Genomic DNA, 54,920 nt, shown 5'->3' on the forward strand with positions numbered 1-54,920 from the left:
CCGAGCGCACCGTGCCGTCGCCGCCGGCTGCGATCACGAGATCGACGCCGGCGTCGAGGGCCTCGCGCGCCATGCCCTTGCCGGGGTCGTCTTCGGTGGTCTCGATCCAGAGCGACGGGGCGAAGTCCTGGCGTTGCTCGGCGACTTCGATGGCGGCCCGCAACGCTTCGACGCCCTGCTTCGTCGGATTGAAGATCACGGCTGCACGTGAGCGCCGCTCCGCGGCATCCGTCGTCACCTGCTCGTCTGCCGTCACGCAGCCCACGGTATTGCATCGCGGCTGGAAACCGAGTGCACGCGCGCGAGCGCCCATGGGGTCGTCGGATGCCCCGGCTAGACTTGCTCGGGTGATCGACCCCGTGCTGCTTCGCGAGAACCCCGACCTCATCAAGCGTTCGCAAGAGCTCCGCGGCGAGTCCGTGGCGCTCGTCGACACGGCCGTCGAGGCCGACGCTGCGCGACGTACCGCGATCACGGTGTTCGAGGCCCTGCGCGCCGAGCAGAACGCCTTCGGCAAGCAGGTCGCCCAGGCGCCGAAAGAGGCCAAGGCCGCGCTCGTCGCCGAGGCGCAGGAGCTCGCCGCCCGGGTGAAGGCCGCGAGCCAGGCTTCGGGCGAGGCCGAGTCGGAGTTCACGCTCGCCGTGCAGCGGCTCGGCAACATCGTCATCGACGGTGTTCCGGCCGGCGGCGAAGACGACTTCGTCGTGCTGCGCGAGGTCGGCGAGATTCCGGCGTTCGACTTCGAACCGCGCGACCACCTCGAGATCGGCGAGCTGCTCGACGCCATCGACATGCAGCGCGGGGCGAAGGTCTCGGGCGCGCGCTTCCACTACTTGAAGGGCATCGGCGCCCGCCTCGAACTCGCGCTCATGAACATGGGGCTCGACCGGGCGCTCGCGGCCGGGTTCACTCCGCTCATCACCCCGACGCTCGTGCGGCCCGAGATCATGCAGGGCACCGGATTCCTCGGCGCGCACTCCGACGAGGTCTACTACCTGCCCGAGCAGGAGCTCTACCTCACCGGCACGAGCGAGGTCGCGCTCGCCGGCTACCACGCCGACGAGATCATCGACGTGTCGAACGGACCGATCCGCTACGCGGGCTGGTCGACCTGCTACCGCAGCGAAGCCGGCAGCCACGGCAAAGACACCCGGGGCATCATCCGGGTGCACCAGTTCAACAAGCTCGAGATGTTCACCTACATCGACCCGGCCGATGCCGCGGCCGAGCACGAGCGGCTGCTCGGCTGGCAAGAGGGAATGCTCCAAGACCTCGGCCTGTCGTACCGTGTCATCGACACGGCCGCCGGCGACCTCGGCTCGAGCGCCGCGCGCAAATACGACGTCGAGGCCTGGGTGCCCACGCAGAACGCCTACCGCGAACTCACGTCCACGTCGAACTGCACCACGTTCCAGGCGCGTCGCCTCGACATCCGGCACCGCACCGAGAGCGGCAAGACCGCTCCCGTCGCGACGCTCAACGGCACGCTCGCGACGACGCGATGGCTCGTCGCCATTCTCGAGACGCACCAGCAGGCCGACGGATCGGTCGTGGTGCCCGAAGCGCTTCGGGGGTACCTCGGCGGCCTCGAAGTGCTCGAGCCGGTCGCATGAGCAGTCGAGTGCCCCGTCGGTCGAGTAGCGGCGAAGGCGCGTATCGAGACCACTTGACGGGGTCTCGGTTCGGCGCCGGGGCGCCGACTCGACCGGCGGCGACCGATGACCCGTGGTTCGTCGCGCTCGACGTCGACGGCACGATCATGCACGAAGACGGCTCGATCGACCAGGTCGTCGCCGACGCCGTCGCGGCCGCTCGCGATCGCGGTCACGTCGTCACGCTCGCCACCGGCCGCTCCTGGGCCACGACGGCGCCGGTGCTGCAGCAGCTCGGGCTCACGCCCGAATACGTGGTGTGCGCCAACGGTGCCATCACCATGCAGCGAGATGACGCGGCATCCGACGGCTACATGCGCCGGCACGTCGAGACCTTCGACCCGACCCCGGTGCTCGAACGCATCCGATCGTTCCTGCCGGCGGGCAAGTTCATGGTCGAACTGCCCGACGGCTACCGCCTGTACACCGAGGGCATGTCCGAGTGGAACCTCGACAACGCCCGCGAGGTGCTGTTCGAAGAGCTGCTCGACCAGCGGGCCACACGCGTCGTCGTCACGAGTCTCGAGCACGGCCTCGACGAGTTCTTCGGCATCGTCGACCAGATGGGCCTGCACCACGTCAGCTACGCCATCGGCTGGACGGCATGGCTCGACATCGCGCCCGACGGCGTCAACAAGGCGACCGCGCTCGAGCGGGTGCGAGGCTGGCTCGACCTTCCGATCGAACGCGTGCTCGCGGCCGGCGACGGGCGCAACGACCTCGAGATGTTCGCCTGGGCCGGCGCCGCCGGCAGGGCCGTTGCAATGGGCCAGGCTCCCGACGAGGTGCGCGAAGCCGCGCTCGAGGTGGGCGGTTCCGTCGATGAGGCGGGGCTCGCGGCGGTGCTCGACACGCTGCCGTGACGCATCGGGCCGCCGTGTTCCGGTGAAGCGCACGGGAGCGCGACGTAGAATCGGCGGATCGAAGGGGGTTCGGTGAGCAGTGCGGATGAGCAGACCGGAACCGGGCCGACCGAGGCGCCACGACACGGTCGAATGCCGCGGCAGGGCGTCGTCTCGACCTACCTGAAGCTCGCGGCATCCGTCGTTGCCGTGCTCGCGGTCAGCGCCGCCGGCGTTGCCGCCTTCGCGGCGATCGACTTGCTGAACTCGTTCAAACCGTCTCTTGAACTCGAGAACGAGGCCGTGCTCGATGATGTCCCAGACATCGGCGCGATGGACGGCGGACTGAGTTTCGTGCTCGTCGGCAGCGACAAGCGGCCGGCGAGTGGGGCGTTCGGCGACCCGGAAGTGGAGTCGGCCGAGCTCAACGACGTCACGATGCTGCTGCACATCGCACAGGACCACTCGCACGTGGAGGTCGTGAGCTTTCCCCGCGACCTGATCGTGTCGGTGCCCGAGTGTCCCGACCCCGAAGACCCCGAGGGCGAGCCGCTCTCGGCGATGTCGGGCGTGAAGCTCAACTCCGTGCTCGCGCACGGCGGGTTCAACTGCGTGGCGTTGACGATCGAGACACTGACCGGCGTCCAGATCCCGGCTGGCGGGATTGTCGAGTTCGATGGAGTGGCCGCGCTCTCGACGGCGGTGGGCGGCGTCGAAGTGTGCCTCGCCGAACGCATCGACGACGAGTATTCGGGCCTGCGTCTCGACGCCGGCACGCACAGTATCTCGGGGTACGACGCGCTCGCCTTCCTCCGCTCCCGCCACGGCGTGGGTGATGGCAGTGACCTCGGGCGGATCTCGAACCAGCAGATCTTCCTCGCTTCGCTGATGCGCACCATGAAGTCCGGTGGCACATTGCAGGACCCGGTGAAGCTGTACTCGATCGCGAAGGCGGTTATGTCGAACATGCAGTTGACGTCGGGGATGCAGGACCCTGCGCGGCTCGTCTCGATCGCTAGGGCGCTGCAGGACATCGACCTGTCGAAGGTCGCATTCATCCAGTACCCGACGGGGTACAACGACGACAAGTCGGCGGTCCTCCCGGCGGAGTCCGCGGCCCTCGTGAACGCGGCACTTCAGGCCGATGTGCCGGTGCGGCTCGACCCGACGGCGAACGAGAACACCGAGTTCGGCACGGCACCAGACCCAGCAGCTCCTCCGCCCGCCGAACCGGCACCCGATGACCCCGCGGCCACGTCGGCGCCGGTCGAGCCGCTGCCCCCGGACGTCCCCGGCCAAGACGGCGACGATGTTCGGTGTTCCACGGCGAACGACGGCTGAAGCGGGGAGTGACGCCGCCGGTCACCCGCTTCAGCACCTTTTCAGGCTCGCCTGCGAGGCTGGATGGAACCTGCTTCGGCTAGAATCGGGGCCTGCCTGCACGTTCCGTGGTCTACCGCGGCATCGTCGGGCATGGAGGGCTGTCCGAGCGGCCGATGGAGCTGGTCTTGAAAACCAGTGGGCAGCAATGTCTCGTGGGTTCGAATCCCACGCCCTCCGCGCGAAACATTCAGACGAAAGAACAGGACACCGGTGGCAGAAGAGCTTCGTTCCAGCGCTCGACGCGCTGCGTCGTCGACTCCGATCGTCCGGCACGGTCGGCTGAAGCGGCACACTCCGTGGAAGACGGCGGCCAAGGTGACCGCGTCCATCGCCGCAGTCGCCCTTGTCTCCGGCTCAGCCGTCGCCGCCTATGCGGCGTGGGACCTGGCCCAGAGTGTGCAGCCGACGATCACGCTCGGCAATGAAGATGTGCTCGAGGGCGTACCCGACGTCGGCGCCATGGAGGGCGGCGTCAACATCCTCATCGTGGGCAGTGACAGCCGGCAGGGCCAGGGCATGGGGTTCGGCGACCCTGATGAAGAGACTGCCGTGCTCAACGACGTCACGATGCTCCTGCACATTTCACAAGACCATTCGAATGCCTCGGTGGTGAGCTTTCCGCGAGACATGCTCGTCGATGTTCCCGAGTGCGCCGACCCCGAGGCTCCCGATGAGATGCTCTCCGAGATGTCGGGGGTGAAGATCAACTCGGTGCTGTCGCACGGTGGCCTCGGCTGCGTGGTCTCCACCGTCGAGAGCCAGCTCGGCATCACGATCCCGTTCGCCGGGGTCGTGCAGTTCCTGGGGGTCGCCGGCCTCTCCGAGGCGGTCGGCGGGGTCGACGTCTGTGTGGCGGAGCCCATCGAAGACGAATACACGGGCATGTTCCTCGAGGCCGGTACGCATACGCTCGCCGGCATCGATGCGCTGCAGTTCCTCCGCACTCGTCATGGCGTCGGCGACGGCAGCGACCTTGCGCGCATCTCGAACCAGCAGGTGTTCCTCTCCTCGCTCGCGCGCACGCTGCAGTCGAACGGCACGCTTGGCGATCCGGTCAAGCTCTATTCGATCGCCAAGGCCGCGCTCGCAAACATGCAGCTCTCCGATGGCCTCATGGATCCGACGCGAATGATCTCGATCGCCAAAGCGCTGAAAGACACGGATCTCAACAAGATCGCGTTCATCCAGTACCCGACGGCGTACATCGACGACGGGGGCGCGGTTGCTCCTACGAGCTCGGCCGATTACGTGAACACGGCGCTGCAGAACGACCTGCCGGTTACATTCGACGCTGCGGCTCAGGAGTCGGCGTTCGCGTCGGCCGGCGATCCCAACGCCATCGTGCCTCCCGCAGACCCCGCCGCTGAAGCGCCTGCCGACCCTGCCGCGTCGGCTCCCACTCCCACGGTCGAGGCTCTGCCGAGCGATGTCGCAGGCCAGACCGCGGCCGAGACTCGGTGCTCCGCGGGCCGTACGCTCGACGACCAGTAGTCGAAGCCCGGCCGAATCGTCATCGGCGGCATTCGCGGGTTATGATGGCTCTCGCGTGTGCGTGCAAGCGCTCACGAGGAGACGTCGCATAGTCCGGCCGAGTGCACCACCCTGCTAAGGTGGAGTCCCCGTAAGGGGACCAGGGGTTCAAATCCCCTCGTCTCCGCGCTCGGGTGGTGTTGAAACCCCCGAACTGCGATCTGAACGTTGAGACGAAGGCCTCCGCCCGAGCGGGGGCCTTCGTTGTTTGCCGGTGGCGGTGCCTGAGGGCGGCGTCGACGGTTCTTCCGGAGGCAGGAGCACATGACGCACGACAGACCGCTCGATGCGAGCACACCCCTCATCGTCGTCTGCGGCGTCTCCGGCAGCGGCAAGTCGACCATCGGCGCGCTGCTTGCCGACCGCCTCTCGGTGCCCTTCATCGATGCCGACGCGCTGCATCCGGTTTCCAACGTCTCCAAGATGACGGCCGGCATCCCGCTCGACGACGCTGATCGCTGGCCGTGGCTCGATCGCATCGCCGACGAGATCGCCGGGGCGCGCGAGTCGGGCGGCGTCGTCATCGCGTGCTCGGCACTCAAGGCGGTCTATCGCGAGGCGATCCGCCGTGGCGCCGACGACGTCTTCTTCGCGCAACTCCTGCTGAGCGCCGATGCGCTGCTCGAGCGGGTCTCGACCAGGCCCGGTCATTTCATGCCTGCGACCCTCGTGCCGTCGCAGCTCGCGACGCTCGAGCCGCTGACCGAGATCGAGCGCGGCGCAGAACTGGATGCAGCGACTGCGCCCGACGACATCGTCGACGGCATCCTCGCCGCACACGCCGGCGAAGCCGCGCGCTCCGACTGACGGCCCCGAACACACGTCCGAACGCGTGTCGGCGGTGCTCGATAGACTCTCCGAGTTACACGATCAAGGGGACAGCAAACATGCAACGAATCATCTCTTCCACGGCGCTCGTCTTCGCGGGCGCACTGCTCCTGTCAGGCTGTGCCGCAGGCGGCGACAGCGGTGCTGAGGCATCTGCCGACTCGTGCGAGGTCGTTCGCGTCGAGGTGCGCGATATCTCCAACGGTGCGCAGAACGCGATCCTGACGGCGAGCGACCCGGCCGAGGTGCAGAGCTACCTCGACGGGCTCTCCGAGCGCGTCGACGCGCTCGGCGAAGAAGCTGCTGACGACTCCGCTCTCTCCGAGGCGCTCGACGCGCTCGACGAGAAGCTCGACGAGGCCAGCGAGTGGGCCGCGACCCTGCCGACCGAGGCTGATGTCGAAGCCGGCGCAGAGATCGATGCCGAGGCCCAGGCAGCTCAGACCGAGGGCATCCAGGCCGCCGCGGTCAAGGTCACCGAGGTGTGCACCGCCGAATAGTGATCGTCGGCTGAGTCGACGACTCGTTGAGTCACGTGCCGCTCGACGGCGCGCGACTCAGCAGGGCACGCACGTGTCGAGCGCGCGGCATCCGTTCATTCGGAGGCCGCGCGCTTCCTCGTTTCGGTCGACTTCGACGCGGTTTTCGAGGTCGACTTCGATGCGGTCTTCGTGCCGGTCTTCTTCTTCGCGCCCCCCGATGCGGAGCGCTTGGCGCCGTCGGCCGTCTTCCCGCCACCGTCGCGCTTCGCCGCGATCGATTGGCGCAGCGCCTCCATGAGGTCGATGACCTCGCCGCCCTCCTCCTCGGGCTCTTCACCGAACGTCGCCGCGGTGTCGAGGCCCTCGCCCTGCTCGAGCTTCGCCTGAATGAGCGTTCGGAGCTCCTGCTGGTACTCGTCGACATACTGCTCGGGGTCGAAGTCGGAGACGAGACTCTCGACGAGCTGCTTGGAGAGATCGAGTTCCTTCGCCGAGATCTTCACCGGCTCGTCGAGCGCCTTGAACTCCGCCGCACGCACTTCGTCGCTCCAGAGCAGGGTCTGCACCATGAGCACATCGCCGTGCACGCGCAGCGCTGCGAGCCGGGTCTTCTGCCGCAGAGCCATCTGCACGATCGCGGTGCGATCGGTCGACTCGAGCGTCTCGCGCAGCAGCACGTAGGCCTTCGACGAGGCGGAGTCGGGCTCGAGGTAGTAACTGCGGTCGAACATGATCGGATCGATCTGCTCGCTCGGCACGAACTCGACGACCTCGATCTCGCGGCTGCGTTCCGCGGGCATCGACTTGAGGTCGTCGTCGGTGATGATGACGGTCTGCTCGCCGTCGTCGTACGCCTTGTCGATGTTCTTGTAGTCGACGACCTTGCCGCAGACCTCGCACTTGCGCTGGTAGCGGATGCGCCCGCCATCTTCGTCGTGCACCTGATGCAGGGACACGTCGTGATCTTCGGTGGCGCTGTACAACTTGACGGGCACATTGACGAGGCCGAATGTGACCGCCCCCTTCCAGACGGCTCGCATGGGTCAAGTACACACCAGCCGGAGGCCCTCGCGATACCCCCCGAGGCGGGTGCGGCATGATGGGGGCATGGCTGAGGGCGCGCGCCAGCTCGTCGAGGTCGACGGCCGCCGATTGCGGCTGACGAACCTCGACAAGGTCATGTATCCCGAGACGGGCATGACGAAGGGCGAGGTGATCTCCTACTACGCGGAGATCGCCGACGTCTGCGTGCCGCTCGTCGCCGGTCGGCCGGTGACCCGCAAGCGGTGGGTGCACGGCGTCGGCACGGCGGATGCCCCGGAGCCGGCGTTCTTCGAGAAGAACCTCGCCGAGCACGCTCCCGAGTGGGTGCGCCGAGGCATCCAGCATCACTCCGACGGCGACAAGGCCTACCCGATCGCGGGCGACCGCGCGACGCTCGTGTGGCTGGCCCAGCAGGCGGCACTCGAACTCCACGTGCCCCAGTGGCGCTTCGACGCCCGCGGCGAGCCGGCGAAGCCGGATCGCATGGTGTTCGACCTCGATCCCGGCGAGGGCACGGGGCTCGTCGAGTGCGCCGAGGTGGCGCGCCTCGTGCGCGCGCTGCTCAGCGGCATGGGCCTCGAGGCGGTGCCGGTGACGAGCGGCAGCAAGGGGATCCACCTCTATGCGGCGCTCGACGGCTCGCAGAGCTCGGATCAGGTGTCCGCGGTCGCCCACGAGCTCGCGCGGGCGCTCGAGGCCGACCACCCCGAGCTCATCGTTTCGAGCATGCGCAAGACGCTGCGCACCGGACGCGTGCTCATCGACTGGAGCCAGAACAACGGCAAGAAGACGACGATCGCGCCGTACTCGCTGCGCGGTCGGCCGCGTCCGACGGTCGCGGCACCGCGCACCTGGGAGGAGCTCGAGGACCCGGGCCTTCGTCAGCTCGAGGCATCCGAAGTGCTCGAACGCGTGGCGGAATCGGGTGATCCGATGCGGGTGATCACCGAGCGCTCCCACGGCGGACCCCTCGCCGAGTATCTCTCGATGCGGAAGACCGGCGTCACGCCCGAACCCATGCCCGCGTCGGCATGGGGCGCGCCGAGCGACGGCGCGCCGACGTTCGTCATCCAGGAGCATCATGCCAGGCGCCTGCACTACGACCTGCGACTCGAACGCGACGGCGTGCTGAAGAGCTGGGCCGTGCCGAAGGGCGTGCCCGAGAGCTCGGGGACGAACCACCTCGCGGTGCAGACCGAAGACCACCCGATGGAGTACGCGACGTTCGAAGGCACGATTCCCAAGGGGGAATACGGCGCCGGCTCGATGACGATCTGGGACACCGGCACCTACGCCACCGAGAAATGGCGCGACGCCGAGATCATCATCGACCTCGACGGGCAGCCCGGCGGACCACTGGGGGGTCGGGTACGGCTGGTCCTGATTCGAACGGACGGGCAGGGTGAGAAGAGCTCGTGGCTGCTGCATCGCATGAAGGACCAGACGCCGGGCGGGGGCCATGGGAGTACGGGTGACGGGTCGGGGGGTCTCGATACGCGTCCTCCTTCGTCGGGCGCTACTCGACCGGCGGATGCAGAGTCTTCGGCGGGCGCTACTCGACCGGCGGATGCCGGCCCGTCGTCGTCGGCGGCGCCTCGCTCGACGAATGCCGTCGCAGAGCGACCGATGCTCGCGACCGTCGGCACGGTCGGCATGCTCGCCGGTGAGGAGTGGGCCCTCGAGTGGAAGTGGGACGGTATCCGGGTGCTCGCGCGTACCGAGGCGGGCGCCGTGCGACTGCTCAGCCGGAACGGGGTCGACATCACCGCCCGCTATCCCGAGTTCGCGTCGCTGCCGAGCGTCGTGCGCGGCGACGCGCTGCTCGACGGTGAGATCGTCGCGCTGGACGCCGATGGCCGCCCCGACTTCGGTCGCCTGCAGCAGCGGATGAACCTGACGAAGCCTCGCGAGATCGAGCGGGTCGCGGCATCCGTTCCCGCCCGCCTGCTGCTCTTCGACGTGCTCGAGGTCGCCGGGAGCGCGGTCGTCGACGAGCCGTATCGCGAGCGCCGTGCTCGCCTCGCCGGCCTCGTGCGCGTGAAGCGCGGCGTTCCGGTCGAGGTGCCGGCGCCCGCGACAGGCACACCGGAGGATGCCCTCGGCGAGAGTCGCCGCCTCGGCCTCGAGGGCCTCGTGGCGAAGCGTCCGGACTCCCGGTATCGTCCGGGCGCACGCTCCGCGGATTGGCTGAAGCTGAAGCTGACCCGCACCCAAGAGGTCGTGATCGGCGGCTACCGGCGCGGCATCGGCACGCGCACCGGCCGTATCCGCTCGCTGCTGCTCGGAGTTCCCGGGCCCGGTGGTCTCGAGTACGTCGGTCGTGTGGGCTCCGGCCTCGGCGAGATCACCCTCGACCGACTGCTCGCAGCCCTGCAGCCGCTCGCGCGGCCCGCGTCGCCGTTCGTAGAGGTACCGGCCGCCGACGTGCGGGATGCGGTCTGGGTCCGCCCCGAGCTCGTGGGCGAGATCGAACTCGCCGATTGGACAGGCAGCGGGATGGCGCGGCATCCGCGTTGGCGTGGCCTTCGGCCCGACAAGTCGCCGTCCGAGGTCGTGCGCGAATCCTGAATGTCGGATGGCTCGCCGAGCCGAGCCGAGCCGAGCCGTTCCGAGCCGTGCCGAGCCGTGCCATCGCCGTCTCAGGCGAGCGCACCCGCACCCGCCGGGCCGAGCAACTCGAGCAGCCGCCGTTCGCGATTCGGGCCGGATGCCACGACCCGGCCGTGCTCGTATGCGGCGAGTACTCGCGGGTCGACGTAGCTCGCCCGCGCGATGCTCGGCGTGTTGCCGAGGACGCGCGACGCCTCCTCGATCGCCTCGCGGATGGCGGCCTTCCTCGCGCGAGCGGTGCCCGCCGGCCCGAGCGCGGCGAGGTGGTCGGCGGCGACGACGGTGCCGCGCAGCGTGCGGAAGTCCTTCGCCGTGAAGTCACCGCCGGTCCGTTCTCGGATGTCGCCATTCACGTCGACCGGCCCGGCCGCTCGCATGCCGCGGCCGTGCGACCAGGCGTACAGTCGGGCGGCGGCCGAGCGGTCGCCGGCCTGCTCGACGAATGCGGCCAGCGAGGCATCCGTCACCCGCATGTCCTGTGCGATGCCGCCCTTCGCCCGGAACCGGAACCGCACGGTCTCGTCGTCGTCGAGCCGCGCGTTCCGCACCAGGAGCGTGGTGAGCCCGCGACTGCGGAACCCTGCGAGCGACTCCTCGGAACCGATGCGGATCGCGCCGAGCTCGAGCGTCCGGAAGGCGGCGGCGAGCACCCGCTCGCGGGGGAGTGCGTCGAGCGCGAGGTCACGCGCGACACTGCGCCGGGCGCGCGGCAACGTCTCGGCGAGGGCCGTCATGCGCAGGAACTTCTCGGCATCCTGCCGCTCACGCCACGCAGGGTGGTAGAGGTATTGGCGTCGACCCGCTGCGTCGACGCCCACTGCGAGGATGTGCGCGTTGGGCGCATCCGAGATCCAGACCTCTTCCCACGCCGGCGGAATGGCGAGGTCGGCGATGCGCGCCCGCTCGGCCCGCCCGGCGAGCCCGCCGTCGTTGTGCACATAGCCGAACCCGCGACCCCGCCTCACCCGGGCGAACCCGGGTGAGACGTATGGCTCGACCCGTTTGAGACGCGGCATCGGTGGACTCAGTGGTTGCGGAGCGTCGAGATGAGTTCGGCCTTGCGCTTGCCGCTGTAGCCCGTGATGCCGAGCTCCTTCGCGCGCTTCCGCAGAGCGTCGACGGTCCAGTCCTCGTAGTCGCCGTGCTCGCCGCCCTTTCGGCCGATGGCACTTCGCCCCTGGTTCGCGGCGGCGTTCGAGATGCGGGCAGCCTTCTCCTTCGATGCTCCGTCGTCACGCAGTTCCTCGTAGAGCTCCGGATCTTTGAGTGACGGGTTCTTGCGACCGGGCACGATGTGCTCCTCTCGTATCGAGCCTTAGAGCGGGCGCCCACCGGTGACCGGTAGCACGGCTCCGGAGACGTACGACGCTTCGTCGGATGCGAGGTAGACGTACGCGCCGGCGAGTTCGGCGGGTTGACCGGCGCGACCGAGCGGGGTGTTCCGCCCGAAATCCGGCAACTTGTCGGGCCAGCCGGTGGCCGGGATGAGCGGAGTCCAGATCGGACCGGGTGCGACGGCATTGACACGGATGCCTCGTGGCCCGAGTTCTTCTGCGAGTGCCTTCGTGAAGGCGACGAGCGCCGCTTTGGTCATGGCGTAGTCGACGAGCTCCGATGACGGGTCGAAACCCTGGATGGAGCTCGTCGTGATGATGCTCGATCCCGCTTCCATCAGGGGCACGGCCGCCCGCGCGAGGAACACCGGAGCGAACAGGTTCACGCGCATCACGGCCTCGAAGTCCGCGGTCGGGATCGTGTCGATGCCGCCGCGATTGCGCTGGTGCGCGGCGTTCAGCACGAGCAGGTCGATGCCGCCGAACGCCTGATCGGTGTGCTCGACCAACTCCTTGCAGTGCGCCTCGCTGCGCAGGTCGCCCGGCAACAGTAGCGGGTCGCTGCCGGCGTCCTGGATCCACTTCGCGGTCTCCTCGGCATCCGCCTGCTCGCTCGGCAGGAAGGCGATCGCGACCTTCGCACCCTCGCGCGCGAACGCGATCGCGACCGCCCTGCCGATGCCGGAGTCACCGCCGGTGATGAGCGCCCGTCGTCCTTCGAGCCGGCCGGCACCGCGGTAGCTCTGCTCGCCGTGATCGGGCAGCGGCGACATCCGTCCCGTGAGACCCGGCGGCTGCTGCTCCTGTTTCGGGAACCGGTCGGTCGTGTGCTTCGTGGTGGGATCGATCAGCTGATCGTTCGTCATAGGGTCCTCCTCGAATCATCGGCCACGGTACGCGTCGCGGTCGTGCGCCGGCAGGGGATTGACAGACGTCGGCGCGCGCGTCGTCACCGCTGAGGACTGCGCGGCGCACGCGGCTACCACGCGCCGCGAACGAGGGTCAACCCCTAGCCGCGCGGAACGGCCCTCCAATAGCGTCGAGATCACGAGGCGTACCCCCGTCTCGAGGTTCTGCCCGCAGGGTTCGAGCCGCCCTCCGCGCTCGTCGACCATGAGCCGGAACACCTGAAGGAGAGATCATGAACATCCTCGTCGCCATCATCGCCATTGCCGCGGTCGTGCTGCTCATCACCGGCGGCGTCGTGCCTGCGCTGAACTTCCTCATCTGGGTTGGCATCGCCTTGGCAGTCATCGCGGTGATCGTCTTTCTCGTGCGGTACCTCGGCGGGAAGCGGACGGTCTGACCGTTCGACCTCGCAACACTTCGCACTGGACGGGCGGCCTTCGGGCCGCCCGTTTCGCGTGCCCAGCCCGTATGCTGTTCGGGTGGGCACCCTCTACTACGGCGACTCCGGCACCCCGATCGGCATCGAGGACCGCGCTCTGGCGCACCTGAAGGTCGCCATCACGACGAAACTGCGCCGTGGCGAGTCGTTCACGCTGTCGTGGAAGCACGCCGACGACCAGCCCCGCGGCAGAAGCACGCTGTGGTTGCATGCGTCCATCCCCCTGCGATTCGTCTTCGACGAGCCCGAGGCTCCTGAACTCAGCCGGCAATGGATCGAAGATCTCATGCGATCGGCGAACAGCACCGGCGGCATCCTGCTCGTGCCGGAGCACCTCGACACCGACCCCATTCAGACGCCTGCCGATCAGCCGGTGCAGGTCGGCGTCGACGTGCAGCAGATCGCCGACAGCGAGACCGTTCAGGCCTAGAGCCCCGGGGCCTCGGCGCTCGCCGACGTCGCGGGGCCCCGAGGCCTGCGAATGGCTACGGGCGCAGATCGGGATCCGTCCCGATCACCGCATCGTCCGATTCGAGCGCAGCCGCAGCTGCACTGCTCGTCGGAGTCGAGCCCTCGCCGTGAATCTCGCCACGCCACGCGCCCGAGGCGCGGTGACGATCCTCGATGAAGTCCTTGAACCGAGCGAGGTCGCGCTCGACCTGCATGTCGTCGATGTGCAGGGCGGCTCCGGCCTTCTCAACGAAGCCTTCGGGCTCCCACTCGATCTCGAGGTCGATTCGGGTGCGGTCGGCGGTCACTGGCGTGAATCGCACCAGGCCGCGGTGCACCACCTCGCCGATCGATGACCACGCCACATGGTCGTCCGGCACCTGATCGCCGATCTCGGCGTCGAACTCACGCTTCACGCCGCCGATCGAGACGATCCAGTGGGTCAGCGCATCGTCGATCTGGCGCACCTCGTCGACGCCGCCGAAGAACTCCGGGAAGGACTCGAACTGCGTCCACTGGTCATAGGCGACACGCACGGGCACCTCGACTTCGGTCGACGCCGTCAGGGTTGTGCTCATGGCCATTTCCTCCTTGCTCCGGGCGCGCGGTCGGCGCCCGTCAGCCACGGTAGGCACTGCGTTCCACGGCCGCGAGGGCTTGCTGCCGGGAGGAGGGACTGCTACGCGGGACTCAGACGACAGGATCGCGAGCGTCGATGCTATTCGGCCTCGAACTGCTCGGATTCCGACGGCTCTGGCACGAAGTGCAGGCCGGCCGTGCTGTTGGCGGAGAGCAGCAATTGCTCGACCCAGAGCCGGTTCAGCACGGGCGGACGGTTGCCGCTGAAGACGAACTGCAGCGGGATGGACTCGTGCAGCCAGATGGTCGTGCGACCGCTGCCGTTCTCCACGCCGTGCTCCCAGGTCATCGCGAAGCTCTCGGAGCGGCGGAGCTTGTTGAGAATGGCCACGCGGAGATGGGCGAGTGTGCGGTCGTCGATCTCGATTTCGCGTGACGAAGAGTTGTAGATGAACTTGCCCATGCCGGAACTCTAGTCGTCAGCCGCGGCCGTGCGCACCGCGTGACCGTTGGGGGTCGAGGGGGTCATCGCGTTCGATGCCCGGCTTGCGTGCATCGAGCGGATCTTCGGCCGGCACCCGCGCCTCGGGGTCGCTCAGCGACGGGCCCTCGGTGCTCGGTGGGGGAAGGTCGCGGATGCGTCGTCGCACCGCTTCCTCTGCGAATTTCGGCTGCTCGGGTTGCTCGGGTTCGGTGAGGGTATCGGGGGTCCGCCCGTGCGGCTCGCCCATGACGGGCTCCTTTCGGGTATGCGGCTGCGGCGGCATCCGCTGCTTCACAGTAGGCACGCACACGGCACCGCCGCCAGGGGATTGACCTGGGCCCACGCACCGTTTCGCGGTGCAGCACGGCGACAAAGCCGATTGTCGAGTTCTTGCGGGCCCTCCCGTAGCATGGCGGGCATGTCGAGGAGACTCGCGGATGTCGCGCGCAAGGTCGGAGTCAGCGAAGCCACCGTCAGCCGGGTGCTCAACGGCAAGCCGGGGGTCTCCGCATCGACCCGCGACGCGGTGCTCACGGCGCTCGACGTGCTGGGCTACGAGCGACCGACCAAGCTCCGCGGCGAGCGGGCGAGGCTCGTCGGCCTGGTGATGCCCGAGCTGCAGAATCCGATCTTCCCCGCGCTCGCCGAGGCGATCGGCGGTGGCCTGGCGCAGAACGGGTACACGCCGGTGCTCTGCATCCAGACGGCCGGTGGCATCTCGGAGTCCGACTACGTCGAGTTGCTGCTGCACCAGCAGGTGTCCGGGGTCATCTTCGCGGGCGGCGCGTACGCGCAGGCCGAGGTGAATCACGACCACTACGCACGACTCAAGGAGCTGAAGCTCCCCACGGTGCTCGTGAACGCCCCGATCGACGGACTCGACTTCGCCACCGTCTCGTGCGATGACGAGACCTCGATGGAGCAGGCCTTCGGCCACCTCGTGCAGCTCGGTCACCGGCGGATCGGCATCCTCCTGGGCCCGCGCGACCACGTGCCGTCGCAGCGGAAGCACGCGGCCGCGGTGCGCATGGCCGAGCGCCACGGGCTCGAGCTCGGCGACGACCGGGTCGTGCACTCGCTCTACTCCCTCGAGTCCGGGCAGACGGCTGCGACCAAGCTGTTGGCCGCCGGCGTCACCGGCATCGTCTGCGCGAGCGACCCCATGGCGCTCGGCGCCGTGCGCGCCGTGCGTCGAGCCGGGCTCCGGGTGCCTGCCGACGTGTCGGTGATCGGGTACGACGACTCCGCGTTGATGAACTGCACCGAGCCCCCGCTGACCACGGTGCGCCAGCCGATCGAGGCGATGGGCAAGATGATCATCGAGCTGTTGATGAGGCAGATGTCGAGCGATCGGGCGATCGGCGACGAGGTCTTCTTCGCGCCCGAACTCGTGGTCCGCGGCTCGACCGCCCCCGCCGCCCGCTGACCCTCTGCGGTCTTGCTTGCGTGAATCAGGCAAGCTGGTTCCGCAATTCCACGCAAATCTTCGCAAACTGATGTCGATTTGTTGAATAGTTGCATCATTCTGTTGCTCTCAATACGTTGACGGTCATCGACGCCGTCGTCTCCAGCCGACACGGCGCTTCCGCCCCGTCGACGCGAGGAGATTCGCAGCGTGACCATGCACCTCACGGATGCCACCCCGGTACCCACCGCGCTCGCGGAGGACTCGCTCTGGTGGCGCAGCGCCGTGATCTACCAGGTCTACGTGCGCAGCTTCGCCGACTCCGACGGAGATGGCACGGGTGACCTTCGCGGCGTCCGCAGCCGTCTCGGATACCTGAAGGAACTCGGGGTCGACGCGCTCTGGTTCAACCCGTGGTACCCGTCACCGCTCGCCGACGGCGGGTACGACGTCAGCGACTACCGCGACATCCACCCGAGCTTCGGCACCCTCGACGACGCCGAGCAGCTCATCGCGGAGGCGCTCGAGCTCGGTATCCGCACCATCATCGACGTGGTGCCCAACCACGTCTCGAGCGAGCACCCCTGGTTTCGGGCGGCGCTCGCGGCCGGGCCGGGGGCACCCGAGCGCGAGCGGTTCTGGTTCCACCCGGGCAAGGGTCCGAACGGTGAGGAGATGCCCACGAACTGGGTGTCGAACTTCCAGGGCGACACGTGGACGCGCACCACGAACCCCGACGGCGAACCGGGGGAGTGGTACCTGCACCTCTTCACTCCCGAGCAGCCCGATCTGAACTGGAATCATCCCGATGTGCGGCGCGAGCACGAGGAGATCCTGCGGTTCTGGTTCGACCGAGGTGTCGCCGGGGTGCGCATCGACTCTGCCGGCCTGCTCATCAAGGATCCGGCGCTGCCCGAAGTGCCGGCAGTGGTCGCACCCGGAGCCCATCCGACGGAGGATCGGGACGAGGTGCACGAGGTCTACCGTGCTTGGCGTCGGATCGCCGACTCCTACGAGGGCACTCGCGTGCTCGTCGGCGAGGTCTGGGTGCCGGATGCCGCCCGCTTCGCGGCATACCTCAGGCCGGACGAGATGCACACCGCGTTCAACTTCGACTTCATGTCGAGGCCATGGGACGCTGCGGAATTGCGCGACTCGATCGATCTGATGCTGGCCGCCCACGCGCCCGTCGGCGCGCCGAGCACCTGGGTGCTCTCCAACCACGACGTCACCCGGCCGGTCACGCGATACGGCCGGGCGGATTCCTCCTTCGCGTTCGCGAGGAAGCGGTTCGATACCCCCACCGACCTCGAACGCGGCATCCGTCGCGCGCGTGCCGCCGCCCTGCTGACGGCAGCGCTGCCCGGATCGCTCTACCTCTACCAGGGCGATGAGCTCGGCCTGCCCGAGGTCGAGCTGCCGCGGGAGGTGCTCGAGGACCCGATGCACTTCCGCTCGGGCGGCGTCGACCCCGGCCGTGACGGATGCCGCGTGCCGCTGCCCTGGCGCGGCACCGACGCGCCCTTCGGGTTCAGCCCGCCCGATGCCTCCGGCAGTCCCTGGCTGCCGCAGCCGGTCGAGTGGGCGGGCCTCACCGTGCAGGCGCAGGAAGCGGACCCGGGATCGATGCTCTGGCTCTACCGACAGGCCCTGCGCCTGCGCAAGCGCGAGGCGGCCCTCGGCGACGGATCGCTCACCTGGGTCGCAAGCGGGGCCGATGCGCTCATCTTCCACCGCGGCGAGCGCTTCGTGAACGTCACGAACCTCGGCGACCAGCCCATCGCCCTGCCCGACCACGAGAGCATCCTGCTCTCGAGCACTCCGCTCGTCGGCGGACTGCTTCCCCCAGACTCCACGGCCTGGCTCCACCGAAGCGCCTGACCGTCGAGGCCGTCGCGCTCACCATGTCGCGGCACGCATCCCGCATCACACCTGAACACAGCACCGAAAGGACTGGACAATGAAGTCACCACGGAAGGTCGTGATCGCCGGCATCGCCGCGTTCGCGATGGTCGGCGCGCTCGCCGCGTGCAGCTCGGGAGGAGGCGAGAGCGGCAAGACCGAGCTTCGCGTCGCCACGTTCCCGCCCGGCGCCGATCAGGCCGCCTACGACGCATTCGCCGAGCAGGAGAAGCAGTTCGAGAAGCTCAACCCCGGCATCGACGTCATCGGCGTCGAATACGAATGGGAGGGCCCGACCTTCGCCGTGCAACTCGCCGGAGGCAGCCTGCCCGACGTCTTCACGGTGCCGTTCACCGACTCGAAGACGCTGCTCGAGAACGGCCAACTCATGGACGTGACCGATGAGATCGAGGAGCTCGGCTACACCGACAGCTTCAACCCGGTCATCCTCGACGGGGTCACGGACTCCGACGGTCGCATCTTCGGGTTCCCGCGCCAGGCCTACGCGATGGGCCTGCACTACAACCGCACGCTCTTCGAGGCGGCCGGACTCGACCCCGACAGCCCGCCCACCACGTGGGACGAGGTTCGCACGGCAGCGAAGACCATCGCCGAGAAGACCGGCAAGGCCGGATACATGCAGATGACGCAGAACAACACGGGCGGCTGGCAGCTCACCGCGGCGACGGTCGCCCGCGGCGGGAGCATCCAGGAGGAGAACGGCGACGGCACCTACACCTCGACGATCGCGAACGAGGGCACGGCGGCCGCGCTCGAGTTCCTGCAGCAGCTGCGCTGGGAGGACAACTCCTTGGGGGCGAACTTCCTGCTCGACTGGGGCTCGATCAACCAGGAGTTCGCAGCCGGCAACATCGGCATGTACACCACCGGCTCCGACATCTACACGGCACTCGTGCGCGACTTCTCGCTGAACCCCGACGACTACGGGCTCACGGTCATTCCGATCGAGAACGAGGGCGGCACCCTCGGCGGCGGCGACATCGCCGTCGTGAGCCCCACCGTCGACGAGACGACGAAGGCGGCGGCCGTCACCTGGATCGACTGGTACTACATGCAGAAGCTCCTGAACGAGGATGCCGCGGTGCTCGACGCCGAGACACTCGCCGCGAGCGACCAGGCCGTCGGAACCCCCTTGCTGCCGGTGCTGAATCGTGAAGCGTACGAGCAATCGCTCGTCTGGATCGAGCCGTTCATCAACGTGCCCCGCGACCAGATGGCTCCCTTCATCGAGGGAATCTGGGAGCAGACGCCGGTCGGCGAGCCGAAGGGCAAGACCCAGGAGATCTACGCGTTGCTCGACCCCGTGGTGCAGGCGGTGCTCACCGACCCCGACGCCGACATCGACGCGCTCCTCGAGAGCGCCGACGCCGAAGCACAGGCCCTGCTCGACGAGTAGCGCCTCGCCTCTCCACCTTTCGCCGGTCGAGTAGCGCCCGACGAAGGAGGACGCGTATCGAGACCTTCGGGTCTCGATACGCGCTCCGCGCTCCTCGACCGGCGACGCTCAAGAAGGATCACCGATGACTCTCACCGCGACACCGCCCGCCGCGGCGCCGAGCGCCGACGAGGGCGCCTCGCCCGCGGCATCCGCTCAACGCCGGCGTCCGCGGAACCTCCGCACGTGGATGCGGGGCGGCGGGCTCTCGACGCTCGCATTCCTCGCCCCGATGCTCCTCGTCTTCACCGTCTTCAGCTGGTCGCCGATCGTGCAGTCGGTCATCATGAGCCTCCAGGAGACGAACCTCCTCGACCCGCCCACCTGGGTGGGACTCGACAACTTCGCCGCCGTGCTGAGCGATCCGCTGCTCGGCACCGCCATCCTGAACACCCTGTACTTCGCGGCACTCGCCTTGCTCTTCGGCTTCCCGCTGCCGATCGTCGTCGCCGTGCTCATGAGCGAGGTGCGGCGAGCGAAGGGGTTCTACAGCGCGCTCGCCTACCTTCCCGTCGTGGTGCCGCCGGTCGTGGCGGTGCTGCTGTGGAAGGTCTTCTACGACGCGAGCCCGACGGGCCTCTTCAACACCGTGCTCGGCTGGTTCGGCCTGCCCGCGCAGCCGTGGCTGCAGTCGTCGGCGACGGCGATGCCCTCCCTGGTGCTCGAGGCGACGTGGGCCGGCGCGGGCGGGTCGATCATCATCTACCTCGCCGCGCTGCTCAGCGTGCCGCCCGAGCTCTACGACGCGGCCGAGGTCGACGGCGCCTCGATCTGGAACAAGATCTGGCACGTCACCCTGCCCCAGCTCCGCGGAATCCTCTTCATCATGCTGATCCTGCAGGTCATCGCAACGGCGCAGGTGTTCCTCGAGCCGTTCCTCTTCACGGGCGGTGGTCCGAACAACGCCACGGTGACGATCCTGCTCCTCATCTACCGCTACGCGTTCCAGAACAGCCTCGGCGGCGACTACGGAGAGGCGACCGCGCTCTCCGTGATGCTGGCGGTGGTGCTGGCGCTGCTCAGCTGGTTGTACTTCACGCTCACGAAACGCTGGAGCACCTCATGACGACGACACCGACCGCACGAGACATCCGTCTGCCTCGGTTCTCGCTGAGATCTCGACGGATGAGACGCCGCGAAGACGACCGCGACCGCGGCATCGTCTCGGACTTCGACGGCAAGAAGCGTGGCGTGCGCCTGGGCATGGGCGGCGTGCACTTCGTGCTCTTCGTCGGCCTCGTCGTCGCCGGGCTCGGACCGCTGCTGTGGCTTGCGAAGTCGGCGGTGACCCCGACGCAGGACACGCTGCGCCAACCGCTCGCACTCTGGCCGAACGGCATCGACTGGGCGAACCTGCACGCCGCCTGGATCGAGGTGCACATCGACCAGTACTTCTGGAACACGATCGTGATCGCGGGCGGATCCTGGTTCTTCCAGCTGCTCGTGGCGACCACTGCCGGGTATGCGCTGTCGGTGCTGCGGCCGCGGTACGGACCGATCCTGAACGGCGCGATCCTCGCGACGATGTTCATACCCGCGGTGGTGCTGCTGGTGCCGCTCTACCTGACGATCGTGAACCCGCCGCTGCCCGGCGACGTGTCACTCCTCAACAACTACCTCGCGGTGTGGCTGCCCGCGGCGGCGAACGCGTTCAACATCCTGCTCGTCAAGCGCTTCTTCGACGCGCTGCCGCGGGAGGTCTTCGAGGCGGCGCGCACCGATGGCGCCGGCCCGTTCCGGCTCTTCTGGTCGATCGTGCTGCCCATGTCCAAGCCCATCCTCGGCGTCGTCTCGGTCTTCGCGATCATCGCCGCGTGGAAGGACTTCCTCTGGCCGATGCTCGTGCTGCCCGACCCTGCCGTGCAGCCGCTGTCGGTGCGGCTGCCGGCGGTGCAGGGGTCGATCGAACTCGACGTGTTCCTCGCGGCGCTCGCGATCTCGACGCTCATCCCGGTCGTGCTGTTCCTGCTCTTCCAAGGCGTCTTCCTGCGCTCTGCCGGCCTCGGCGGCGCCGTCAAGGGATAGCGCCGGTCGGATGACGCGGGCTCGCCTGGTGTCGGCGGTGCGGCGTAACGTGGCGCACGTGGACCATCCTCGCGTCGTCGACCCTCAGCATCCGCTCGTCGAGCGCGTGCGCGCCGTCTGCCTCGAACTGCCAGAAGCCGTCGAAGTCGAAGCATGGGGCAGGCCGACCTTCCGGGCGGCGAAACCGATCTTCGTGCACGTGAGCGCCTCGATGGAACGTCCGCTCTCGATCGTGCTGAAGACCGACCCCGACGAGCACCTCGCGCTCGTGCAAGACGATCGGTTCTTCGGGCCGCCCTACTACGACCGAAACCGATGGGTCGCGCTCGACCTCGATCACGCCGACACCGACTGGAGCCTCATCGCCGAGCTCATCGAGACCTCGTACCGGCAGGTCGCCAACCGGCGTCAGCTCACCGCGCTCGACGCGCTGCGACCCGAGCATTCCGCCCACTGAGACCGTCGCCCTCGATTGGCGAGATCTGAGCGCGTGCGTTAGAGTTACGTGGTTGCCTGATTGCGATTGAAGCGCGGGTGACAGCCAACGCGCCCGTAGCTCAACGGATAGAGCATCTGACTACGGATCAGAAGGTTGGGGGTTCGAATCCCTCCGGGCGCACACTGGTTGAGACAGTAATCGAACGGCTCGCTTCGGCGGGCCGTTCGTGTTTCCGCTCCCGTTCCCGCTCGCCAAGAGCCCGGCAACGGGTTCACCACCCACCGTTGTCGAGGCCGGCCGGGGAGGCTATGAATCCCCTCTGCGCCAGCCTGCCGCTTGCTGGGAAGTCGCTGAAGATCGATGACGGTATCTCGGCGCAGACGTGACGGTAGGGCCGCAAGGCGGTTAGGCTCGCCTCAGTCTGATTTCCCGTGATCGAGAGTTCGGATATGAGGGGTGTGCGAGCCGGGTTCGACTCGGCTTCGTTCTACCGGGCGGTCGTTCTTTCACAGCGTGCGATCCGTTCCGGCTCCGCCGACCGTGTGGGGCACGTTCGGCTGCGAAGCTTGCGCTCGAGCGGCCCCGCGTCGTTCATGAGACGGGTCTATGCGCTGCTCATCGCGGCGGCGGTCTCGATCGTGCTCTATCGCGCGCTCGATCCGCGGTTCTCGGCGACGGGTGAACACGCGGTCGACGTGATGTGGATGGCGCCGGCGCTGGCCGGCGGCGCGGCGGTCGGCCTCTGCCTGATCGTCGCCTCGGGCTCACGAGCGGGGCTCGCGGGCCTGGTGCACCTCGGCCTGCCGGCCCTGCGGGCAGAGCCTCGCGCGATCGCCAACGGCCTCACCTGGGCTGCGATCGCGCTGCTCGGCGTGCACTTCACCGCGGCGGCGTTCGATGGGTTGCCGGGCGGTCATCGGCTGGTCGGAGTGCTGCTCGGAGGAGCGTTCGGCGTCGGAACCTACCAGCTGCACCGTCGCGCGATCGAGCACGAGGTCTACCGCACATTCAACCTCGTCGCCATGCTGCTCGCCGCCGGGAGCATCGCGAGCATGAGCATCACCCCGACGGGCGACTGGTGGACGCGCAATTTCAGTACCCTCGGTACTTCGAACGACCTCGCAGCGGCGTGCTTCAACGGCGCCATCATCGTGTCGGGCCTCGGGATCGCCGGCCTGTCGGCCTCGCTGACGCGCGCGCTCGCTGACGGGCGATTCGGGCTGCGCCCCGGCGCACGCGCGGTGATGCAGACACTGATCGCCCTTGTCGGCGTATGCCTCATGGGTGTCGGAGTGGTGCCGATCGATGGCGCCACCGATCTGCACAACGCCTTCGCCGTCGGTGCGGCGGCAGCCTTCGCGACGCTGTGCCTCGGCGTCCAGCTCTTCGCATCGCGGATGCCGCGGATCTTCGTGTGGTTGTCGTACGGCTCGCTCACGGTCGAGGTGGTCGCCATGGTCGCGTACGACGGACTCGGGCTCTTCAACCTGACCGTCTTCGAGATCGTGGCCTTCGCGTTGGTCTTCGTCTGGTTGATCGCCCTCGTCGTTGCGACCGCGACGGCGCACGGGCATGCACACGACGACGGCGAGGCGGATGTCGCGGCGCGCGTCGGACGCATCCGTCGCCGCTCGTGCTCGGGAGGGAGGGTGTCGGCCTCCACGCGGGTGATCTGGAGTGCCGCCCGACGTCACCATGTCGCACCCGGTCGAGACGTTCATCGGCGAACGCTCCCACCGCCGGTCGGCTCGGTTCGCCGCCGACGCAGCGCGCGTCGTTCACGGCGAGGCGGTCGGCCGAGCCGGGTAGAGTCACGCCATGGCCACCGACATCGTCGAAATCGTCCGCAACGATGACCGCAACCGTTACGTACTCTCGTTCGCCGGTGAGCGCGCCGGATTCGCCCAATATCGGCTGCACGACGGCGTGATCGTGTTCACCCATACCGTGGTGCTGCCCGAGTTCGAGGGGCGGGGTCTCGGGAGCAAGCTTGCGAAGTTCGTGCTCGACGATGCTGTCGCCCGGGGCGAGCGCATCGTGCCCGAGTGCCCGTTCATCGCTGCGTACCTGCGGCGGCACGAGGAGTACGAGGCATCCGTCGACTGGCCGTGAGGCGACGGAAGGGCGGCGGCGCCGCCGATTCGACCCCCCCCAATCGGGGCAGTATCCACACCGCAAGCTGACGACTACGATGCGAGCAGACCCGAGTCGGACCCGACCGACCTTCTCGCGCTGCATCGGCGAGTCGCGTGATCGCGCGCGTGCGTGATCGCCGGGAGAGGCTCGCCGAGCCCAGTTCGGGTCGCTCGGCGGGAGGGTCTCCCCGGAGACTCGCGGTGGGGCGGGAGGTAGGGTTCCCGCCCCGCCGTCAAACGGGAGCGGGCTCAGCTCGCTGGCTCGTCGACCGGTTTCTGGGCGAGCTCGGGCCGCAACCGATTGCAGAGGTCGGCGAGGGTGCGAAGCTCCTCGTCCGACAGCGTGTCGCCGAACTGCCGGTTGATCGCTTCCATGTGCGAGATCGCGACGCGCCGGAACAGCGTGAATCCCTCGTCGGTGATCGCGACGATCGTGCCGCGCCCGTCGTTCGGGTCGTGGAGCTTCGCGATCAGGCCGCGTGCCGCGAGCCGGTCGACGAGTCGGCTCACGCTCGGCTGCGTGATGAGCACATTGCGGTTCAGGTCTTTGAGTCGCAGCCGTCGGCCGGGTGCACGGGTGATGTTGAACAGCACGTCGTATTCGTTCAGCGAGATGACGTCGCTCGGGAACTCGGCGGCGAGTGCACGCATGATCGTGACTTGGGCACGGAACAGTGATTCCCATGCGGCGACGGTGATCGCGCGATCTGCCATGCCAGTTCCCTTCGTCTCGTGAGTTCGTTCCACGATCTCGTGGGACGCATCCAACAATAGGGAACTGCGGCGGGAATCGGTTGAGGGCCGGTCGTAGAGGCTGACGTCGCTGGGTGCTTGTCCCTCGAGCGGCTGTGTCTGGAATCGGTTGAGGGCCGGTCGTAGAGGCTGACGTCGCTGGGTGCTTGTCCCTCGAGCGGCTGTGTCCGGAATCGGTTGAGGGCCGGTCGTAGAGGCTGACGTCGCTGGGTGCTTGTCCCTCGAGCGGCTGTGTCCGGAATCGGTTGAGGGCCGGTCGTAGAGGCTGACGACCGGCCCTCTCCCTTGCACCAAGAGTGTCCTGCAATCACATTCCACGCCGCCTGCCACAGCAAACAGTCGGCGCACTTCCGAATATATAACGGATCGGTAACAGGCGCTAGTTATCGTTCCGTTATTTTTCAAGATCATCACGATGAGGATGTCGCAGGAGGCGCCGAATCACGTTGGAGGCAACGAACCGGCTACCTCAGACGAGCGCTGTTGCCTCTGACGTGCCGGCGGTGTCGCCGGCCGACGTCAGGCCGCGGGAAGCTCAGTGGCAGTGCCGCGGGAGGTTCAGTAGAGGTCGGGCGACGGCGTCGACGCCTGGCGGATCGACACGTCGGCGTGACGGTCGAAGCGGTAGCCGACGCCGCGTACGGTGCGCACGATGTCCTGGTAGTGCGCGAGCTTGGAGCGCAGGCGGCGGACGTGCACATCGATCGTGCGCTCGCTCGGTGCCTCGTCGTCGGCATCCCACAGGTTGTCGATCAGCTCGTGGCGGTCGATCGTGCGGCCCTCGCGCAGCACGAGGTACTGCAGCAACTCGAACTCCTTGTACGTGAGGCCGGCGGCCTCGCCATCGAGCAGCACGCGCTTGCGTGAGATGTCGATGATGACGCCGTTGGGGTGGCGGTCGGCGTCATCCCGGGTGCCATTGCCTTCGCGCTGCTTGGCGAGCGCTGCAGGGTCTTGCAGGGCGAGGCGCACGACGTCGACGTCGCGACCGCCGGCACCCTCGGGCGCCAACGCGACCGCGGCGTAGGTCTCGGCCGAGGGGGAGACCTCGGCGGTGAGCGTGCGCAGCGCCTCGACGATACGGTGCAGCGTCGTGCCGTCGGCGAGGGCCTTCGCCTCGTCGATGCCGACGTAGAGCACGAAGCCGCGAGCCTCGGTGCCTTCGGGCACTGCCCGGACCCGTGGGGCGCGGGCAGCCTCGGTGTCGGAGACCGGGGCGGGGGTGCGGGGAGCAGCGGTGGGCACGGAGCGGAGCGGTGCAGCGGGAAGCGACGGTGCGGTGCGGGCCTGGACGGTGCGAACGGGAGCGGGTGCGAGTGCAAGAGACATGACGGAGATCCTTGTGTGGAGGGTGCGGCGACGGACCCCGGAGGCGGGGTCGGAGCGAGTGGCCGATTCGGCCGGGCGAACCCCCGAAGAGGCGGAGGGTTCAGAGGAGTCGGTGCCGATCGGGATGCGGATCGGCTGCTGGACTCGGCGGTCGGGTCGCGGTCAGCGGCACATTCGACAACACATGGGTGCACGTGCCGGCATCATCATGCCGGTCATCCTGAGAGCGCCGGGGGCGGTCAGGTTGCGTGCGGTGTCAGTCATGAGCGTCAGTCAAACCGATACCCGAGCGTGTGTCAATTCATGACCATTGCGTGACGAGGTGTGACGTCGCACGCGGTGCGCAATGCGATGCGGCAGTCGGCAGGATCAGCCAGCGTGACCACCGCGTTGCAAGATCCTGCGACAAACAGGAGAAATCGAAAATCTTCCGCGCTTCGTACTCGCTACGGCGCGTCGCGCCTCGAAGATCCTTCGGCCGAGCAGAGCGCGAGGGTGCTTATACCGTGCCGTACAGCCGGTCGCCGGCGTCGCCCAGGCCGGGCACGATGTAGCCGAGTTCGTTCAGTCGCTCATCGACCGCTCCGAGCACGATCGTGACCTCGCGGCCATGCATCGCCTGCTCGACCGCCGCGAGCCCCTCGGGGGCGGCGAGGATGCAGATCGCCGTGACATCCGTCGCGCCGCGCTTCAGCAGGAACTCGATGGCCGCCGCGAGGGAGCCACCCGTCGCCAGCATCGGGTCGAGCACGAAGCACTGGCGGTCGCTGAGGTCATCGGGCAGCCGCTCGGCGTACGTCGTCGGCTCGAGGGTCTCTTCATTGCGCGCCATGCCGAGGAAGCCGACCTCGGCCGTCGGCAACAGCTTCGTCATGCCCTCGAGCATGCCGAGACCGGCGCGAAGGATCGGCACGATGAGCGGCTTCGGGTCGGCGATGCGCACGCCCGTGGTCGGCGAGACCGGGGTGACGATGTCGACCGGCTCGACGCGAACACCACGGGTGCCCTCGTACGCGAGCAACGTCATGAGCTCCTCGACGAGCGAACGGAAGACCGGCGACGGGGTGTTCACGTCGCGAAGCACCGTCAGCTTGTGGGTGATGAGCGGGTGATCGGCAACGTGGACTCGCATAGGCTCGAGTCTAGTTCGCGGGCGTCTCACGAAGGGAGCGGTGCATGGAGCTGCCGCAGCACCGGGAATGGATGCGCCTCGCGCTCGCCGAGGCCGCCCAAGCGCCCGTCACCCGCGACGTTCCGGTCGGCGCAGTCGTCGTCGATGCCGCGGGTCGGGTCATCGCCGCCCGACGCAACGAGCGCGAATTGCTGGGCGACCCCACCGCGCATGCCGAACTCCTCGCTCTCCGCACGGCCGCCGAGGCCACCGGTGACTGGCGGCTCACCGAGTGCACCCTCGTCGTCACGCTCGAGCCGTGCGTGATGTGCGCGGGCGCGATCCTCGCCGCACGCATCCCCACCGTGGTGTTCGGCGCCTGGGACGAGAAGGCCGGCGCCGCCGGCTCGCTTTACGACGTGCTCCGCGACCGGCGGCTCAACCACCGGGTCGAGGTGTTCGCCGGTGTCGAAGCGGATGCCGCGGCGCAGCTGCTGCTCGCATTCTTCGACGATCCACTGCGCCGCCCCTGACTGCTGTCGACAGCACTTCTCCCGACCCCGGGTTGACCCTCACCTTGCGTGAGGCCGGAGGGTGGGTCCATGAGCAATTACTACAACGCATTCGAGATGAGCCCTGTGCCGACCCCCGGGCCTGATGCCGTCGCGCCGGAGCTGTTCCGCGGCATCTACGGCATGCCCGCGTTCGTGTCGATCCCGACGAGCGACCTGGCAGCCTCGGTGGATTTCTGGACGCGCGGGCTCGGGTTCTTCGAACTCTTCGGCATCCCCGGCACGCTGGTGCATCTGCGTCGGTGGGCGTTCCAAGACGTCCTCCTCGTGGCGGCGGCGAGCGTCCCGAATGAGGCTCCGGCGATGAGCTTCAGCTTCTCGGGCGTCCTCAGCGAGGTCGACGCGCTGGTCGAGGCATGCCGCGCTTTGCGGCCGGAATCGGTCGACGGCCCGCGCGACACTCCTTGGAACACTCGCGACGTGGAGGTGATCACGCCCGAGAACGCGCGGATCGTCTTCACCGCCGCGAAGCCGTTCGACCCGGTGAGCCAAGAGGCGCGCAATCTCGAGGCCATCGGCATCACCACCGCGCCGGCCTCCGTCCGCGGCGACAATGGGGAGCATGTCTGATGCCGTAGCCGCCGACGCCGACGGTCTGACCGTCGGTCAGGTCTCATCGCGACTGGGCGTGACGGTGCGGGCACTGCACCATTGGGACGACATCGGCCTGGCCCGACCGACGCTGCGCACGACGGCCGGATACCGGCTGTACACCGCCGCCGATCTCGAACGCCTGCACCGCATCGTCGTCTACCGCGAGATCGGTCTCGGGCTCGACGGCATCCGGCACATCCTCGACGACTCGACCACTGACGTGCCCGGCGCGTTGCGTGTGCAACTCGCCCAGGTCGCTGAACGGATCGACCGCCTCCAGCAGCTCAGTGTCGGACTCGACCGCATGATCGACGCCCACGAGCGCGGCCTGCTGCTGACCGTCGAGCAGCAGGCCGCGATCTTCGGCACCCAGTGGAACCCCGATTGGTCCGCCGAGGCCCGTGAGCGGTACGGAGACACGACGCAATGGCGGCAGTTCGCCGAACGCTCGGCTGTGCGCTCGGCCGAGGAGTGGCAGGCCGCCGCCGACGCCATCGCCGAGCTCGACCGCGCGTTCGGCGATGCGATGGACGCGGGGGTCGCGCCGGGAAGCGACGAAGCGAACGACCTCGTCGAGCGGCACCGTGAGGTCTTCTCGGCGTCGAACTTTCCGCTCTCGCGGCAGATGCAGGTCTGTCTCGGCCGCATGTACGAGGCGGATCCGGCATTCGCCGCCCACTACGACGGTATCCGCACCGGCCTCGCCGAATGGTTCCGTCGAGTCGTCGACGCGAGCGCGAGCGCCCACGGCATCGATCCCGACACGGCGACGTGGCAGTAGCGCGAGAGCCGCGGGGGTCGGGCCCTTCGAACGAGCGGGTCTCGATACGCTCCTGCGTCGCTACTCGACCGGCGAGGGCATTGCTCGCGCGGCGATGCGCGTGCGGAGCAGCGCGATCTCGTCGGCGAGGTACGGGAAGCGATCGGTCTCGTAGGCGCCCTCATCGCCGCCCAGCACGACGACGAGGTCGGGCGAGAGCGCATCGAGTGCAGCGACATCCGTCGTCGGCGCGTCGACGGTGACGATCTCGCACCCGTGCGCCTCGAGCGTCGGGCCCAGATTTCCGAGGCCGATGGCCGAGTCGTGTCGCAGCACCAGTGCGGTGCGCACGGCACCCGTCACTCGAGGCCTTTGATGACGATCGCGTCGGTGGGCGGGGCGGCGAGGTTCGGCTCGACGTAGACATCGGGCTCGACGTAGATGACCCGTGCTGCGGGAACCGCCGCGCGGATGCGCGTCTCGATCGCGTTCGTCGTCGCCGCCACCTCGAGCAGTCGCTGGTCGGAGGCGAAGCCGACCTTCGCACCGACGAGCAGTTCGTCGGGCCCGAGGTAGAGGGTCTTCATGTGGATGATGCGCGCGCCCTCGGGGCCCGCGAGAATCGCCTGCTCGATCTTGGCGTGGTCGTCGTCGGTCGCACCCTCACCCACGAGCAGCGACTTCGTCTCGATGCCGAGCACGACGGCGACGACGATCAGCAGGGCGCCGATGAAGAGGGTGCCGATGGCGTCGAAGAACGGGTTTCCCGTGATGATGGTGAGCCCGACGCCGATGAACGCGAAGACCAGGCCGAGCAACGCCGCGATGTCTTCGAGCAGCACCACGGGCAGTTCGGGCGCCTTCGCGCGGCGGACGAACTGGATCCAGCTCTGCTTGCCCCGCACGAGGTTCGACTCCTTGACCGCGGTGCGCAGCGAGAAGGACTCGAGCACGATCGCGATCGAGAGCACGAGGATCGGCAGCCACGGCACCTCGAGCTCGTGCGGGTGCTGCAGCTTGTCGATGCCCTCGTAGATCGAGAAGAGACCGCCGACGGAGAACAGGATGATCGAGACGACGAAGGCGTACACGTACCGCTCGCGGCCGTAGCCGAACGGGTGCTCCTTGTCGGCGGCCCTCTTCGCCTGGCGTCCGCCGAAGATGAGGAGCAGCTGGTTGCCGGCGTCGGCGACCGAGTGCACGGCTTCGGCGAGCATCGACGATGAGCCGGAGAAGAACCAGGCGATGAACTTCGTGATCGCGATTCCCGTGTTCGCGAGGAATGCCGCGATGATTGCCTTGGTTCCGCCCGATGCGCTCATGGAGCAATCCTAAACGGGCGTGAGCGCGGGCTACATCTGCGGCGGGGCACAGCGTTCGAGCCCGAACCTAGGATGGTCGCATGAGTGCCGACGCCCCCGTCCGACTGCCCGCGATCGCGTTCCTGGGGGCCGGGTCGATGGCCCGAGCCGTGCTCACGGGCCTCCTCCAGCCGGGCATCGAGATCGACGGCGGCATTCGCACCACGAACCGAAGCGCCGAGAAAGCGGCGGAGCTCGCCGAGCTGCCCGGCGTCACCGCATTCGCCACCGAGACGGATGCCGCAGCCAACCGCAGTGCCGTCGCGGGCGCGAAGCTCGTGGTCATCGCGGTCAAGCCCGCGATGGTGCCGGCACTGCTCGAGGAGATCGCCGACGCGCTCGATCCGGGCGCTGTCGTCGTGAGCGTCGCGGCCGGCGTCACCGTGGCGACATTCGAGTCGCTGCTGCCCGAGTCGGTCGCGGTGATCCGCTCGATGCCGAACACGCCGGCGGTCGTCGGCCGCGCCGTCACCGGTGTCTCGGCGGGCACGCGCTCGAGCGACGCCGACCTCGCGCTCGCCGTGTCGCTCTTCGAGACCGTCGGCGAGGTGCTCGTCGTGCCAGAAGCGCAGATCGACGCGCTCTCGACGATCTCGGGCTCTGGCCCCGCGTACGTCTTCTACCTGATCGAGCAGCTGACGGCGGCGGCGATCGACAAGGGCTTCGCGCCCGAGCAGGCAGCGGTCATGGTCGAGGGCACGTTCCGCGGCGCGAGCGAGTTGCTCGCGGCATCCGATGTCGGCCCCACCGAACTGCGCCGTCGGGTGACGAGCCCGAAGGGCACCACCGAACGTGCCGTCGCGGTGCTCGAGGAAGCAGCGCTGAAAGAGATCTTCGACCACGCGACCGACGCCGCGCTGGCACGCGCCCGCGAGCTGGCGGCCGGCGCGTGAACCCGGGCATGCACGCGCGCGCACCGCTGGCGCTCGTGGGCGAGCCGCGGTTCGCATGGCGCGGAGTCATGCTCGACGTGGCCCGTCGGTTCCGGCCGATGCCCGAACTCGAGCGGTTCGTCGACCTGCTCGCGGCGCACGGCATCAACGTGCTGCAGCTGCACCTCACCGACGACCAGGGGTGGCGGTTCGAGGTGCGCGCGCATCCACGACTCACCGAGGTCGGCGGCCGCCGATCCGCATCGCAGCTCGGGCACGGACCGGCCTCGACGCTCGACGGGGTGCCCCACGAGGGCTGGTACACCCAGCAGGAGTTGCGGGATCTCGTGCGGTATGCGGCCGCCCGCGGCATCCGTGTCGTTCCCGAGATCGACGTGCCGGGGCATGCGCGGGCGATCCTCGCGGCGTATCCCGAGTACGGCGTCGGAGGCGCGGCTGCGGTTGCCCGGCGGGTCACCGAGCCGTGGACGCGATTCGGCATCTCCGACGAGGTGCTGAACGTCGAGGAGTCGACCATGGCGTTCGTCTGCGACGTCTTCGACGAGCTGTGCGAGGTGTTCGACTCCGAGGTCATCGGCATCGGCGGAGACGAGGCGCAGAAGGCGCGATGGCGCGCCGACGCGCGCACGCAGGAGCTGATGGCCGAGCGCGGCCTCGCCGATGAGGAGGAGCTGCAGGCGTGGTTCCTCGGGCGTATCGCCCGGCATCTCGCGGCGCGCGGTCGCCGGGTGATCGGGTGGGACGAGATGCTCGAGGGGCGCGACCCCGCCCCCGACGCGATCGTCGCCTCGTGGCGCGGCCCGGTCGGGGCCGAGCTCGGCGCCCGCCTCGGCCACGAGGTCGTGCTCTGCCCCGACCTCTGGACGTACTTCGACTACCGGCAGTCGGATGACCCGGCCGAGCCGATCCCGGTCGGCACCGTGCTCTCGCTCGAGGACGTGGCCGCATTCGCCCCCGTGTCCGCGACGTCGTCGCCGGCACTTCGTGAGCGCGTGATCGGCGTGCAGGCGAACGTCTGGACCGAGCATCTCGACACGCGGGGTCGCCTCGACTACGCGGTGTTCCCGAGGCTCGGCGCGTTCGCGGAGGTCGCGTGGAACGGCGGCCCGCTCGACTGGGCCTCGTTCGCCGAGCGATTGCCCGGGTATCTCGCGTGGCTCGACGAGCGGGGCGTCGACTTCCGCCCGCTCGACGGGCCGCGAGCCGATCAGCAGCTTCCCGGTGTGCCCGGAGTGCCTCGTGATCGCGCCTCGCGCATCGCCGAACTCGAGCGGATGACGGCCTCCTTGCCTTCTGCGCCGCCGGTCGAGTGACGACTCCGGGCGATTCTTCGCGCGATGTCGATTTTTCGCGGCGCACTTCGTCACCATGGTGTGACGACCCTCGTCACAGCCCCGAGCGGGCATCGACCAAGGAGACGCCATGACCGACACGTACGTCTATCTCATCCACGAGCCCGACTGGGACTCCGATGCCTACCTCTCCGGCGGTGGAGTCCCGGGCGGCGACCCGGCCGACAACTTCCCCGAGCACACCGCGTTTCAGGAGGCCGTCGCTCGGCTCGGTGCGCGCCTCGTCGGCGGTTCGGCACTGCAGAACGCGCGGTACGGTGGCCGGGTCACGCCGGGTGCCGGCGATCGGGCGGAGCAGGACGCCGTCTATTCCGACGGCCCGTACCCCGACACGACCGAGGTCGTCTCGGGGTTCTACCTCGTCGAGACCGATGACGAGGCCATTGCCCGGCGTATCGCGGCACTGGTGCCGACCGGTGGGCACATCGAGTGGCGCAAGGTGTTCCCCGCCTCGTGAGCGATCCGGTCGCCGGTCTTGGCGAGGACTTCGTCGAAGCCTGGCCGCGGATCGTGCGTGCCCTGGCCGCCTACACGGGCAGCCTCGACGACGCGCAGGAGTACGCGGCCGAGGCGATCGCGAGGGCCGTCGCCGAGGCCGGCGCCGATCGGCCCCCGCTCGGTTCGCTCGCGGCCTGGTGCATCGCCGTCGGCAAGCGGGCGTGGATCGACGGTCACCGTCGCTCGGTCGTCGAGCAACGACACCTGCAGCGGCTCGCCGCCGAGTCGGCGCCGCTGCGGCTCGGCACGGATGCTGCGGGGGAGCACCTCGCCGACGGAGATCGCCTTCCGGGTGCCGGCCTCGACGACCGGCTCGCGCTGCTCTTCGTCGCGTGCGACCCGGCACTCACTGAGCAGGCGCGCCTCGTGCTCGCCCTTCGAGTGGTGTGCGGCCTCGAGGTGTCGCGCATCGCCGCCCACCTCGGCGTGCAGACGTCTGCCGCGGCCGCCCGGCTCACGCGGGCCAAGCGAGCTCTCGCCGAGGCGCGCGGACGATTCCACGTGCCCGAAGCGCCGGAACGGCGCGTTCGCCTGCCGGTCGTGCTCGCGAGCGTCGCCGGCATGTTCACGGTCGCGCACCGTGACGTGCTCGACCCTCGGACTCCGCTCGACGACCTCGGCCGTCAGGCCTTGTCGATCGCCGATGCGCTCGTCGCCGAGTATCCCGACGACGCCGAGGTCCGGGGTCTCCGGGCCGTTGTGCGACTCGGACTCGCCCGCCGTCCGGGCCGGCTCGATGAGCAGGGCGCGGCGATTCCCCTCGACGAGGTCGACCGTCGCCGCTGGGATCGCCGCTTGATCGAGGCCGGGCTCGATGACGCGGCGGCCGCAGCCGACCGCGGTGACGGCCGGTTCGTCATCGAGGCGGCCATCGCCGGGCTGCACAGCTCGGCGGCCAGCTTCGCCGAGACCGACTGGGATCGAGTCGTCGCGTTCTACCGCTCCCTCGAGCGGGTCTGGGGTGCGCCCTCGGTGACCGTCGCGCGATACTCGGCCGAACTGCACCGGAGCCTGCTCGCACCGCCCTCGGGTGAGCGCACGGCGCAGCTCCGGGCGATCGGACGCGAACTGCAAGCGCTCGCAGACGGTGCCGCGCCGTACGCCGCGATCGACGCGAGCCTCGCGCTCGCCGACCTCGATTGGCGCACCGGCCGCCGGGATGCTGCTGCGACGCAGTACGCGCGGCTGGCTGAACTCGTGCCGAGCGAGCCCGTGCGGCGCTTCTGCCTCGCCCGCGCCGCGAGCGGGGCTGCCGGCCCCGCCGCCTGATCGGGTTCGTCAGGCGCGCTCGAGCAGCACCATCACCTCGAAATGGGTCGTCTGCGGGAACATGTCGAACACCCGCCCGCGCACCGGCCGGAGCGACGGCATCGCCTCGAGGTCGCGGGCGAGCGAGGCGGCGTTGCAACTCGAATACAGCACGTGACGAACAGCGGATGCCTCGAGCCATCCGCTGAGCTCGCGGCCGATGCCCCGCCGGGGCGGGTTCACGACCACGAGGTCCGGGGCGTCGTCGGCGCCGACCGCGAACGCCGTGGCATCGCCGGCCGCGAACCGCACGCGTGAGAGCGCGGCATCCGTTCGGCTCAGCTCGGCGCTCGCGACCGCCTCGACACTCGTCTCGATGCCCGTGACGGATGCCGCGGCATCCGCGATGTGCAGCGCGAAGCCGCCGACGCCCGAGTAGAGATCCCAGGCCGAGTCGGGGGCAAGGCTGCGCACCCAGTCGCGTGCCTCGGAGTACAGCGCCGCGGCGATCTCGGTGTTCGTCTGGAAGAAGCTCTGCGGGCGCAGGTGCATCGTCACGTCGTTCAGGCGCATCGACAGGGTGGATGCCTCGGTGAAGACGATCTCGTGCTCGCCCTCGAGCACCGCCTTGTGCTCGGGCAGCACGTTCGCGGTGACCACGCGGGCGTTCGGCAGTCGGGCCATGAGCCACGGCAGGTGCTTGCGGATGCGGCCGACCGGCTCGGTCGAGCGCACCACGAAGCGGATCATGAATTCGCCGTCGGGCGATTCGGTGAGGATCAGGTGCTTCAGCTCGCCGGTTCGAGCCGGCACGTTGTACGGGGTGAGCCCCGCGCGAGTGATGAACGCGGAGATGACCGGGAACGCGGCGCGATGGCCAGGCGAGCAGATGCCGCACGCTTCGAGGTCGATGCCGTGGCCGTCGGCGTCGAGGATGCCGATCGTGGGGGCTTCGGTCGTGCCGCCGATCACCATCTTCGCCTTGTTGCGGTAGCCCGCTTCGGCGCTCGCGACGGGTGGCAGCCAGTCGAGCCCGTCGTGCGCGGCGAGCAGCTCTTCAGCGTGGCGCTGCTTGTCCGCGAGCTGCTTCGCATACGGCTGCCCCATGAGCGAGCACGACGTGCAGCGCCGGGCGTCGAAGTAGGAGCAGTCCACGGGTTCCAGCGTAGGTGCGTGCGGACGAGGCGGACGTGTCGGCGGGCTGCGGGGCGAGCGCGCCGGTGCCTTCCCGCCCCCGCCCCGGGCACTAGCGTTGCCTCATGAGTGCTGCAGAGGTCGTCTCGCTCGTGGTCGAGGTGATCGGATGGTTCGCGCTCGCCGCGGGCCTCGTCTTCCTGTTGCTCGCACTGCTCATCCGCCTCGCCGACGGGCGCTGGCTCCGCACAGAGGCGGTCGTCGTCGACCGCGATGAGGGCAGTGTCATCCGGTGGTTCGCCGATGGCGGGTTCCACACGCGCGCGCTCAGCTCCGATGAGCGGGCGCACGTCACCGATGCCGATGAGGAGCTCGCGTACTACAAGGAGCGAGAGCCGCACCGGCTGCGACTCCACGAACCCCCCGCGGGGCGGCGCGCGCTTCGCATGATCGGGTTCGTGTTCCTCGGCATCGCCGCGCTCGCGGCTGTCGTCGGCGTCATCATGATGCTCGCCGGCTGACCGTCGCAGCGCGCTCGCCGAGTACGCCGTCTACTCGAGCGCCGCGAACCGCTCGATGTCGCCCTCGGTGCCCGACACGATGATGAGATCGTGATTCGACACCACGGTGTGCTCGGTCGCGTACGTGAACGGCTTGCCGGGGCTCTTCACGCCGACGACGGTCACGCGGTACTTCGACCGCACCCCCGATTCGGTGAGGTTCTTGCCGCGGATCGGCTTCGGCGGGTACATCTTCACCAGGGCGAAGTCGTCGTCGAATTCGATGAAGTCGAGCATGCGCCCGCTCACGAGGTGCGCGGTTCGTTCGCCGGCCTCGCGCTCTGGGTAGATCACGTGGTTCGCGCCGATGCGCTGCAGGATCTTGCCGTGCGACGCGGAGATCGCCTTCGCCCAGATCTGCGGGATCTTCAGGTCGACGAGGTTGGCGGTGATGAGCACGGATGCCTCGATCGACGACCCCACCGCGCAGACCGCGATCGAGAAATCCTGCGCGCCGATCTGGCGCAGGGCGTCGAGCGAGCGCGCGTCCGCGACGACGGCGTGGGTCACCCGCTCCGACCACTTCTGCACGAGTGCTTCGCTCTCGTCGACGGCGAGCACCTCGCGGCCGAGCCGGTCGAGCTGACCCGCGGTGGCCGCGCCGAATCGGCCGAGGCCGATCACGAGCACCGGGGCGTCGTGCCTGATTCGATCAACCAACGATGGGCCTCTCTTCCGGACGCTTGAACAACTGCCGGCGCTGGCTCGCCGCCAGGGCCGCGGCGAGTGTCACTGTACCAACCCGCCCCATGAACATGGTGGCCGCCATCACGTACTTGCCCTCGGGTGGCAGGCTCGACGTGATGCCCGTGGACAGACCGCACGTGGCGAACCCCGAGATCACGTCGAACAGCACGAAGTCGAGCGGCGCCTTCGTCATCTGGGTCAGGATGATCGTCGACACGGCGACGATGGTCGCCCCCCACAGCACGACGCTCACGGCGAGTCGCAGGATGTCGCGCGGGATGCGCCGGCCGAAGGCCTCCATCGAGGGCGCACCGCGCGCCTCGGCGAAGGCGGCGAGGAAGAGCACCGCGAGGGTCGTCACCTTGATGCCGCCCGCGGTCGACGCCGAGCCGCCGCCCACGAACATCAGCATGTCCGAGACGAGCAGGCTCGATGGATACAGGTCGGCCATGTCGATGGTGGAGAAACCGCCCGACCGCGTCATCGTCGACATGAACAACGCCTCGAACAACGTCTTGCCGAAGCTGAAGCCGCCGTAGGTCTTCGGGTTGTCGTACTCGAGCACGAGGAACGCCAGCGCTCCCAGCGCGAACAGGATGCCGGTGGTCGCGAGGGTGAGCTTCACGTGCACGCTCCACCGGCGCGGCTTGCGCCAGAGCTTCGCGAGCGCGAAGATCACCGGGAATCCGACGCTGCCGAGGAAGACCGCGATCATCATCAGCGACTGGAACCAGTAGTCGTCGAAGAACTCGACCGGACCGGCGGGGTTGGGGTTGAAGCCCGTGTTCGTGAAGGCGCTGACCGAGTAGTACGCCGAGTACCAGATGCTGGTGCCGAGGTCGTAGCCCGCGGCGAGCACGCTCGGGATCATGCCGAGCATGATCACCGCCTCGATCGTCAGCGTGCTCACGGCGACGGTCACGAGAAGCCCGCCCACCTCGCCGAGGCGGATCGCCTGGCGCTCGGCCACCGGGCCGACGTGCACGCGCGACGGGTTCGAGTCGCTCGCCGCCATGAGCTTGGCTCGGAGGCCGAGTCGCCGGGAGATCACGACGCCGAGGATCGACGCGAGCGTCAACACGCCCATGCCGCCGATGTTCATGCCGATGAAGATGACGGCGTTGCCGAACGGCGACCAGTACGTGGCCATGTCGACGGTCGTCAGGCCGGTGACGCAGATCGTCGACACCGCGGTGAACAGCGCGTCGGCGAGCGGTGAGCTGCTGCGTTCGCCGGCCCGGGCGATCGGCAGCGACAGCAGGAGGGTGGTGACGAGGATCAGAGCCGCGAAGATGAGGATCGCGAAGCGCGACGGTGAGCTCTTGACCAACGCGTCGAGCGCGTCACGCGCTTTGCCGAGCCAAGACCGGCGGTCGACTCGGCCGAGCCGCCGTATCGGCTGTGCGCGCATCGAGCCCCCTCTGTGCCGTCACCGGATGCGTGTGTCATGGTACTCCCCGCCGTGAATGACTAGCCTTGGGGCATGGCGGACATCTTCGACGTGGTGGCGGACTCGACACGGCGCGACATCCTCGCCGTGCTCCTCGAACGCGAGGGTGCGGTGCCCTCCTCGCGCGGCGAGATCAGCGTCTCCGAGATCGTGACGGCGCTCGGCGCGAGCCAGCCGACGGTGTCGAAGCACCTGAAGGTGTTGCGGGACTCGGGCCTGGTGGCGGTGCGCGAAGAGGGCCAGCACCGCTACTACAAGCTCGACCGCACGCCGCTCGAGACGCTCGAGGACTGGCTGATTCCGTTCATGTCGACGGATGCCGCAGCCGACGCTGCGACGCTCGCGGGTGCTGCGGCGAACGGCGATGTCGCGTTGAACGAGGAGCAGTTCGCGTTCGCGTCGGCCATCGGCAAGGCGTTCGCCGAGACGGCGCACCAGGTCACCGCGGTCGTCGTGCCCAAGAAGCGCCGCTGACCCGCGCTGCCCGCCTCGACGACGTCAACTCACAGCGCAGCGACGAGTGCGAGCACGAACGCGAGGCACGCCGCGGTCGCGGTGAGGGTGCGCACGTGGTTCCACGCGAGCCACCCCGGACGGAAGACGTGCCACGCCTCGGCGAGCGCCGAAGCATCCGAGTCCGCCGGCGCTGCCAGCGCGTTGTTGCGCGGCACGTTCGCACCGCCGGTGACGCCCACGACGCCGACGAGGTAGAGCGCCGCTCCGGCGATCGACCACCACGTCGCGCCGGCCGGCTCCCCCAGGAAGGCCATGACCAGGAGCACCGCGGCGACGAGCGCGGTGCCGAAGATGGCGATCATGAACGGGGCCCGCACGGCGGTGACGTTGATTCCGCGCATGGCGCGCGCGGCCTCGGCGGCGCCCGCCCGGTCGATTCCCTGGAGCACGAACGTCGAGAACGCGAAGAACGCTCCCGCGACGATGCCGCTGCCGAGGATCGCGATGATGAGCAGGATGTCGACGAAGGTCATGAGGAGGAGTTTGCCGTACCCGGTTCGACGGACTCAACTCGCGGGGCGGGTCAGCGCAGCGGCTTGATCATCTCGAGTTCGAGGCCGCCGGGCGCGAGTTCGTATTCGCGGCTGCGACCGGTCTGCGTGAAGCCGAGCTTCTCGTAGAACCGAATGGCGCGGGGGTTGTCTTCGTGCACCTCGAGGCGAAGCGTCTCACCGAAGCCGAGCGCCCACTCCTCGATGGCGTCGAGCAGCATCCGGGCGACGCCCGCCGTCTCGCCTCGGTGGTCGGCCGCCACGTAGACACCGACGAGCACCGGGCCCGACGTGGCATCCGGAATGTAACCGCCCATGTGGCCGATCCAGCGGTCGCCGTCGATCGCGACGACCGAGGTCTGGCGCGGGTTCGTGCCGCGTGCCCCCCGAAGCCGCCAGCCTGCCTCATCGACATCGAGCGCCGTTGCGAGGGTCTCGGCGTAGGCGAGGGGGTAGTCGCGCAGCATCTCGAGACGGAGCGCCCGCACGGCCTGCCAGTCGGCCTCCGACGTGGTGCGGATGACGATGTCGTGGTGTGGCATCCCTCGACGCTAACCCATCGGGCGAGTGCGACCGCGCGGATCCGGTAGACTACCCCGAGGCTTTCGAGCCAACGGCCGCGGCACGCGCGACCGACTGATCTTTTCTGTGAGGTTCTGATGGGTTCCGTCATCAAGAAGCGCCGCAAGCGTATGGCGAAGAAGAAGCACCGCAAGCTGCTTCGCAAGACGCGCCACCAGCGTCGCAACAAGAAGTAGTCCTTCGGCACTACCGGCTGAGCGTCAGGCCCTTCGGCCTGGCGCTTTTCGCTGTGCCTTCGGCGCCCGCCGGTCGAGCCTGCGCGCCAGCGCCATATCGAGACCCGCCGGTCGAGTAGGCGCGCCAGCGCCGTATCGAGACCCGCATACGATCGACCTATGGCACGCGACATCCGTCTCACCCTCATCGGCAAGCCCGGCTGCCACCTCTGCGACGACGCGAGGGCGGTCGTGCAGGGCGTGCTGCGTGGGATCGAGGTGACGGATGCCCCGCCGCGCGTCGTCCTCGAAGAGCGGTCGATCCTCGACGACGACGAACTGCGCGCTCGGTACGCCGAGGAGATCCCCGTGCTGCTCATCGACGACGTGGTGCACGACTTCTGGCGAATCGATCCGGTGCGGTTGACGACGGCGCTGCTCGCGGGCTGAGCGCCACCAGCGAGGCAGGCGCTACCGGTCGATTCTGCAACGGTCAAGCCGTTGCCGGCGATCGTCGTCGGGTCTTGACTGGCGGCATGACCTCATACTGGAAGGCGGGCGCGCCTGCACCCGTCGAGAACGGGACCCTCGCCGCGCTTCCCGAAGCGACGGCCGATGTCGCCGTCATCGGCGCCGGCGTCACCGGGCTCTCGGCGGCGCTCATGCTGCAGCGCGCCGGTCGTTCCGTGGTGATCGTCGAAGCGACCGAGGTCGCCGCCCTCGCCTCGGGCGCCAACACCGGCAAGGCGAGCGTGCTGCAAGGAACCCGGTTGCAGCGCATCCGTCGCTCGCACTCGGCGAAGGTCACCCGAGCGTATGTCGAGGCGAACCTCGACGGCCAGGCCTGGATCGCCGAGTTCGCCGGTGCCCACGACGTCCCCGTCGCCGTCGAACCGGCCTACAGCTACGCCCAGTCCGACGCCGGCCTGAAGACGGTGCTCGCGGAATTCGATGCGGCGCGCGAGGCCGGGCTGCCGGTCGAGATGATCGAGGGGATGCCGGTGCAGTTCCCCTTCGCCGGAGCGGTCGCGCTCGAGGGGCAGCTGGCGCTCGACCCGTATCGGCTGATGCTCGCGCTGGCGCGCGAGTTCGTCGCCGCCGGCGGCGTACTCGTCACCGGGGTGCGGGTGCGTGACGTGCACGCCTCCGACCCCGTGGTGCTGGAGACCGACCACGGCCCGCTTCGCGCGCACGACGTCGTCGTCGCGACGGCGACCCCGGTGCTCGATCGCGGACTGTACTTCGCGAAGACCCGCCACTCGCGGTCGTACATCGCCTCCTTCCGCGTCGCGGATCCGCCGACGCCGGGGCTCTTCCTCTCGGTCGACCAGCCCACCCGTTCGCTGCGCACGGCACCGCCGCACCCTGAAGCCGGTGCTGCCGGGTTGCAGCTCCTCGTGGGTGGCAATGCGCACCCGGTCGGTCGGGAGTCGTCGGCGGCCGCGCGGGCCGACGAGCTCGTGCAGTGGACGCGCCGGCATTTTCCGGGAGCCGAGCTGACGCACCGATGGTCGGCACAGGACTACGAGTCGCTGAACCTGATTCCGTTCGCCGGGAGGATGCCCCGGAGTCGTGGACGGGTCTGGTTCGCGACGGGCTATGCGAAGTGGGGACTCACGAACGGCGTCGCCGCGGCGATGCGCATCTCAGCCGAGATCCTCGGCGAGCCGTGGCGCGAGCATCGGCCGTGGATCCAGGTGCTCGGCACTCGGGTGACGGTGCCGGCCGACCTCGCTCGAGGGGCCTCCGAGAACGGCAAGGTCGCCGCAGAGCTCGCCGCGGGCTGGGCGCGGGCGGAGGTGAATCCGACGCCGCTGCCGAAACCGGCGGAGGGCGAGGGGGTCATCGGGTCGCGACGCGGTGAGCCGTTCGGCGTCTCGACCGTGGACGGGCAGACCTGCGCGGTGCGCGCCATCTGCACGCACCTCGGCGGCGTCGTGCAGTGGAACGATGCCGAGCACACCTGGGACTGCCCGTTGCACGGCTCGCGATTCGAGGCATCCGGCCGGCTGATCGAAGGGCCCGCGACGCGGGACCTGCCTTCGACCGTCCAGCCCGACGGCCTGCGCTGAAGCCGGCCCGTCTGCGGCGTTCGATCAGGCGTCGCGCACGCAGCGGAACCCGATGTGGGTCGTCGCCGTGTCGTCGGCCTGCGGTGAGCGGGCGGCCGGTCGGTAGCGCAGGCAGTAGTCGGGCGAGCACAGGTGCGAGCCGCCCTTCAACACCCGGCGCGGAATGCGCGAGCCGGGCTCGGCGGATGCCGCGGCGAGCAGGTTCGGGCGGGCTTCGGCGTCGACCGCCTCGACGCCCGGCACCTCGTGCCGCGGCGCGTAGAAGTCGGTCGTCCATTCCCACACGTTGCCCGTGACGTCGAAGAGGCCGTAGCCGTTCGCCGGGAAGGTCATGACCGGCGAGGCGCCCGTCCAGCCTTCGGCGCCGGTGTTGCGGTACGGGAACGAGCCCTGCCAGCGGTTCACCATGAGCCGGCCGTCGGGGAACTCCTCGTCGCCCCACGCGAACCGTGCGCCCTCGAGCCCGCCGCGGGCGGCGAACTCGAACTCGGCCTCGGTGGGCAGGCGCTTGCGGGCCCAGTCGGCGTACGCCGAGGCATCCGCGAAGCTCACCTGCACCACGGGATGGGTCGGCATGTCGTCGACGGACGACCCTGCGCCGAAGGGATGCCGCCAGCTCGCGCCGACGCCCCAGCGCCACCACTGCCCCCAGTCGCGCAGGTCGACCGGGCCCGCGGTCGGCGTGAACACGAGACCGCCCGGCACGAGGTCTGCCGGATCGACGCCTGGGAAGTCTGCTGGATCGAGCGGTCGCTCGGCGACTGTGACGTACCCGGTCGCCTCGACGAATGCGGCGAACTGCTCGTTCGTGACGGGATGCATGTCGACCTCGAACGGCCCGACGGCGCGCTCGTGCACCGGAGTCTCGTCGGCAGAGAACTCGCCCGAGCCCATGCGGAACGTGCCGCCCTCGAGCGGGACCATCGGCGTGAGCTCGACCATGCCCCGAGCCTACGCGCCGCCCTCCCCCCTCCCTCCCTCCCTCCCTCCCTCCCTCTCGCCTGCCCGTGAAATGCCGGGAATCGACCTTGCAGCGGCGAGGAGCATCGATTCGCGTCACTTCGCGGGCGGCCATCGCGCGGATCTGGGCCCTCCGCGGGTGTCGACCCACTCGCCCGCAGAGTGGCTGTGGACAGCGGATCATCGGCGGAAGCGCGGTCGATGACCGCCCGGCCCCCGACGAGACGGCAGGGTCGCTGCATGGCCCCGAGAATCCAGTTGCCCCCGGTGATGCAGATCCGGCCCTTCTCCACGGCCGACGCGCGCGCATCGGGGTTCGGTGAGGGCCGGCTCCGGGGCGCGGATCTCGAGCGCCCCTTCCACGGCGTGCGCACGGTCGTCGTCGCGCAGCAGACGATCGAAGCTCGGTGCGAGGCGTACCGGCAACGGATGCGTGGGTGCGAGGTGTTCACCCATCGCACGGCCGCGCTCCTGCACCGACTCCCGGTGCGGTCTTCGGTCGATGATCCCCTCGACGTGGGCGCCTACCTTCCCGGCAGCTTCCCGCGGGCACGCGGTGTGCGCGGCCATCGGGTGCAGCGTGGCGATGTGCGCGAGGTCCGTCTTCGTTCGCTTCCCGTCGTCTCCGCGGTCGACGTGTGGTGGCAACTCGCGGCCGAGCTCAGCGAGCGCGAGCTGATCGTGCTGGGCGACGCGCTGGTCCAGCGGAGACATCCGCTCGCCTCGCTCGGCGAACTCCGCAGCGCAGTCGCTCGCAACGCCGGTCGGCGTGGCCATCGACGACTCGCCGCGGCGATGGTGCGGATCCGAACGAGGACGGACTCGCCTGCGGAATCCGAACTCCGGCTCGATCTGGTCGAGTTCGGCCTCCCCGAACCGGAGATCAACGCCGACATTCTCGATCGGAGCGGTCGGCGGATCGCCATCGGCGACCTCGTCTACGCCCGATTCCGGGTGCTCGTCGAGTACGACGGCGAACAGCACCGTCGCGATCGCGCGCAGTACGCCCGAGACGTCGACCGGCTCGACGATCTCGCTCGCGCGGGGTGGCGGGTCATCCGCGTCAACGCCACGCACGTGGGTGATCGCCGCGTCGAACGCCTCGAGCGCGTTCGAGAGGCACTGCTCGCCGCCGGCTGGAGCCCGCAAGCGTCATGAAGTGACGCGAATCGACGTTCGGGCGACGGGTCAGGTCGATCTGCGTCACCTCGCGCTCGGCGAGGTGACCGGTGAGGTCGCGCTAGGGCAGCAGGCGCGTCGGGCCGCGGAAGAGGTAGGTCGTCTCGCGGATCGACTGCTCGCCCAGCATGAGCATCAGCACGCGTGCGAGACCCATGCCGAAGCCGCCGTGCGGGGGCACGCCGTAACGGAAGAAGTCGAGGTAGAACTCGAGCTCCTCGGGGTCCATGCCCTTGTCGCGAGCCTGCTCGACGAGTACGTCGATGCGGTGCTCGCGCTGCGCCCCGGTCGAGATCTCGACGCCGTTGTAGATGAGGTCGTACGAGTTCGTGAGGCTCGCGTCGCCCTCGTGGCGCATGTGGTAGAACGGCCGGATGCTCGAGGCGTAGTCGGTGAGGAACACGAAGTCGTGCCCGAACGTCTCTTTCACGTGGGCCGAGATCTGACGCTCGCCCTCGGGGTCCATGTCGTCGTCGGCCCGGGGGATGACGTAGCCGCGGTCGGCGACGATCTGCTTCGCCTCGGCGAGCGGGATGCGCGGGAACGGACGCGACGGCACCTGCAGCTCGATGCCGAACAGCTCTGCGATCTCCGCGCCGTGCTTGGCGGCCACGGCCTCGAAGCCGGCGACCATGAGCTCTTCGTGCAGCGCCATGACGTCTTCGTGCGAGTCGATCCAGCTGATCTCGGTGTCGACCGAGGTGAACTCGGTCGCGTGCCGCGAAGTGAACGAGGGGTCGGCGCGGAAGGCGGGGCCCACCTCGAAGACGCCGCCGAAGCCGGCCGCCTGCGCCATCTGCTTGAAGAACTGCGGGCTCTGCGCGAGGTACGCCTTGGTCTCGAAGTATTCGACCTCGAAGAGCTCAGCACGCGACTCCGACGCCGAGGCCATGAGCTTCGGCGTGTGGATCTCGATGAGCCCCTTCTCGACCCACACGCCGCGAAGCGCGTGGAGGAAGGTGGTCTGGATGCGGAAGATGAGGGCCTGCTTCGGGTGACGCAGGTCGAGGAAGCGCCAGTCCATGCGCTTGTCGAGGCTCGAGTCGGCCGCGATCGGCGTCTCGGGGTTGGCCGCGGTGACGACGTCGAAACCGCCGATCTTCACCTCGAGGCCGCCGAGCTTCACGCGCTCGTCGTGCTTCAGCTCGCCGGTCACGGTGATGAACGAGCCGTGCGAGAGCGCCGAGATGGCCTCGGTCGTCGCGAGGCGAGCGGATGCTGCGGCGTCGGCGTCGTCTTCCAGCTCGCGCGTCGCTGGGTTCACGAGCTGCACCGCGCCCGACTCGTCGCGAAGGATGACGAACTGCACCTTCTTCTGATCACGCACCGTTTCGACCCATCCGGATACGGTGACGGGGCCGTCGGGAAGCGCGGCGAGGTTCTTGACGAGGGTGCGGGGGTTCACGATCGACCATCCTACCTGTGGGGGTTTCACGACCCCGGCGCTCGGCGGATTCAAAGGGAACGCCTCTCTAGACTGGAACCCGTGCCTGCCGAGCAGATTCATCTCGTGCGCCATGGCGAGGTGTTCAACCCCCAGGGCGTGCTCTACGGGCGGCTGCCCGGATTCGGCCTCTCCGACCTCGGGCGCCGCATGGCGCAGTCGGCCGCCGACGATCTCGTCGCCCGCGAACGACCGGTGAGTGCCGTCGTCTCCTCGCCGCTGCAGCGCACGCAGCAGTCATCGGAACCGGTTGCCGCGGTCTTCGAGCTAGAGCCGTCGCTCGACGAGCGGGTGATCGAGCCCGAGAACCGATTCGAGGGCAAACGCATGCGCGGCGTCGACGGTGCACTCCGCGACATCCGCAACTGGCCCCTGCTCGTGAACCCCTGGGAGCCCAGCTGGGGCGAGCCCTTCCGGTCGATCGCCGACCGCATGCTCGCCGCGATCGGTGACGCCTGGCAGGCGGCCGACGGCGGCGACGTCGTGATCGTCAGCCACCAGCTGCCGATCTGGATGGTGCACCGCCGGCTCGCCGGCCTGTCGCTCTCGCACGACCCTCGCCGGCGCCGCTGCGCCCTCTCGAGCATCACGACGCTCGAACGCCGCGGCGCCCGGTTCGCCGAGGTCGCCTACGCAGATCCGGCGGCCGGCCTCTCGGCCGATGCCACCGACGTGGGGGCGGTGTGATGATGATCAGTCGGTTCGCTCGCTACTCGACCGGCGTGGCGGCGGTCGTGGCATCCGCTCTCCTCCTGGCGGGCTGCACCTCCGGCAACGACAACCTCGCAGACCAGTTCGCCGAGGGCAGCGGCAAGAACTACATCGCCGGTGACGGCACCATCACGGTGTACGACTCGTCCGACCGCGGTGAGCCGATCGAGTTCACCGGCGAGACCGTCGATGGCGACAGCTTCGACTCCGCGGATGCCGCGGGCAAGGTGCAGGTCGTCAACTTCTGGTACGCGGGGTGCGCGCCCTGCCGAGTCGAAGCCCCCATCCTGCAAGAGGTGTACGAGGGCAGCGACGCCGACGAGGTGAGCTTCGCCGGCGTGAACGTGCGCGACCAGGCCGCCAACGCGGCATCCTTCGAGAAGGACTACGGCATCTCCTACCCCTCGGTGCTCGACGTCGAGAGCGGCGAGGCGCAGCTCGCATTCGCCGGCCGGGTGCCGCCGGCCGCCGTGCCCACCACGATCGTGCTCGACCAAGACGGCAAGGTCGCCGCGCGTGTGCTCGGCCAGCTGAAAGACGCGTCGATCCTCGAGACGATCATCGACGACCTCCTCGACGAGCGGGCCTAGCGATGGGCGCGGGCGAGATCGTGCTGAACGGGCAGTTGCTCGCGGCGATGCCGATCGCGGTCGCCGCGGGCCTCGTGTCGTTCCTCTCGCCGTGCGTGCTGCCGCTCGTGCCGGGCTACCTCGGCTACCTCGGCGGGTTCACCGATGCCTCGGCCGACGCGGCCACCGAGCGCAAGAACCGCCGCCGCCTGCTGCTCGGCGTGCTGCTCTTCGTCGCCGGCTTCACCGTGGTCTTCGTCTCGTTCAACCTCGTCGCGGGCGTCGCCGGCGCGTGGCTGCTGCAGTACGCCGACCTGATCGTGCGCATCGCGGGCGTGCTGCTGGTCGTCATGGGCCTCGTGTTCATCGGGCAGTTCACGTTCATGCAGCGCACGATCAAGCCGTCATGGCGACCGGCGACGGGGCTCGCAGGGGCACCGCTCCTCGGCATCGTCTTCGGCATCGGCTGGACGCCGTGCATCGGCCCGACCCTCGCCGTCGTGCTGGCGCTCAGCGCCGACTCGGCGTCGGCCGGCCGGGGGGTGCTGCTCGGTCTCGCGTACTGCGTCGGGCTCGGCATCCCGTTCCTCCTCGTCGCGGCCGGCTTCGGCTGGGTGACGGGTTCGCTCTCGTTCCTTCGCCGCCACATCCGCGTGATCAACATCACGGGCGGGGCGCTGCTGATCCTCATCGGCGTGCTCATGGTGACGGGAATCTGGTCCATCTGGATGTACGAACTGCAGGCGGTGATCACGGGTTTTGTCCCCGCAATCTGATCCGGGTGCGCCGTCGCGTCCCGCCGATCACATCGACTCGGTCGAGCCGGATGCCGGTGAGGCATCCGTCGCCCAACCGAAGCTCGGCTTCGTCGGCTGGGTGCGATTCGGCTGGCGACAGCTCACGAGCATGCGCACCGCGCTGCTGCTCCTGCTGCTGCTCGCGATCGCCGCGGTGCCCGGTTCGCTCGTGCCGCAACGGTCGAGCGACCCGAACGGCGTCACCCAGTACTTCGACGACAATCCGAGGCTCGCGCCCATTCTCGACAGCGTGCAGATGTTCGACGTGTACACCTCGGCGTGGTTCTCGGCGATCTACCTGCTGCTCTTCGTCTCGCTCATCGGCTGCATCATTCCGCGCACGAAGCACCACTTCGATGCGCTCCGGGCGCGGCCGCCGCGCACGCCCGCGCGGCTCGCGCGGCTTGCGGGGTTCACCGAGCGCGAGCTGCCCGAGGGCGAGTCGGCCGAAGCGGCCATCGACGCCGCGTCGAAGCAGCTCCGTCAGGCCGGGTACCGGGTCGAAGGCTATGCCCTGCGCGGCGAGCCCTCGGTCTCGGCCGAACGCGGGTACCTGCGCGAGACGGGCAACCTCGTCTTCCACACCGCACTGCTGGGCGTGCTCGTGGCGGTCGGATTCGGCGGTGGCTTCGGATTCTCGGGCCAGCGCGTGATCGTCGAGGGCCAGACCTTCGTCAACACCCTCGCTGCCTTCGACTCGTTCAACCCCGGACGCTTCTTCAACGACACCCGGCTCACCCCATACCGGCTCTCGCTCGAGAACCTCGACGCGGTCTACGAGACGCGCAACCAAGACGCGATCGGCCAGCCGATCGACTTCACGGCGCACGTCACCGTGCAGGGCCGCGGCGGCGAGGCCGAGCAGCGAACCGTGAAGGTCAACGAGCCGCTCTACACGCACGGCACCGACGTCTACCTGCTCGGCAACGGCTACGCGCCGACGATCACGGTGAAGAACGCCGAGGGCGAGGTCGTGTTCACCGACGCCGTGCCGTTCCTGCCGCAAGACGCGAACCTGACTTCGATCGGCGTCGTCAAGGTGCCCGACGGCATGCCCGAGCAGCTCGGCATGGTCGGCTTCTTCTATCCCACGCAGAGCGAGCTCACGACGGGGGCGTACACGTCGAGCTACCCCGACCTGATCCTGCCGGTGCTCACGCTCAACGTCTACGAGGGCGACCTCGGCATCGATGAGGGCACGCCGACGTCGGTGTACACGCTCGACCCGTCGACCATGGAGCAGCTCACGGGTGGCGACACCGGACTCGACTCGATCGAGCTGAAGCCGGGCGAGACCGCCGAGCTGCCGAACGGCCTCGGCACGGTCACCTTCGATGACGCGACGCCCGAGTCGGCGAGCACGGATGCCGCCGACGGCGACTACTCGCAGAGCGTGCCTCGCTTCGCGAGCTTCGACATCCATCACGACCCGACGCAGATCTGGGTGCTGATCTTCGCGGCGCTCATCCTCGGCGGGCTGCTCGTGTCGCTGTTCGTGCCCCGGCGCCGCATGTGGGTCAAGGCCGTGACGAAGCCCGATGGTCGAGTGGTGCTCGAGTACGCCGCCCTCGCCCGTGGCGAGGACCCGGGGCTCGAGGAAGCCGTCGCCTCCTTCGCCGACAAGCACGCCGGGCGTGCGGAGGCGGCAGATACCGCGGACACCGACGGTTCCGGCTCGAAGTCTTCGACGTAAGGTAGAACAGTGCAGTTGACGCTCGACGAGATCTCCATCCTCTGCGTGTACTCGGCCATGGTCGTCTATGCGATCGCGTTCATCGCGTTCTCGATCGACCTCGCCAGGCGTTCGGCGGCTGCCACGGCGGCAGCGGATGCCACGGCTCGCGTCGAGTCGAAGCAGGCCGTCGTCGTCGGAGCCACGTCGGGCTCGAGCGCTCCGGGCGCCGTCAGCGCCGGGGCATCCGTTCGACCGGCCGGTGACGGAGCCGTCGCCTACGGCCGTTCACCGTCGCTTCGCGTCGGCGTGGCGATGACGGTGCTCGCCTGGCTCCTGCACCTCACGGCCGACGTGACTCGCGGCTTCGCCGCCGGCCGCGTGCCGTGGGCGAACATGTACGAGTTCGCGCTCACGGGCACGCTCATCATCACCACCGTGTTCCTCGTCGTGGTCGTGGTCTCCAGGCACGACCTGCGATTCCTCGGCACCTTCGTCACCGGACTCGTGCTGGTGCTGCTCGGGGTCGCGGCCCTGAACTTCTACGTGAGCCCGATTCCGCTGCCCCCGGCGCTGCAGTCGGTGTGGCTCGTGATCCACGTGTTCGTGGCGAGCGCGTCGGTCGGGCTCTTCGCGCTCGGCTTCGCCCTCTCGGTCGTGCAGCTCATGCAGTCGCGTCGCGAATCGCTCGTGGCGACGGCGAAGGCCGCGAAGCTCACCTTCCTCGCGACGCTGCCCGACTCGGTCACGCTCGAGAACCTCGCGTATCGCGTCAACATCATCGGCTTCATCATGTGGACCTTCACGCTCATGGCCGGCTCGATCTGGGCCGAGAAGGCGTGGGGCCGCTACTGGGGCTGGGACACCAAAGAGGTGTGGACCTTCATCATCTGGGTGGTCTACGCCGGCTACATCCACGCGCGCGCGACGCGCGGCTGGCGAGGTTCGCGCTCGGCGTGGCTCGCGATCATCGGCTTCTCGGCTGTGCTGTTCAACTTCACCGTCGTGAACCTGTTCTTCAAGGGATTGCACGCCTACTCGGGCCTCTGATCCGCCCGGCCTCGCCGGTGCTCACCGGAGCCCGCTGAAGAACGCGCGCACGTCGCCGACCAGCACGTCGGGGACCTCCATGGCCGGGAAGTGGCCGCCGCGGTCGAACTCCGACCAGTGCACGACGTTGTGGTCGCGTTCGGCGATGGAACGGATGCCGACGTCGCCGGGGAACACCGCGACACCCGACGGCACCTCCGAGCGTTGCGTCTGGTTGCCCCAGCTCGCCTGCCCCTCCTTGTAGAGCCGCGCCGCCGACGTCGCCGTGTTGGTGAACCAGTACAGGCTGACGTTCGTGAGCAGTTGGTCGCGGTCGACGGCCTCTTCGGGCAGCTCGAACGCCGGATCGGTCCACTCCTTGAACTTCTCGACGATCCACGCGAGCTGCCCGACTGGGGAGTCGGCGAGGCCGAAACCGATCGTCTGGGGGCGGGTCGACTGGATGATGGCGTAGCCGACGCCGTCCTGCATCTGGTGCTGCATGCTCGCGAGTCGTGCGAGCTCGGCTTCGTTCAGGCCGGCCAGCTCCGCCGGATCTCCGGTGGGGAAGCCGAGACTGCCGTTGACGTGAACGCCCACCACGTGCTCGGAATCGAACGCCCCGAGCATCGGCGAGATCACCGAGCCCGTGTCGGTGCCCTGCGCGCCGTACTTCTCGTAGCCGAGCCGGTGCATCAGCTCCGCCCATGCGCGAGCGATCCGCGACATGTCCCATCCGGTCTCCGTCGTCGGGCCGGAGAACCCGAAGCCCGGCATCGAGGGAACGACGACGTGGAATGCATCGGCCGGGTCGCCGCCGTGCGCACGGGGGTCGGTGAGCGGCCCGATGACCTTCATGAACTCGACGATCGACCCCGGCCAGCCGTGGGTGAGAATCAGCGGCATCGCGTTCGGCTCGGGGGAGCGCACGTGCAGGAAGTGCACCTTCTGCCCGTCGATCGTGGTCGTGAACTGCGGGAACTCGTTGAGCTTCGCCTCCTGCACACGCCAGTCGAAGGAGGTGCGCCAGTACTCGGCCAGTCCCTGCAGATAGCCGGCCGGAACGCCGTAGCTCCACCCGACACCCGGCAGCTCGTCGGGCCAGCGAGTGCCGGCGAGTCGGTCGTGCAGGGCATCGAGCTCGGCCTGCGGGATGTCGATGCGGAAGGGACGGATGTCGGTGTCGTTGTTCATGGTCACGACGGTATCGAGCCTTGTGGACAGTTACTGTCCTGATGAAGAATCTGCATTCTTGAGAGCGCTTGCATGGCCATGAGCGTCTCAAATGCTGCACTGCGAGCTACCGATTCCATATTGTCTGTAAGCGCTTGCATTAATGCACGAGCCGCTGCTACCGTCGCCTGCAGGTCGGTGGCACGCGGACGTGCCGGAAATCGGGAGTCAAGGATGACGCAACGCGCTCGCGCACGCAGCTGGTTCGCCCTCGTGGTGTCGGGAGCCCTCGCGGCATCCGCCCTCGCCGTCATCCCGGGCCTCGCGGCCTCGGCCGCAGAGGAGCCGCGCACCTTCGCGCTCGTCGGCTCCCTGCAAGACGAACTCGGATGCTCCGCCGACTGGCAGCCCGAGTGCGCGGCGACGGAGCTCACGGCCACCGGAACGGCCGGGGTCTTCGCAGCCGAGTTCACCGTGCCCGCCGGCACATGGGAGTACAAGGTCGCCGTGAACGACTCGTGGGATGAGGCGTACGGCCTGAACGGCGGCGGCGACAACATCCCGCTGACGATCGCGGGCGACACCACCGTGCGGGTCGTCTTCGACGACACGCTGAAGAAGGTCGGCCTCGAGGTCACCCCTGCGAGCATGCGCGGCGCCTACGACGGGGCATCCGACGCAGAGCTCGTCGCCGACCCGGTGCGCCAGCCCGGCAGCGACGAGACCTTCTACTTCGTCATGACCGACCGTTTCGCGAACGGCGACGCGTCGAACGATCAGGGCGGCCTCGTCGGCGACGCGCTCACGACCGGCTACGACCCGACCCACAAGGGCTTCTACAACGGCGGCGACCTCGCGGGACTCCGCGACCAGCTCGACTACATCGACGGGCTCGGCACGACGGCGATCTGGCTCACGCCGAGCTTCAAGAACCGCCCGGTGCAGGGCGAGGGCGCGAACGCCTCGGCCGGTTACCACGGCTACTGGATCACCGACTTCACGCAGATCGACCCCCATCTCGGCACCAACGCCGAGCTCGAGGCGCTCATCGGCGAGGCCCACGCCAAGGGCATCAAGGTCTACTTCGACATCATCACCAACCACACCGCCGACGTCATCGACTACGCCGAGGGCGAGCACGCCTACATCGACCAGGCCACGGCGCCGTACCTCGACGCCGACGGCACCGCGTTCGACCCGGCCGACTACGCCGATGCCGACACCGGCGCAGACTTCCCGGCACTCGACGCGGCGACGAGCTTCCCGTACACCCCGGTCGTGACCGCCGAGGACGCCGACCTCAAGGTTCCGGTCTGGCTCAACGATCCGAAGCTGTACCACAACCGCGGCGACTCCACGTGGGAGGGCGAGTCGGTCACGTTCGGCGACTTCGTCGGCCTCGACGACCTCATGACCGAGCACCCGACCGTCGTGAACGGCTTCGTCGACGTGTACCAGCAGTGGATCGACCTCGGCATCGACGGCTTCCGCATCGACACGGCCAAGCACGTGAACTTCGAGTTCTGGGAGCAGTGGTCGACGCAGGTGCTCGACTACGCCCACGATGCAGGCAAGCCCGACTTCTTCATGTTCGGCGAGGTCTACGACGCCGACCCCGTCAAGCTGAGCCCGTACGTGCGCAACAGCGACATGAACTCGGTGCTCGACTTCACGTTCCAGTCGCAGGCCGTGAGCTTCGCCGCGGGCAACTCGGCGAAGAACCTGCAGTCGCTCTTCGCGGGCGACGACTACTACACGACGCCCGATTCGTCGGCGACGGCACTGCCGACGTTCCTCGGCAACCACGACATGGGCCGCGTCGGCTACTTCCTGCAGTCGACGGATGCCCCGCTCGAGCGTGACGAGCTCGCGCACGAGCTGCTCTTCCTGACGCGTGGCCAGCCGGTCGTCTACTACGGCGACGAGCAGGGCTTCGCCGGTATCGGCGGAGACCAGAGCGCCCGGCAGACGCTGTTCCCGAGCCAGGTGACCGAGTTCCAGAACCAGCAGCTCGTCACCGGTGAGACGTTCGGCACCGGTGAGCACTTCGGCACGGATGCCCCGCTCTACGAGCACATCGCCGCGCTCTCGACGCTCCGCGCTGCGCACCCCGCCCTCTCGACCGGTGCCCAGATCGAGCGCTACGTCGACAACGGCGCGGGCGTCTACGCCTTCTCACGCGTCGATCGGGCTGAGAAGACCGAGTACCTCGTGGCCGCGAACAACTCGAACGCGCCGAAGACCGTCGAGGTGCCAACGCTCACGAAGGACGGCGCCTTCTCACCGCTCTACGGCACCGACGGTGCGCCGATCGTCGCGAACGCCGACGGCGTGGCATCCGTCACCGTGCCGGCGCTCGGCGCCGTCGTACTGCAGGCCGACCGCACGGTGAGCGCGCCCGACGCGGCATCCGCCGTCTCGGTCTCGACCCCCGCCGCCGGCGCAGGTGTCACGGGCGTCACGCCGGTCGTCGCCGACGTCGATGACGCCACCTGGCAGGAGACGAGCTTCGCCTGGCGCATCGCCGGTGCCACTGGCGACGAGGCCTGGCACCCGCTCGGCACCGCCGAGGACACGAGCCCCCGCGTCTTCCACGACACGGCCGGCCTCGCGACGGGCACGCTGCTCGAGTACCGCGCCGTCTCGACGGACGCCGCCGGCAATCGCTCGGCCGCGTCGACGTACGCGAGCGTCGGCAACGCCGTGAACCTCGTCGAGGAGGAGGAGCCCGAGACGCCGATCGAACTCGTCACGGTGCCCGGTTCGCACAACTCCGAGATGGGCTGCGCCGGTGACTGGGCGCCCGGCTGCGAGGTCGCGAAGCTCGCGCTGCGCGCCGACGGCATCTACGCCGGCACCTTCGAGGTGCCCGCCGGCGACTACGAGTACAAGGTCGCGATCAACGGCAGCTGGGACGTCAACTACGGCGCGAACGGCGAGCCGAACGGCGGCAACGTGACCTACACGCACGCCGGCGGGCCGATCACGTTCTTCTGGAACCCGACGACGAAGGTCGTCTCGTCGACCGCTGAAGGCCCCGTCGTGACGCTGCCGGGCAGTTTCCAGTCCGAGGTCGGATGCCCAGGCGACTGGCAGCCCGAGTGCCTCGCCTCGCTCATGCAGGACGGCGACCGAGACGGCGTCTACACCTACGCGACCGACGAGATTCCCGACGGCGCGTACGAGACGAAGGTCGCGCACGGTCAGGGCTGGGACGAGAACTACGGCGTCGGCGGCGTGCCCGGCGGCCCGAACTACGCGTTCACGGCGACGACGGGAAAGCTCGTCGAGTTCCGCTACACGCTCGCGACGCACGTGCTCGAGATCATCGTGACGGACC

General features: G+C 68.8%; 57 protein-coding genes and 3 tRNA genes (2 of these 60 running past the window's edge). 39 read left to right on the forward strand and 21 right to left on the reverse strand.

Annotated features, from left to right (window positions below; translation table 11 throughout):
- Window positions 1-256 carry the 5' end (the start) of a diacylglycerol/lipid kinase family protein gene (locus AC6CH0_RS06345; RefSeq protein WP_498098963.1) on the reverse strand. Its footprint begins 752 nt before the window's first position, so 256 of the gene's 1,008 nt are visible here — the first part of the coding sequence; it begins with the start codon at window positions 254-256; its stop codon lies off the left edge, out of view.
- A gap of 91 nt (window positions 257-347) precedes the next feature.
- Between AC6CH0_RS06345 and serS the strand changes: the two genes are divergently transcribed.
- From serS to AC6CH0_RS06385, 8 genes are all read left to right on the forward strand, one after another.
- Window positions 348-1,613 (forward strand): serine--tRNA ligase, encoded by a 1,266-nt coding sequence (serS, locus tag AC6CH0_RS06350; RefSeq protein WP_498098964.1) that lies wholly within the window; start codon window positions 348-350, stop codon window positions 1,611-1,613.
- 53 nt (window positions 1,614-1,666) lie between these two features.
- On the forward strand, window positions 1,667-2,515 hold the full coding sequence (locus tag AC6CH0_RS06355) for an HAD family hydrolase (protein WP_498098965.1): 849 nt from the start codon (window positions 1,667-1,669) through the stop codon (window positions 2,513-2,515).
- Between the two features lie 72 nt (window positions 2,516-2,587).
- The gene (locus AC6CH0_RS06360) at window positions 2,588-3,835 is read left to right on the forward strand and encodes an LCP family protein (RefSeq protein WP_498098966.1); all 1,248 of its coding nucleotides are present in this window, start codon (window positions 2,588-2,590) and stop codon (window positions 3,833-3,835) included.
- A 134-nt stretch (window positions 3,836-3,969) separates the two neighbouring features.
- A tRNA-Ser gene (locus tag AC6CH0_RS06365) sits at window positions 3,970-4,054 on the forward strand.
- A gap of 138 nt (window positions 4,055-4,192) precedes the next feature.
- Window positions 4,193-5,368: an LCP family protein gene (locus AC6CH0_RS06370; protein ID WP_498098967.1), complete on the forward strand. Its 1,176-nt coding sequence runs from the start codon at window positions 4,193-4,195 to the stop codon at window positions 5,366-5,368.
- Window positions 5,369-5,445: 77 nt separating this feature from the next.
- Window positions 5,446-5,534: transfer RNA gene (locus AC6CH0_RS06375), tRNA-Ser, on the forward strand.
- A gap of 137 nt (window positions 5,535-5,671) precedes the next feature.
- Window positions 5,672-6,214, forward strand: coding sequence for a gluconokinase (locus tag AC6CH0_RS06380; protein WP_498098968.1), 543 nt, complete (start codon window positions 5,672-5,674; stop codon window positions 6,212-6,214).
- Window positions 6,215-6,294: 80 nt separating this feature from the next.
- A complete protein-coding gene (locus AC6CH0_RS06385) occupies window positions 6,295-6,735 on the forward strand; it encodes a hypothetical protein (RefSeq protein WP_498098969.1) in 441 nt (146 codons plus the stop codon).
- Window positions 6,736-6,830: 95 nt separating this feature from the next.
- On the opposite strand, the gene ku is transcribed toward AC6CH0_RS06385, so the two are convergent.
- Entirely contained in the window at window positions 6,831-7,757 is a 927-nt protein-coding gene (gene ku, locus AC6CH0_RS06390) for a non-homologous end joining protein Ku (RefSeq protein ID WP_498098970.1), read from the reverse strand.
- Window positions 7,758-7,824: 67 nt separating this feature from the next.
- Between ku and AC6CH0_RS06395 the strand changes: the two genes are divergently transcribed.
- A complete protein-coding gene (locus AC6CH0_RS06395) occupies window positions 7,825-10,329 on the forward strand; it encodes an ATP-dependent DNA ligase (RefSeq protein ID WP_498098971.1) in 2,505 nt (834 codons plus the stop codon).
- Window positions 10,330-10,400: 71 nt separating this feature from the next.
- Here the strand turns inward: AC6CH0_RS06395 and AC6CH0_RS06400 are convergent, their stop codons facing one another.
- From AC6CH0_RS06400 to AC6CH0_RS06410, 3 genes are read right to left on the reverse strand one after another with little or no spacing between them, the layout of a single operon-like run.
- Complete coding sequence (locus AC6CH0_RS06400; protein ID WP_498098972.1) at window positions 10,401-11,387, reverse strand: DNA topoisomerase IB; 987 nt, start codon at window positions 11,385-11,387, stop codon at window positions 10,401-10,403.
- A gap of 8 nt (window positions 11,388-11,395) precedes the next feature.
- Window positions 11,396-11,662 (reverse strand): DUF7218 family protein, encoded by a 267-nt coding sequence (locus AC6CH0_RS06405; protein WP_498098973.1) that lies wholly within the window; start codon window positions 11,660-11,662, stop codon window positions 11,396-11,398.
- A gap of 24 nt (window positions 11,663-11,686) precedes the next feature.
- A complete protein-coding gene (locus AC6CH0_RS06410) occupies window positions 11,687-12,571 on the reverse strand; it encodes an SDR family oxidoreductase (RefSeq protein WP_498098974.1) in 885 nt (294 codons plus the stop codon).
- A 275-nt stretch (window positions 12,572-12,846) separates the two neighbouring features.
- Between AC6CH0_RS06410 and AC6CH0_RS06415 the strand changes: the two genes are divergently transcribed.
- Both AC6CH0_RS06415 and AC6CH0_RS06420 read left to right on the forward strand, forming a co-directional pair.
- Window positions 12,847-13,011, forward strand: coding sequence for a hypothetical protein (locus AC6CH0_RS06415; RefSeq protein WP_498098975.1), 165 nt, complete (start codon window positions 12,847-12,849; stop codon window positions 13,009-13,011).
- A gap of 82 nt (window positions 13,012-13,093) precedes the next feature.
- On the forward strand, window positions 13,094-13,483 hold the full coding sequence (locus tag AC6CH0_RS06420; protein ID WP_498098976.1) for a DUF7882 family protein: 390 nt from the start codon (window positions 13,094-13,096) through the stop codon (window positions 13,481-13,483).
- 55 nt (window positions 13,484-13,538) lie between these two features.
- Here AC6CH0_RS06420 and AC6CH0_RS06425 read toward each other — a convergent pair whose 3' ends face one another.
- From AC6CH0_RS06425 to AC6CH0_RS06435, 3 genes are all read right to left on the reverse strand, one after another.
- Entirely contained in the window at window positions 13,539-14,081 is a 543-nt protein-coding gene (locus tag AC6CH0_RS06425) for an SRPBCC family protein (RefSeq protein WP_498098977.1), read from the reverse strand.
- 140 nt (window positions 14,082-14,221) lie between these two features.
- A complete protein-coding gene (locus tag AC6CH0_RS06430; protein ID WP_498098978.1) occupies window positions 14,222-14,545 on the reverse strand; it encodes a DUF7882 family protein in 324 nt (107 codons plus the stop codon).
- Between the two features lie 16 nt (window positions 14,546-14,561).
- Window positions 14,562-14,813, reverse strand: coding sequence for a hypothetical protein (locus tag AC6CH0_RS06435; RefSeq protein ID WP_498098979.1), 252 nt, complete (start codon window positions 14,811-14,813; stop codon window positions 14,562-14,564).
- Between the two features lie 171 nt (window positions 14,814-14,984).
- Between AC6CH0_RS06435 and AC6CH0_RS06440 the strand changes: the two genes are divergently transcribed.
- From AC6CH0_RS06440 to AC6CH0_RS06480, 9 genes are all read left to right on the forward strand, one after another.
- Window positions 14,985-15,992: a LacI family DNA-binding transcriptional regulator gene (locus AC6CH0_RS06440; RefSeq protein ID WP_498098980.1), complete on the forward strand. Its 1,008-nt coding sequence runs from the start codon at window positions 14,985-14,987 to the stop codon at window positions 15,990-15,992.
- A 195-nt stretch (window positions 15,993-16,187) separates the two neighbouring features.
- A complete protein-coding gene (locus AC6CH0_RS06445) occupies window positions 16,188-17,852 on the forward strand; it encodes a glycoside hydrolase family 13 protein (RefSeq protein WP_498101056.1) in 1,665 nt (554 codons plus the stop codon).
- A gap of 79 nt (window positions 17,853-17,931) precedes the next feature.
- Entirely contained in the window at window positions 17,932-19,290 is a 1,359-nt protein-coding gene (locus tag AC6CH0_RS06450; protein ID WP_498098981.1) for an ABC transporter substrate-binding protein, read from the forward strand.
- 124 nt (window positions 19,291-19,414) lie between these two features.
- Complete coding sequence (locus AC6CH0_RS06455) at window positions 19,415-20,395, forward strand: carbohydrate ABC transporter permease (RefSeq protein WP_498098982.1); 981 nt, start codon at window positions 19,415-19,417, stop codon at window positions 20,393-20,395.
- Window positions 20,392-21,354 (forward strand): carbohydrate ABC transporter permease, encoded by a 963-nt coding sequence (locus AC6CH0_RS06460; RefSeq protein WP_498098983.1) that lies wholly within the window; start codon window positions 20,392-20,394, stop codon window positions 21,352-21,354. Before AC6CH0_RS06455 ends, AC6CH0_RS06460 begins: the two co-directional genes overlap by 4 nt.
- 58 nt (window positions 21,355-21,412) lie before the next feature.
- Window positions 21,413-21,811 carry an MmcQ/YjbR family DNA-binding protein gene (locus AC6CH0_RS06465; protein WP_498098984.1) on the forward strand — a complete coding sequence of 133 codons (399 nt, stop codon included), beginning with the start codon at window positions 21,413-21,415 and terminating at the stop codon, window positions 21,809-21,811.
- Window positions 21,812-21,900: 89 nt separating this feature from the next.
- Window positions 21,901-21,973, forward strand: a tRNA-Arg gene (locus tag AC6CH0_RS06470).
- Between the two features lie 413 nt (window positions 21,974-22,386).
- Window positions 22,387-23,649 (forward strand): hypothetical protein, encoded by a 1,263-nt coding sequence (locus tag AC6CH0_RS06475; RefSeq protein ID WP_498098985.1) that lies wholly within the window; start codon window positions 22,387-22,389, stop codon window positions 23,647-23,649.
- Entirely contained in the window at window positions 23,612-23,905 is a 294-nt protein-coding gene (locus AC6CH0_RS06480; protein ID WP_498098986.1) for a GNAT family N-acetyltransferase, read from the forward strand. The genes AC6CH0_RS06475 and AC6CH0_RS06480 overlap by 38 nt, the downstream gene beginning before the upstream one ends.
- 272 nt (window positions 23,906-24,177) lie before the next feature.
- Here the strand turns inward: AC6CH0_RS06480 and AC6CH0_RS06485 are convergent, their stop codons facing one another.
- The 3 genes from AC6CH0_RS06485 to upp form a co-directional block, all read right to left on the reverse strand.
- Window positions 24,178-24,642: a MarR family winged helix-turn-helix transcriptional regulator gene (locus AC6CH0_RS06485; RefSeq protein ID WP_498098987.1), complete on the reverse strand. Its 465-nt coding sequence runs from the start codon at window positions 24,640-24,642 to the stop codon at window positions 24,178-24,180.
- 597 nt (window positions 24,643-25,239) lie between these two features.
- A complete protein-coding gene (locus tag AC6CH0_RS06490; RefSeq protein ID WP_498098988.1) occupies window positions 25,240-26,010 on the reverse strand; it encodes a winged helix-turn-helix domain-containing protein in 771 nt (256 codons plus the stop codon).
- A 499-nt stretch (window positions 26,011-26,509) separates the two neighbouring features.
- On the reverse strand, window positions 26,510-27,142 hold the full coding sequence (upp, locus tag AC6CH0_RS06495) for a uracil phosphoribosyltransferase (protein WP_498098989.1): 633 nt from the start codon (window positions 27,140-27,142) through the stop codon (window positions 26,510-26,512).
- 44 nt (window positions 27,143-27,186) lie between these two features.
- On the opposite strand from upp, the gene tadA reads away from it, so the two are divergent.
- The 3 genes from tadA (at window position 27,187) to AC6CH0_RS06510 (ending at window position 29,068) form a co-directional block, all read left to right on the forward strand.
- Window positions 27,187-27,654: a tRNA adenosine(34) deaminase TadA gene (gene tadA, locus AC6CH0_RS06500; RefSeq protein ID WP_498098990.1), complete on the forward strand. Its 468-nt coding sequence runs from the start codon at window positions 27,187-27,189 to the stop codon at window positions 27,652-27,654.
- A 69-nt stretch (window positions 27,655-27,723) separates the two neighbouring features.
- Window positions 27,724-28,263 carry a VOC family protein gene (locus AC6CH0_RS06505; RefSeq protein ID WP_498098991.1) on the forward strand — a complete coding sequence of 180 codons (540 nt, stop codon included), beginning with the start codon at window positions 27,724-27,726 and terminating at the stop codon, window positions 28,261-28,263.
- Entirely contained in the window at window positions 28,256-29,068 is an 813-nt protein-coding gene (locus AC6CH0_RS06510) for a MerR family transcriptional regulator (RefSeq protein WP_498098992.1), read from the forward strand. The genes AC6CH0_RS06505 and AC6CH0_RS06510 overlap by 8 nt, the downstream gene beginning before the upstream one ends.
- A 60-nt stretch (window positions 29,069-29,128) precedes the next feature.
- Here the strand turns inward: AC6CH0_RS06510 and AC6CH0_RS06515 are convergent, their stop codons facing one another.
- On the reverse strand, window positions 29,129-29,398 hold the full coding sequence (locus AC6CH0_RS06515) for a type 1 glutamine amidotransferase family protein (RefSeq protein WP_498098993.1): 270 nt from the start codon (window positions 29,396-29,398) through the stop codon (window positions 29,129-29,131).
- Window positions 29,399-29,406: 8 nt separating this feature from the next.
- The gene (locus AC6CH0_RS06520; RefSeq protein ID WP_498098994.1) at window positions 29,407-30,369 is read right to left on the reverse strand and encodes a cation diffusion facilitator family transporter; all 963 of its coding nucleotides are present in this window, start codon (window positions 30,367-30,369) and stop codon (window positions 29,407-29,409) included.
- A gap of 80 nt (window positions 30,370-30,449) precedes the next feature.
- Between AC6CH0_RS06520 and proC the strand changes: the two genes are divergently transcribed.
- The 4 genes from proC (at window position 30,450) to AC6CH0_RS06540 (ending at window position 34,420) form a co-directional block, all read left to right on the forward strand.
- Window positions 30,450-31,301, forward strand: coding sequence for a pyrroline-5-carboxylate reductase (proC, locus tag AC6CH0_RS06525; RefSeq protein WP_498098995.1), 852 nt, complete (start codon window positions 30,450-30,452; stop codon window positions 31,299-31,301).
- Between the two features lie 8 nt (window positions 31,302-31,309).
- Window positions 31,310-32,614: a beta-N-acetylhexosaminidase gene (locus tag AC6CH0_RS06530; RefSeq protein ID WP_498098996.1), complete on the forward strand. Its 1,305-nt coding sequence runs from the start codon at window positions 31,310-31,312 to the stop codon at window positions 32,612-32,614.
- A gap of 109 nt (window positions 32,615-32,723) precedes the next feature.
- Window positions 32,724-33,110 (forward strand): YciI family protein, encoded by a 387-nt coding sequence (locus AC6CH0_RS06535; RefSeq protein WP_498098997.1) that lies wholly within the window; start codon window positions 32,724-32,726, stop codon window positions 33,108-33,110.
- Window positions 33,107-34,420 (forward strand): DUF6596 domain-containing protein, encoded by a 1,314-nt coding sequence (locus tag AC6CH0_RS06540; RefSeq protein WP_498098998.1) that lies wholly within the window; start codon window positions 33,107-33,109, stop codon window positions 34,418-34,420. The genes AC6CH0_RS06535 and AC6CH0_RS06540 overlap by 4 nt, the downstream gene beginning before the upstream one ends.
- A gap of 9 nt (window positions 34,421-34,429) precedes the next feature.
- Here the strand turns inward: AC6CH0_RS06540 and rlmC are convergent, their stop codons facing one another.
- Entirely contained in the window at window positions 34,430-35,554 is a 1,125-nt protein-coding gene (rlmC, locus tag AC6CH0_RS06545) for a 23S rRNA (uracil(747)-C(5))-methyltransferase RlmC (protein ID WP_498098999.1), read from the reverse strand.
- Window positions 35,555-35,658: 104 nt separating this feature from the next.
- Between rlmC and AC6CH0_RS06550 the strand changes: the two genes are divergently transcribed.
- Window positions 35,659-36,054, forward strand: a complete 396-nt coding sequence (locus AC6CH0_RS06550) for a hypothetical protein (RefSeq protein WP_498099000.1) — start codon at window positions 35,659-35,661, stop codon at window positions 36,052-36,054.
- 30 nt (window positions 36,055-36,084) lie between these two features.
- On the opposite strand, the gene AC6CH0_RS06555 is transcribed toward AC6CH0_RS06550, so the two are convergent.
- On the reverse strand, window positions 36,085-36,753 hold the full coding sequence (locus AC6CH0_RS06555) for a potassium channel family protein (protein ID WP_498099001.1): 669 nt from the start codon (window positions 36,751-36,753) through the stop codon (window positions 36,085-36,087).
- Window positions 36,746-38,191: a TrkH family potassium uptake protein gene (locus AC6CH0_RS06560; RefSeq protein WP_498099002.1), complete on the reverse strand. Its 1,446-nt coding sequence runs from the start codon at window positions 38,189-38,191 to the stop codon at window positions 36,746-36,748. The genes AC6CH0_RS06555 and AC6CH0_RS06560 overlap by 8 nt, the downstream gene beginning before the upstream one ends.
- A gap of 72 nt (window positions 38,192-38,263) precedes the next feature.
- Between AC6CH0_RS06560 and AC6CH0_RS06565 the strand changes: the two genes are divergently transcribed.
- The gene (locus AC6CH0_RS06565; protein ID WP_498099003.1) at window positions 38,264-38,704 is read left to right on the forward strand and encodes an ArsR/SmtB family transcription factor; all 441 of its coding nucleotides are present in this window, start codon (window positions 38,264-38,266) and stop codon (window positions 38,702-38,704) included.
- Window positions 38,705-38,733: 29 nt separating this feature from the next.
- Here AC6CH0_RS06565 and AC6CH0_RS06570 read toward each other — a convergent pair whose 3' ends face one another.
- Both AC6CH0_RS06570 and AC6CH0_RS06575 read right to left on the reverse strand, forming a co-directional pair.
- On the reverse strand, window positions 38,734-39,219 hold the full coding sequence (locus AC6CH0_RS06570) for an anthrone oxygenase family protein (RefSeq protein ID WP_498099004.1): 486 nt from the start codon (window positions 39,217-39,219) through the stop codon (window positions 38,734-38,736).
- 50 nt (window positions 39,220-39,269) lie between these two features.
- On the reverse strand, window positions 39,270-39,779 hold the full coding sequence (locus tag AC6CH0_RS06575; RefSeq protein WP_498099005.1) for a GNAT family N-acetyltransferase: 510 nt from the start codon (window positions 39,777-39,779) through the stop codon (window positions 39,270-39,272).
- Window positions 39,780-39,896: 117 nt separating this feature from the next.
- Between AC6CH0_RS06575 and AC6CH0_RS06580 the strand changes: the two genes are divergently transcribed.
- From AC6CH0_RS06580 to AC6CH0_RS06590, 3 genes are all read left to right on the forward strand, one after another.
- A complete protein-coding gene (locus tag AC6CH0_RS06580; RefSeq protein ID WP_003792170.1) occupies window positions 39,897-39,995 on the forward strand; it encodes a 30S ribosomal protein bS22 in 99 nt (32 codons plus the stop codon).
- 159 nt (window positions 39,996-40,154) lie between these two features.
- Window positions 40,155-40,424 carry a glutaredoxin family protein gene (locus AC6CH0_RS06585; protein ID WP_498099006.1) on the forward strand — a complete coding sequence of 90 codons (270 nt, stop codon included), beginning with the start codon at window positions 40,155-40,157 and terminating at the stop codon, window positions 40,422-40,424.
- 86 nt (window positions 40,425-40,510) lie between these two features.
- Window positions 40,511-42,046: an FAD-dependent oxidoreductase gene (locus AC6CH0_RS06590; protein WP_498099007.1), complete on the forward strand. Its 1,536-nt coding sequence runs from the start codon at window positions 40,511-40,513 to the stop codon at window positions 42,044-42,046.
- Window positions 42,047-42,070: 24 nt separating this feature from the next.
- Here AC6CH0_RS06590 and AC6CH0_RS06595 read toward each other — a convergent pair whose 3' ends face one another.
- A complete protein-coding gene (locus AC6CH0_RS06595) occupies window positions 42,071-42,988 on the reverse strand; it encodes a formylglycine-generating enzyme family protein (protein WP_498099008.1) in 918 nt (305 codons plus the stop codon).
- 258 nt (window positions 42,989-43,246) lie between these two features.
- Here AC6CH0_RS06595 and AC6CH0_RS06600 point away from each other — a divergent pair, with 258 nt between their 5' ends.
- Window positions 43,247-44,164 (forward strand): DUF559 domain-containing protein, encoded by a 918-nt coding sequence (locus AC6CH0_RS06600; protein ID WP_498099009.1) that lies wholly within the window; start codon window positions 43,247-43,249, stop codon window positions 44,162-44,164.
- A gap of 82 nt (window positions 44,165-44,246) precedes the next feature.
- Here the strand turns inward: AC6CH0_RS06600 and aspS are convergent, their stop codons facing one another.
- Window positions 44,247-45,590, reverse strand: coding sequence for an aspartate--tRNA(Asn) ligase (gene aspS / locus AC6CH0_RS06605; RefSeq protein WP_498099010.1), 1,344 nt, complete (start codon window positions 45,588-45,590; stop codon window positions 44,247-44,249).
- Window positions 45,591-45,671: 81 nt separating this feature from the next.
- Here aspS and AC6CH0_RS06610 point away from each other — a divergent pair, with 81 nt between their 5' ends.
- From AC6CH0_RS06610 to ccsB, 5 genes are read left to right on the forward strand one after another with little or no spacing between them, the layout of a single operon-like run.
- Window positions 45,672-46,316: a histidine phosphatase family protein gene (locus tag AC6CH0_RS06610; protein ID WP_498099011.1), complete on the forward strand. Its 645-nt coding sequence runs from the start codon at window positions 45,672-45,674 to the stop codon at window positions 46,314-46,316.
- The gene (locus AC6CH0_RS06615) at window positions 46,316-46,930 is read left to right on the forward strand and encodes a TlpA family protein disulfide reductase (protein ID WP_498099012.1); all 615 of its coding nucleotides are present in this window, start codon (window positions 46,316-46,318) and stop codon (window positions 46,928-46,930) included. The genes AC6CH0_RS06610 and AC6CH0_RS06615 overlap by 1 nt, the downstream gene beginning before the upstream one ends.
- A gap of 2 nt (window positions 46,931-46,932) precedes the next feature.
- A complete protein-coding gene (locus AC6CH0_RS06620; RefSeq protein ID WP_498099013.1) occupies window positions 46,933-47,685 on the forward strand; it encodes a cytochrome c biogenesis CcdA family protein in 753 nt (250 codons plus the stop codon).
- On the forward strand, window positions 47,669-49,399 hold the full coding sequence (gene resB, locus AC6CH0_RS06625) for a cytochrome c biogenesis protein ResB (RefSeq protein WP_498099014.1): 1,731 nt from the start codon (window positions 47,669-47,671) through the stop codon (window positions 49,397-49,399). Before AC6CH0_RS06620 ends, resB begins: the two co-directional genes overlap by 17 nt.
- A 57-nt stretch (window positions 49,400-49,456) precedes the next feature.
- Window positions 49,457-50,428, forward strand: a complete 972-nt coding sequence (ccsB, locus tag AC6CH0_RS06630) for a c-type cytochrome biogenesis protein CcsB (RefSeq protein WP_498101058.1) — start codon at window positions 49,457-49,459, stop codon at window positions 50,426-50,428.
- A gap of 21 nt (window positions 50,429-50,449) precedes the next feature.
- Here the strand turns inward: ccsB and AC6CH0_RS06635 are convergent, their stop codons facing one another.
- Window positions 50,450-51,601, reverse strand: a complete 1,152-nt coding sequence (locus tag AC6CH0_RS06635; protein WP_498099015.1) for an epoxide hydrolase family protein — start codon at window positions 51,599-51,601, stop codon at window positions 50,450-50,452.
- A gap of 213 nt (window positions 51,602-51,814) precedes the next feature.
- Here AC6CH0_RS06635 and pulA point away from each other — a divergent pair, with 213 nt between their 5' ends.
- Window positions 51,815-54,920 carry the 5' portion of a pullulanase-type alpha-1,6-glucosidase gene (gene pulA, locus AC6CH0_RS06640; protein ID WP_498099016.1) on the forward strand. The gene runs 2,960 nt beyond the window's last position, so the window shows 3,106 of its 6,066 coding nt (coding positions 1-3,106); the start codon lies at window positions 51,815-51,817; its stop codon lies beyond the right edge, outside the window.

The sequence above is a fragment of the Agromyces sp. GQ35 genome (assembly GCF_059758475.1).

What these genes read in the sequence shown, in the direction of transcription:
- AC6CH0_RS06620 (WP_498099013.1), top strand. Translation starts at nt 46,933, where the DNA reads ATGGGCGCGGGCGAGATCGTGCTGAACGGGCAGTTGCTCGCGGCGATG.
- AC6CH0_RS06455 (WP_498098982.1), top strand. Translation starts at nt 19,415, where the DNA reads ATGACTCTCACCGCGACACCGCCCGCCGCGGCGCCGAGCGCCGACGAG.
- AC6CH0_RS06430 (WP_498098978.1), bottom strand. Translation starts at nt 14,545, where the DNA reads ATGGGCAAGTTCATCTACAACTCTTCGTCACGCGAAATCGAGATCGAC.
- AC6CH0_RS06580 (WP_003792170.1), top strand. Translation starts at nt 39,897, where the DNA reads ATGGGTTCCGTCATCAAGAAGCGCCGCAAGCGTATGGCGAAGAAGAAG.
- AC6CH0_RS06435 (WP_498098979.1), bottom strand. Translation starts at nt 14,813, where the DNA reads ATGGGCGAGCCGCACGGGCGGACCCCCGATACCCTCACCGAACCCGAG.
- tadA (WP_498098990.1), top strand. Translation starts at nt 27,187, where the DNA reads ATGGAGCTGCCGCAGCACCGGGAATGGATGCGCCTCGCGCTCGCCGAG.
- AC6CH0_RS06460 (WP_498098983.1), top strand. Translation starts at nt 20,392, where the DNA reads ATGACGACGACACCGACCGCACGAGACATCCGTCTGCCTCGGTTCTCG.
- AC6CH0_RS06410 (WP_498098974.1), bottom strand. Translation starts at nt 12,571, where the DNA reads ATGACGAACGATCAGCTGATCGATCCCACCACGAAGCACACGACCGAC.
- AC6CH0_RS06510 (WP_498098992.1), top strand. Translation starts at nt 28,256, where the DNA reads ATGTCTGATGCCGTAGCCGCCGACGCCGACGGTCTGACCGTCGGTCAG.
- AC6CH0_RS06585 (WP_498099006.1), top strand. Translation starts at nt 40,155, where the DNA reads ATGGCACGCGACATCCGTCTCACCCTCATCGGCAAGCCCGGCTGCCAC.
- ku (WP_498098970.1), bottom strand. Translation starts at nt 7,757, where the DNA reads ATGCGAGCCGTCTGGAAGGGGGCGGTCACATTCGGCCTCGTCAATGTG.
- AC6CH0_RS06415 (WP_498098975.1), top strand. Translation starts at nt 12,847, where the DNA reads ATGAACATCCTCGTCGCCATCATCGCCATTGCCGCGGTCGTGCTGCTC.
- AC6CH0_RS06485 (WP_498098987.1), bottom strand. Translation starts at nt 24,642, where the DNA reads ATGGCAGATCGCGCGATCACCGTCGCCGCATGGGAATCACTGTTCCGT.
- AC6CH0_RS06550 (WP_498099000.1), top strand. Translation starts at nt 35,659, where the DNA reads ATGAGTGCTGCAGAGGTCGTCTCGCTCGTGGTCGAGGTGATCGGATGG.
- AC6CH0_RS06590 (WP_498099007.1), top strand. Translation starts at nt 40,511, where the DNA reads ATGACCTCATACTGGAAGGCGGGCGCGCCTGCACCCGTCGAGAACGGG.
- AC6CH0_RS06450 (WP_498098981.1), top strand. Translation starts at nt 17,932, where the DNA reads ATGAAGTCACCACGGAAGGTCGTGATCGCCGGCATCGCCGCGTTCGCG.
- AC6CH0_RS06520 (WP_498098994.1), bottom strand. Translation starts at nt 30,369, where the DNA reads ATGAGCGCATCGGGCGGAACCAAGGCAATCATCGCGGCATTCCTCGCG.
- AC6CH0_RS06395 (WP_498098971.1), top strand. Translation starts at nt 7,825, where the DNA reads ATGGCTGAGGGCGCGCGCCAGCTCGTCGAGGTCGACGGCCGCCGATTG.
- AC6CH0_RS06440 (WP_498098980.1), top strand. Translation starts at nt 14,985, where the DNA reads ATGTCGAGGAGACTCGCGGATGTCGCGCGCAAGGTCGGAGTCAGCGAA.
- AC6CH0_RS06385 (WP_498098969.1), top strand. Translation starts at nt 6,295, where the DNA reads ATGCAACGAATCATCTCTTCCACGGCGCTCGTCTTCGCGGGCGCACTG.
- AC6CH0_RS06565 (WP_498099003.1), top strand. Translation starts at nt 38,264, where the DNA reads ATGGCGGACATCTTCGACGTGGTGGCGGACTCGACACGGCGCGACATC.
- AC6CH0_RS06400 (WP_498098972.1), bottom strand. Translation starts at nt 11,387, where the DNA reads ATGCCGCGTCTCAAACGGGTCGAGCCATACGTCTCACCCGGGTTCGCC.
- AC6CH0_RS06445 (WP_498101056.1), top strand. Translation starts at nt 16,188, where the DNA reads ATGCACCTCACGGATGCCACCCCGGTACCCACCGCGCTCGCGGAGGAC.
- AC6CH0_RS06475 (WP_498098985.1), top strand. Translation starts at nt 22,387, where the DNA reads ATGAGACGGGTCTATGCGCTGCTCATCGCGGCGGCGGTCTCGATCGTG.
- AC6CH0_RS06575 (WP_498099005.1), bottom strand. Translation starts at nt 39,779, where the DNA reads ATGCCACACCACGACATCGTCATCCGCACCACGTCGGAGGCCGACTGG.
- AC6CH0_RS06570 (WP_498099004.1), bottom strand. Translation starts at nt 39,219, where the DNA reads ATGACCTTCGTCGACATCCTGCTCATCATCGCGATCCTCGGCAGCGGC.
- ccsB (WP_498101058.1), top strand. Translation starts at nt 49,457, where the DNA reads ATGGTCGTCTATGCGATCGCGTTCATCGCGTTCTCGATCGACCTCGCC.
- AC6CH0_RS06425 (WP_498098977.1), bottom strand. Translation starts at nt 14,081, where the DNA reads ATGAGCACAACCCTGACGGCGTCGACCGAAGTCGAGGTGCCCGTGCGT.
- AC6CH0_RS06635 (WP_498099015.1), bottom strand. Translation starts at nt 51,601, where the DNA reads ATGAACAACGACACCGACATCCGTCCCTTCCGCATCGACATCCCGCAG.
- proC (WP_498098995.1), top strand. Translation starts at nt 30,450, where the DNA reads ATGAGTGCCGACGCCCCCGTCCGACTGCCCGCGATCGCGTTCCTGGGG.
- AC6CH0_RS06480 (WP_498098986.1), top strand. Translation starts at nt 23,612, where the DNA reads ATGGCCACCGACATCGTCGAAATCGTCCGCAACGATGACCGCAACCGT.
- AC6CH0_RS06380 (WP_498098968.1), top strand. Translation starts at nt 5,672, where the DNA reads ATGACGCACGACAGACCGCTCGATGCGAGCACACCCCTCATCGTCGTC.
- AC6CH0_RS06530 (WP_498098996.1), top strand. Translation starts at nt 31,310, where the DNA reads ATGCACGCGCGCGCACCGCTGGCGCTCGTGGGCGAGCCGCGGTTCGCA.
- AC6CH0_RS06535 (WP_498098997.1), top strand. Translation starts at nt 32,724, where the DNA reads ATGACCGACACGTACGTCTATCTCATCCACGAGCCCGACTGGGACTCC.
- AC6CH0_RS06490 (WP_498098988.1), bottom strand. Translation starts at nt 26,010, where the DNA reads ATGTCTCTTGCACTCGCACCCGCTCCCGTTCGCACCGTCCAGGCCCGC.
- AC6CH0_RS06595 (WP_498099008.1), bottom strand. Translation starts at nt 42,988, where the DNA reads ATGGTCGAGCTCACGCCGATGGTCCCGCTCGAGGGCGGCACGTTCCGC.
- AC6CH0_RS06615 (WP_498099012.1), top strand. Translation starts at nt 46,316, where the DNA reads ATGATGATCAGTCGGTTCGCTCGCTACTCGACCGGCGTGGCGGCGGTC.
- AC6CH0_RS06600 (WP_498099009.1), top strand. Translation starts at nt 43,247, where the DNA reads ATGGCCCCGAGAATCCAGTTGCCCCCGGTGATGCAGATCCGGCCCTTC.
- AC6CH0_RS06560 (WP_498099002.1), bottom strand. Translation starts at nt 38,191, where the DNA reads ATGCGCGCACAGCCGATACGGCGGCTCGGCCGAGTCGACCGCCGGTCT.
- AC6CH0_RS06505 (WP_498098991.1), top strand. Translation starts at nt 27,724, where the DNA reads ATGAGCAATTACTACAACGCATTCGAGATGAGCCCTGTGCCGACCCCC.
- upp (WP_498098989.1), bottom strand. Translation starts at nt 27,142, where the DNA reads ATGCGAGTCCACGTTGCCGATCACCCGCTCATCACCCACAAGCTGACG.